Source organism: Flagellimonas eckloniae, assembly GCF_001413955.1.
GTDB classification, from domain to species: Bacteria; Bacteroidota; Bacteroidia; order Flavobacteriales; family Flavobacteriaceae; genus Flagellimonas; species Flagellimonas eckloniae.
In genome coordinates this window covers 1,094,368-1,152,038 of the sequence record NZ_LCTZ01000002.1, presented here as the reverse complement: position 1 = coordinate 1,152,038, position 57,671 = coordinate 1,094,368, and the positions used below count along the sequence as shown (strand labels likewise).

Genomic DNA, 57,671 nt, shown 5'->3' with positions numbered 1-57,671 from the left:
AACTTTTCGTTTACCACCCATCCAATATTTTTTTTAGAAACATATTCCGTAAGGTCAGGGGGCCCAGAAACTATTACTGGCACGTTGTAAGTGCGGGCCAATTGGGCTGTGCCACTTTCATGTCTTATAAAGGGTTTGTACAAGTTAATGACAACGTCTGCTGCGGTAAAAAACAATCGTTGTTCATCGTTTTTAATAAACTTTGGAAATGTCAAAATCCTTTCCTCTACTTTTTCTTTTTTTCCTTTTTCCAGAATGTCGTTGTATGAATAATCGCCTTCTGGACCGGCAATGATCCAAACCCAATCTGTTTTTGATTTTAACGCAGATAGAATTGGTTCGTATTCCTTGTCAGATCTTAAAGTGCCGAAAGAAAGAAGGTATTTTTTATCCTTTTCAAGTTGAATTTTTTCTCTTGAAAGGACTTTTTCAGAAGATGTAATTTGCAAGGGATTGGGAGCTCCATAGGGAATCTCTTCAATTTTTTGGGCATACTTTGCACCCATTTGATGGATAAAGTTCTTTTTCATTTCTGCACCATGAACAAATGACCGTATTGAATTCTTTACAATCTTTTTTGCCGGAATCTTTGCAAACTGCTTGTATAAACCTGCGATTAGCGAAGTGTGCTGAAAATTGAAATTTGTATCATGAAAAACACAAAAATAATTGTTTGAAAAGGGAGCAACGGTCTTTGCAAGACTGAAATATTCAAAGGTTTCAAAAATTACAAGTGGCCTGTTTTCAAAATTTCCGTAAAATTTGGTGAAATCATTTAAAATCCTATTTGAGTCAAACAACCTTTTAAAACCCCATCTTAGTTTTTCAAAAAGAGTCTTTTTTTTCTGGGGATTTGTGTTTTTACGGGTCCTCTTCTCATTAACAAATTCTGGAAACTGCAATGGACCATCTATACCAAAAACATGTACAGTGTAACCCAAGTTGTAAAAAGCTTCGGACAGTCCTTTAGAATAATCAAAAGAATGTCCATAGGCTTGGTAAGCGCCTGGACTGTATAGTATTACTTCCTTCATTGCTATTTTATGATAATGGTTAAAAGTCGGTAATTCTTTTTAAATTTTGTGTGTCTTAATATCAAAAAATCACATAACTTGACAAGAGTTTGCCAGGTTATGCGATTTAAAATGTTGCGATGCAGGGAATCAAATGGTTTATGATTGTCCTATTTTGTAAAATTTGAATCCGATTTCCTCCATGTGTTCTTTATCTAATATCCTTCTACCATCAAATAGGAAGGCTGGCTTTAGCATATCATTGTATATGGAGTTCCAATCAAGGGTTTTAAATTCATCCCATTCAGTGAGAATTGCAACTGCATGTGCATCTTTCGCTGCTTCCATTGGGTCAGATACCACTGTTAGAAGTTTACGGTTTTCTTCAGGATCTCGACTATTCAAATAGTCCAAATCTTTATAAATCGTTTCAGCGTTCACTTTTGGGTCATAAACTGTAATTTCAGCCTGTTCATCAAGTAGCAAGTCGGCTACATAAATGGCAGCAGATTCCCTGGTATCGTTGGTGTCTTTTTTGAAAGCCCAACCATAAAAGGCAATTTTTTTGCCGGATACCGTGTTGTAGAGTGTTGAAACAATGTTGTCAGCAAAACGTTTTTTCTGATAGTCGTTCATGATGATGACCTGTTCCCAATAATCGGCCACTTCATTTAATCCGAAGCTTTTAGCTATGTAAACAAGGTTTAAAATATCTTTTTGGAAGCATGACCCCCCAAACCCTACAGAGGAGCTTAAAAATTTTGGACCAATCCTGCTATCAAAACCAATAGCTCTTGAAACCTCTGCGATATTGGCATCTGTTTTTTCACATAGAGCGGAAATAGAATTTATTGAAGAGACCCTTTGCGCCAAAAAAGCATTTGCAACCAATTTGGAGAGTTCGGAAGACCAAACGTTGGTTTGCAAAATACGCTCTTTAGGCAACCAGTGCTCATAGACCCAACTTAAGATATTTCTGGCTTCCCTTCCTGATTCCGTTTCTGCCCCACCAATAAGAACCCTGTCGGCTGATAAAAGATCTTCAACAGCCGTACCTTCGGCCAAAAATTCCGGATTTGATAAAATCTCGAAATTCACGTCATTTCCAGTGTTGTCCAGAATACTTTTTATGGCCTCTGCAGTTCTCACCGGAAGAGTGGACTTTTCCACTACAATTTTATCGCTTTTTGCCACTTTCGCAATATTACGGGCACAGAGTTCTATGTACTTCAGGTCGGAAGCTTGGCCTTTCCCCTTACCGTAGGTTTTTGTTGGGGTGTTTACAGAAATAAAAATCAATTCGGCATTGTCTATCGCTGTATCCACATCACTGGAAAAAAATAGGTTTCTACCTCTTGTCTCACCAATGATTTCCTTTAGTCCAGGCTCGTAAATGGGCAGTTCGTCCAAATTTTCGCCGTTCCATTGGTCAATTCTTTTTTGGTTGATATCAACCACGTTAACTTTAATTTCAGGACATTGTTTAGCAATCACGGCCATGGTGGGGCCGCCTACATAGCCGGCACCAATACAGCAGATCTGATTTACTTTTCTCATTTTAGAAAGGTTTGTTCAATTATGAATAATATTTTTCGAAAGATTCGTTGATACTATTGTGAATAAATTATGTAAACATATTTATTTAAAATCACTATGCAAAAATACTTCGATTTAACTTGCAATTCCATTCAAAAAGGGTCACTTAATCGGAATTATAATATGTTGAACGATTAATACGGCGTTTGCGTATAATGTCTTCTATTTTTGAATGTAAATAAATAATATATAACCCCATCTTGATGACAAAAACTAAAATATGGTTATCATCTCCCCACATTGGACTTGGGGAAAGAGGTTATGTGCAGCATGCCTTCGATACCAATTGGATTGCGCCACTTGGACCCAATGTTGACTTTTTTGAAGAATCAATCGAAAATTATTTGGGAGATGGTGTTCATGTAGCAGCACTGAGTTCTGGAACGGCCGCAATACATTTAGGGTTAAAACTTCTTGGTGTAGGCGCCGGTGATGAGGTTATCTGCCAAAGCTTCACCTTTTCTGCTTCGGCAAACCCCATTGTGTATTTAGGTGCTACTCCTATTTTTGTTGATAGTGAGGAAACTACTTGGAACATTTCACCTGAACTTTTAGAGGAGGCAATTATTGATAGAATGGAAAAAGGGAAAAAGCCTAAAGCAATAATTGCGGTTCACCTCTACGGAATGCCCTATCAAGTGAATACAGTTGAAGAAATTGCGTCCAAATACGATATCCCTGTTTTGGAAGATAGTGCTGAGGCCTTGGGGAGTGAATACAAGAATAACAAGTGCGGCAGCTTTGGTGACTTAGCCATCCTATCGTTTAACGGAAATAAAATAATCACAACCTCTGGAGGTGGAGCGCTGGTCTCCAGAAATGTGAATCATAAAAATAAGGCAGTGTACTTATCTACACAGGCACGGGATGAAGCTCCACACTATTTACACTCCTCTATTGGATACAATTACCGAATGAGCAATGTGCTTGCTGGAATAGGACGTGGGCAAATGGAGGTTTTAAGTGACCGTGTAGATGCAAGGAGGGCGAACTTTACATACTATAAGAGGGCATTGAGTCAACTTCCAGAAATTGAATTCTTGGATGAGCCCACCGGATTTTTTAGCAATCGGTGGTTAACCTGTATTCTTACACCTTCTTTTGAAATTAGAGAAAAAATAAGATTGGCCTTACTAGCGGATGAAGTAGAATCTAGACCTCTATGGAAACCAATGCACGAGCAACCGGTATTTAAAGACACCCCAAGCTTTTTAGACGGAACTTCTTCGAGTCTATTCGAAAGAGGGCTTTGTTTGCCAAGTGGCTCAAACTTGGAAATAGAAGATTTAGATAGGGTAATCTCCATAATATTAACGACCATTTCCAAATGATAAAGAACTACCTAACAAAAAATTTACATAGATACGCATCAAAATGGTTGGTGCTGTTAATAGATGTACTTACGATTTCAATATCGTTCATTCTGTCCTACCTCATTAGGTTTAACCTGACGCTCAACTTTGATGTGGGCAAATTATTGTTACAATTGCCCATTGTTGCGCTTACTGCAATTATCGCATTTTTAATAACAGGTTCCCATAAGGGATTCATAAGGCATACGGGTGTAAAGGATGTCTATAATATTTTTAATGCACTCTGTCTTTCCAGCATCTTTACCATTTTTATCGTAATGGTGAACAGGCAATTCGACTTTATGGGTGACTTTACTGTACCTCTATCGATTATTATTATTCATAGTCTTATAAGTTTTGTTTCCTTAACAGGGTCTAGATATCTATTCAAATCATTCTATCAAAGTTTGGTTCAAAAATTTACAAGAACCAAGAATATACTTATTTATGGAGCCGGAGAATCTGGTATAATAGCTTACAACGCCATAACCAACCATACGGGCACCAATATTAAGGTTGTTGGTTACATAGATGATGATGCCAAGAAGGTAGGTAAAAGAATCAATGGCACTATAGTTGTCAAAAGAGAGATGCTGACTCAGTATTTCTTGAAAAAAAAGGGTGTTGAGGAAATAATAGTTGCAATACACAACATTGATAGTATTGCTTTAAAGAATTTGGTGGAGAGTCTGGTAGATTTTCCAGTTCAGGTAAAAATCATACCACCAGTTCAAGATTGGATAAATGGAGAGTTTAAAATTTCCCAAATTAAAAACGTACAAATCGAGGACTTGTTGAACAGGGTCCCGATTAATATAAAGAAGTCCCGGGTTTCAGATGAACTAAGAGACAAAGTTGTTATGGTCAGTGGTGGTGCCGGCTCCATAGGTAGCGAAATTGTGAGGCAAATCACGAATTATGATTATAAATCTCTGATCATTGTGGACCAAGCGGAATCACCTCTTTATGATTTACAGCAGGAATTGAAACAGAACGGCAAACATAATTTTATCCCAATTGTCTCTGATATTAGAGATAAAAGCAAAATGAACTTATTGTTTCAACAATATAAACCAGATGTCATTTTTCACGCAGCAGCATATAAGCATGTGCCCTTAATGGAATACAATTCTTATGAGGCAATAAAGGTGAACGTTGCTGGCACCAAAACATTGGCAGACCTTTCCCTGCAGTACCATGTTGATAAATTTGTTTTTGTCTCCACAGATAAGGCAGTAAACCCAACTAATATTATGGGAGCTTCTAAGCGCATTGCGGAAATGTATATAAGTTGTATGCAGCACGTAAACAAAACTAAATTTATTACCACGCGATTTGGAAATGTTTTAGGGTCCAATGGTTCTGTGATACCCTTATTTAAGAAACAAATTGAGAAAGGAGGTCCTTTGACTGTTACACATAAGGATATTACGAGATATTTTATGACCATTCCTGAAGCATCGCAATTGGTTTTGGAGGCAGGAGCTATGGGAGAAGGTGGTGAAATATTCATATTTGATATGGGAGAGTCCGTCAAAATATTTGATCTGGCTAAGAACATGATCAAGCTGTCGGGTCTTAAGTATCCAGAGGACATAGATATTAAAATTACCGGTTTAAGGCCTGGGGAAAAGTTATATGAAGAACTGCTTGCAAATGGGGAGAACACTTTACCTACCTACAATAAGAAAATTATGATAAGCAAAGTTAGGGAGTTGGATTATCAAAAGATAATGTCTAAAATCGATGAGCTCTGTATTTCCAACCTTTTTCACAACGATTCTACCGTAAAGCTCATGAAAGAAATTGTTCCGGAGTTTATATCGAATAATTCTGATCTTTGTAAATTTGATGATAAAACAGCCCCCATCGATAACCCGAAAGGGCAAAAAACGATTCTTCAATCTTCTTAACTTAGAAAATGTCTAGCAAAACACCTAAACCATTTTTCATTCTTAATTTTTATTGTCTTTTTATTCTCATAGCACTATTGATAGGTTCTTGTGCTTCGAAAAGGGACGTTGTTTATTTTCAAAATTCCAACGATTTTGAAACTTTGGTTGACAAAAATACTTTTTCACCCAAATTTAAGGTTGATGATCTTATAGGAATCCACATATCTACTTTGGATTCTGAGGCCAGTGTTCCTTTCAATTTATATAGAGGATCTCAAGAAGGTGGAATAAAACCGGAACAGGTGGATTATTTGGTTGACAAGGATGGGGATATTGATTTTCCTGTAATTGGAAAAGTAAGAGTTCTTGGGCTTTCACCAGAAGAAGTCAGGGTTTTGTTGAGGGAAAAATTAAAGGACTATTTAAAAGATCCAATCATTAATATAAGACTCAAGAATTTTTCGGTCACTATATTAGGTGAGGTCAATAGGCCAGGAACATACCCCGTTAACGGAGAGCGAATAACCATTCTTGAAGCTATTGGACTTGCTGGAGATCTTACAATAAAAGGAATGAGGGAAAATGTCATGGTAATACGTGATTTTGATGGCACAAAAGTATATTCTAAGGTAAATTTAACAAGCAAGGAAGTTCTAACCTCACCAGTTTATTACTTAACACAAAATGATGTTGTGTATGTAGAGCCAAACCAATCTGCGGTAACATCGTCAAGTCTGGATAATAGGGCAACCATTGCAATATCTATAGCTTCCATACTAATCACGTCAACAGTTATTCTTATTACCAGAAATTAATCCAGAAATATAGAATTGATATGGATTTTCGTGAGCACGAACCTCAACTTGAGAGTAAAGACTTAAAACAGTTTATCAGCACTTATACAAAGCACTGGAAATATTTTATTCTTTCTGGAATATTTTGTTTGGTTGGCGCATATTTATTTATAAGATACGCTACCCCAGAATATAAGGCACAGGGCTCCATACAGATAATAGATGAAAAGGGCTCTTCCACAGGTTTGGACTTATTTAAAGAACTGGATTTGCTATCAAGCGGAAAAAACAATGTTGAGGATGAAATCCAGATAATTAAGTCGAGATCAAGTCTTATTGAAGTTGTCAAGGAATTAGGACTTAATGTGACCATCTTGGAGATGGGGAATATTAAAAATTCCGAACTGTATTCAAATCCTCCAATAAACCTTAATTTTATATCAGAAGACTCGATAACCGATAAATCAAAACAAGATTTTACGGTAAAAATTTCAGGAGACACAACGTTTGAGTTTAGTGTCGAAGAGGGAGCTCCTTCAAAAGCGTATGCATTTGGAAATAATTTCGATACTCCAATGGGAAGTATTGTAATCACACCAAATACATCCAACTATCGCAAGTACCTAGGCAAAAACTTGAAAATTCAAATTAGACCAATCTCTGATGTTGCAAGACAATACCAAAATAAAATTAAAATCAGTTTAACCGAAGATTTTTCTAACATTTTAAACATATCCCTACAAGATAAAAATAAAGCTAAGGCCAAAGATATAATCAACCAACTGGTCAAAGTATATAATGAAAATGCCATACAGGATAAAAAGACCATTGCGGATAGAACCTCAAATTTTATAAATGAAAGGATAGCGGAAATTTCCGGTAGCTTGTCATCTGTTGATCAGTCTGCCGAAGATTTCAAGTCTAATAAAGGCCTTACAGACATTACCTCTGAATCAAATATTAATTTAAACATTGGCGCCACAAATCAACAAGAATTGGCCAATGTAGAGACGCAATACAATATCGCTTCTTCAATGAAGGATTTGGTTGATTCCCAAAATGGGTTTGAGGTGCTTCCTACAAATATTGGCCTATCGGACCAGACCATTGCAAGCACTACGCAAAAGTATAATCAGCTGGTTTTGGAACGTGACCGATTACTTAAAAGTTCAAACGATAAAAATCCGGTAATTATAAATCTAAATCAGGAATTGGCGAGCCTAAAAAACACTATGCAGTCAAGTTTAAATAGCACAGTGAACAATTTGGGCCTAAGGGTTAATTCGCTTAGTGAGCAACAATCCATAATTAGATCTAAAATCTATTCGGCCCCAAAAAATGAGAGGGCCCTGAGAGACATTACCAGACAACAGCAAACTACCGAGTCACTTTACCTTTACTTACTTCAAAAAAGAGAAGAAGCGCAAATTGCAGTGGCCTCGGCTTCCCCAAAATCAAAGACTATTGATGATGCATATATACCAGATTCTGAGCCTGCATCACCAAGAAAAAAAGTTATCTATTTGGCCTCGCTTGTTTTGGCATTTCTTATTCCATTTTCAGTTATTTACGCAAATGAAATGCTGGACAGTAAAGTCCATAACATGTATGAGGTGGATATTTTGGCAAAGGATTTTCCGGTTTTGGGAGAGTTGCCCGCTCTAACTAAAAATGAAGAAAAAATAATTTCAAAGGATGATAGATCTGTTCTGTCTGAAGCTTTGAGAATATTAAGGACTAATTTAGACTTTCTTATCAAAACAAATAAAACCGAAAGCAATAAAAACAATATAGTTTTTGTAACCTCAAGTGTGCCGGGAGAAGGTAAAACTTTTCTATCTTCAAATCTTTCAATGATACTGGCTAGCACTGGTAAAAAGGTAATATTGATTGGAGCGGATATTCGAAACCCTAAACTCCACAGTTTTTTTTCAGATTTGGACCATGATAACATGCGAAATGAAAGACCAAATAAGGATTTGGGTTTAACAGAATATCTTTTTAATGATGAACTTAGGTTTAAAGATGTGCTTCATTCTATGAAGGTCTATGATAATGAAATAGATGTTGTTTATTCGGGTATGGTACCCCCTAATCCATCTGAACTGTTAATGAACAGTAGAATGAAACCGTTTTTGGACGAGGCCTCCGATAAATATGACTATGTTATTGTTGATACCGCGCCATTAATGGTTGTATCGGACACTTTACTAATTGCTGACAACGCTGACCATCTAGTTTACGTCACTAGGGCTGGAATCACTGAGAAAAAAGCAATTGAGTACCCAATAAAACTTAGTAAGGAAGGAAAGGTCAGGGGACTTTGTTTTGTCGTCAACGACGTTAAATCTGCGGATTTGGGCTATGCTGGCAAATATGGTTATGGTTATGGCACTAGTCAGAAAAAATGGTGGAAATTTTAGCCAAATGTGACATATCAAACCGGCCATTTTTTTATTGGGCTCAGTTTTTTTAGAAGATTTGTAATACTTTACTTTCAATACTTTTTATTTTTCTTTCAATAAAATCTGTATTGTGGTTGTTTTATGACGAATGCTCTCCGCTTTCGTTGTATAGATGCATGAATGTAATTTACCGATAAACCACCTATTTTAAACGAATAATCGCAATGTACTTCAAGCAGATTGTACAATTGTAATATCTTTGATTTTGGATTAAAAATGACTTTTTCAAAAGAAGTGTAGTCATTATGGTTTCTAAAAAAATTGCCTTTAAAGTTAAGATGCGCTATGAAAAATAAATACCCCAAAAACCTGCATTTTTTTTTAGTTTTACTACTAATTTTAGTTAGCACACTGAGCTATTCCCAAGTTGATTTTGAGGTAGGCAGCCTTGATTTCACGAACGGGGGTTCGGTAAAATCAGGTACGTCATTGATGTTCGGTCCCGATGGCCGTTTATATGTAGCGGAGTACCGTGGTCTGATCAAGATATTCGATATCCAGCGCAACGGTCCTGGTGACTATGAAGTTATCTCTGAGGAGGTACTGACGGTTCAGGACATCCAGAACCACAATGACGACGGTACGGAGTACAGTGATACCAAGCGTGAGACCACGGGAATCACCGTGGGTGGCACTTCCACGAACCCGGTGATATATGTCTCATCGAGCGACTTCCGTGTTGGTGGGGGAACGGGTGGAGGTGACGGTGACGAGAACGTTGACACGAACTCCGGCACGATTACGCGCTTTACGTGGAACGGGGCTTCGTGGGATGTTGTCGACCTTGTCCGAGGCCTTCCCCGATCAGAGGAGAACCATGCGACCAACGGTTTAGAGCTTGCCACGATAGGAGGGACCAATTATCTTATAGTTGCCTCTGGAGGCCACACGAACTGTGGTTCGCCCGGAGCCAACTTCGCCTACCTTACGGAGTATGCGCTCTCGGCTGCGATACTCTCGGTTGATTTGGATTATATAGATGCCCTTTCGACACAGGTCGACGGCAACGGGCGTTCCTACAAATATGACCTTCCCACCCTTGATGACCCGACCCGTGACAATGTGAACGGTATTACGGATCCCGACGACCTCGACTACGATGGCATCGATATCAACGATCCTTTTGGGGGGAACGACGGCCTTAACCAGGCCAAGATAGTTCCCGATGGCCCCGTACAGATATTTTCCCCTGGCTACCGTAACGCCTATGATTTTGCCATCACTGAATCGGGAGCGGTGTACATTACCGACAATGGTCCCAACGGGGGCTGGGGTGGTGTCCCGAACAATGAGGGCACGGCCCTTGTGGACAACGACTATGTTGTGGGCGAGCCCGGAGGTAGCAGCGGCACTGCTGCCCCCGATGGGGAGTATGCGAGCAACAAGGACCACTTGACCCTGGTGACCACTGACATGCAGAACTACACCTTTGGGGACTTTTACGGAGGCCACCCTGCCCCTATAAGGGCGAACCCCTCTGGGGCGGGTCTATTCACGGCCCCCGAGCCGAGTGGCACGAACAATGCGGTGTTCCGCACCCAGCTTTACGACCCAGACGGTTCGCGAGCTGGTTCCACGACAGATTCCAGTATTGCGCTTCCGGCGGACTGGCCCCCTGTTCCGGTTGGCCAGGCGAACCTTGTGGAGGGCAATTACCGGGATGCGGAACAACCGAACCCCGATGGTATCGATGATATCCATGTGACGATATGGGACAACAACACCAACGGATTGGACGAGTACACTTCCTCAAGCAGTTTTGGTGGGGAGATGCAGGGGGATTTGATAGCAGGGAACAGTGACGGGATACTTTTCCGGGTTGAGCTGAACCCCGATGGTAGCCTTTTGGCCCTTACGGAACTGGCCAGCGGCCTTTCCGGGATAACAAACCTTGGGGTTACCTGCAACAGCGATACGGACCCTTTTCCGGGGACGATATGGATCGCGCCCTATTCGACTGAGATTTTGGTCCTGGAGCCCAAGGAGAGCGTTGTGTGCATCAACCAAGGCGAGGTTGGCTATGATGGCAGTGCGGACTATGACTCTGACGGATATACGAACGATGACGAGATCGCCAATGGTACGGACCATTGCAACGGGGGCTCACGCCCCAATGATTTTGACTCATCAATAGGAGGTACCCTGGTATCTGACCTTAATGACCCGGATGATGATGGCGATGGGATATTGGACGCTGATGACCCTTTCCAGTTGGGCGATCCGGACAGTGTGGGGAGCGACGCCTTTGAGCTTCCCGTGGAGAACGAACTTCTTTCAGGTGACCCTGACCTCAAGGGGTATGACGGTCTTGGGATGACGGGGCTCATGAACAATGGCGCGGCGAATCCCAACTGGTTGGATTGGATCGATAACGGTATAGCGTCCCCGAACCCGAACGACATATTGGGCGGTGCCACGGGTCTTATGACCATGCAGATGACCTCTGGCACGGCCCTTGGAGGGACCAACACGCAGGAGAAGGCCTTCCAGTACGGTGTCCAGGTGGACCAGACCACGGGCATCTTCACGGTATCTGCTGCGATATCCAATCTTACGGACCCGATACAATTATATGGCAATGGCAGTGCTCCCAACGGTGAGCTTGGTATTTACATTGGAGATGGCACACAGAGTGATTATATAAAGTTTGTTGCCACACAGTCCGGCCTGGAAGGGCTACAGGAGATTGGTGATGCGTCACAGGCCCCGGTATCTGTTGCGATCGCAACAGGGAACCGGCCCTCATCGGCGATCACCTTCTATATGGTTGTGGACCCCTCCACTGGGGAGGTACTACTGCAATACGATTTCGATGCCTCGGGAACTAGGACCGACCTGGGGACCATAACGGCCCAAGGGAACGTACTGCAGGCGATACAACAGGCAGGTACGGACCTTGCAGTGGGACTTATAGGGACCTCCAATGCCCCAGGTGTCGAACTCGAGGGAACTTGGGAGTTTCTTTATGTATTTCCGGATGAACCTTTTATCCAAGAACAACTTCCAGATATTGATCAGTTTGCAAATGCTGCAGATGACACCATAGATTTGACAAGTTATTTCAACGATGACAATGGTGCAGCCAATTTAACATATACGGTGGAAAGTAATACAAGTGCTGAATTAATAGCTGATACCAATGGAACCCACATATTAACCATAGAATATCCTTCGGTGGCCACTGTGGGAGATATAATAGTAAGGGCAACTGATGGCGGTGGACTTTTTGTGGAACAAACCTTTACCGTTACAGTTTCGGATGCCCCTGTTGTTTTATACAGGGTTAACACTGGTGGTCCAGAAATAACAGCCATTGATGGAGGGCTTGACTGGGAAGAAGATAATCCGAATGGTGGAACCAACTCCGCCTATTTATCAGAACCAGGTAGTAATCAGACATCAGCTGTAAACATTAACAGCCATACATATGATCCTGAGATAAGTTTGAGTACAACACCAACCGATATTTTTAAAAGAGGAAGGTTTGATAATGCACAGGCTCCAGAAATGTCCTATTCATTTCCAGTTGGCAACAATGGCAATTATGAAATAAGACTTTATGTGGCCGAGGGTTTTGTGAATACCTCTGAAGCTGGAGAACGAGTATTTGACGTAACAATTAAAGGAATTCCATTACCAGACCTTACAGAAATTGATCTTTCAGGAACTTATGGTTATAGGGTTGCAACGGTGCTGTCTCATGTAGTAAATATAAACGATGGATTTATTGACATTGAATTTTTACATGGTGTCGAAAACCCAATCATAAACGGGATAGAAATTTTAGATGTATCGGACACAGATACGCCGATATATGTACACCAATTGGAGGATCAAAGAAATGCTCCAGGAGAAGAATTGGATGGAAGCCTTGGTCCTTTGGTATCTGGAGGGGATGGCAATCTCAATTTTAGTGTAAGCGGATTGCCAAATGGTATATCCATTGACCCTACAAATGGTCAACTTGGTGGTACAATTGACGAGGAAGCTGAGGATAATAGTCCTTATACAGTAACATATACGATTGATGATGAAGATTCAATTTCAAGTGATGCTGTAACGATGACTTTCACTTGGTACACAGAAGCTATTCGATCTTACAGAGTGAATTCTGGAGGAAACAAAATATTGGCCACGGACGTTGGAGTGAATTGGGAGAATAATAGTGATGAGGACAATCAAGTTGGAGAATATTATGAAGTTAACACGGGAAAAATCGTTGGCTTCGGTGGAGTAATAACCTATGAGAATAGAGATTCCTCTATTCCTGCTTATATTGATGAGGACACATTTGATTCTCTATATGCAAATGAGAGATACGATTTACCAGGGGGAGAAGAAATGGAGTATAGTTTCATTGTTCCAAATGGTGATTACACGGTAAACTTATATTTCGGCAATAGTTTCGATCAAACCAATGAGATTGGAGATCGAACTTTCGATATTGTTATCGAAGGAAATGTTGTGGAGAATGACTTTGATATAGTTGCACAGTTTGGTGATTTGGTAGGAGGTCTTATGACATATCAGACTACGGTTGCAGATGGAGAATTGAACATAGGTTTCAATCATGAAGTTGAAAATCCTGCTGTAAATGGTGTGGAAATTTATTTTGAAGACGCCGCTTTTACAGATTTAAGCATTCAGGCAATTGGTGATACTCAAAATTTTGTATCAGAAAATGTTAACATTCAAGTCAATGCGGAAGGTGGAGATCCTTCCAAAAACTTTAGTTACTACATTGCGGGACAACCAGCCGGTTTGTCAATTAATTCCTTAACAGGACTGATTTCAGGTACGATAGACTCATCCGCTCTTAGTGGAGGCCAAAATGGAGATGGACTTCATAATGTTATAGTTACAATTACCAAACCGGGGTCAGCTCCTGTCAATGAGTATTTTGAAATGGATTTACAGACCGCTTGGGTTGATAAGGATGAGGACGAGACATATACCGGACGCCATGAATGTTCCTTTGTACAGGCCGGCGACAGGTTTTACTTAATGGGAGGTAGAGAAAGTTCACAAACCGTGGATATCTATAATTATGCTGCCAATTCATGGACCGCTCTGAACAATTCTGCTCCATCCGTTTTCAATCACTTTCAAGCGGTTGAATATGGGGGACTTATTTGGGTAATCGGAGCCTTCACCTCGAACGGCTTCCCTAACGAACCTCCAGCAGAGCATGTTTGGATGTTTGATCCCTCTACAAATGAATGGATAGAGGGGCCTGAGATTCCTGCTTCTAGGAGAAGGGGTTCCGCAGGTTTGGCGATTTACAATGACAAGTTTTACCTTGTAGGTGGAAATACCATAGGACATAATGGGGGTTATGTCAATTGGTTTGACGAGTATGACCCAGCAACTGGAACATGGACCACTTTGGATGATGCACCGCATGCCAGGGACCATTTTCATGCAGCAGTTGTAGGAGACAAATTATATGCCGCCGGTGGAAGGTTGTCCGGTGGCGATGGGGGCACTTTTGCACCCACGATTCCCGAGGTGGATGTCTATGACTTTGTCACAGGTACCTGGAGTACATTGGATGAGGATATTCCCACCCCTAGAGGAGCTTCCACTTCAGTCAATTTTAATGACAAGCTAGTGGTAATAGGGGGAGAGGTCCAGGGCGAAGAAGTATATGGTGAGGTCGTAACAGATGCATTGAAGATTACCGAACAGTACGATCCGGTTACCGAAGTTTGGACTCGATTGGAAGATTTGAACAACGAACGCCATGGTACTCAGGCAATTGTATCGGGAGCAGGCATATTTATTACTGCGGGCTCACCTAAGATTGGCGGAGGAACAGAAGGTAACCAAAAGAACATGGAGTTTTATGGTGAAGATGCACCCGTCGGCTCCCCAAGTACTGCCAGTACCTTAGATGCGCCAACAGAAGTGGTAATAGCGGATGGAACAACTGAAAATATCGACCTTAATATTTCAGGAGGAACAGTTGGTATTCCGATAAGGTCCATGGAACTGAGTGGACCTGATGCCGGTAGTTTCAATATAGACACAGGTGAGTTGACGAATGGCTTTATTTTGCCAAATACAACTCATCAGTTGGCGATTTCTCTAAATGGATCTAGTGCACAGGAGAGTGCTACATTCACCGTAAATTATGGTGAATCATCTTCAATTGATATTTTGTTGTCAAACAATTCAAATTTTAATTTGGATGTAGGAAATCCAGGGACTCAATTCAATATTGAAGGTGATATGGTATCCTTGCAAATTGAAGCAACCAGTGGAAACAACATTACCAACTATAGTGCTACTGGACTACCACCAAATTTAACTATTGATTCCAACACTGGTGAAATTTCTGGAACCATAGCCAGTGACACCAGTGGTAACCCACCATTTTTAGAATCTGGAGGTTTGGTCGTAATTGAAGCCGAATCTGGGGAACTCGAAGATGATTGGAATGAAGTGGAACTTGGAGGAGAGACCTGCATCATTGCAGGAAGTAATAATCTAGGAGATGCTGCCGCAGGTAATGGAGGTACCATACCATACCAAATAACAATTTCAACTCCTGGTATATATCGAATTAATTGGAATAGTTTGTTTACTGGGGATAGTAATAGTGAACGAAACGATGCGTGGTTACGATTCCCGAATGATGATGATGTGTGGTTTTTTGGCCAGCAGTTTGCCGGCAATGAAAATAGTATGATGACAAACCTTCAAGGTGATCAGGATAATGTTGTTTTTCCTAAAGGAAGTTCTAGGATAACAACGGAAACCACACCGGATGGTAATGGAGGAAATGGCTTTTTTAAGGTGTTTAGATCCGGTGGTGATTCTGAGGTTTTAAAGTGGCAAGCAGTTACATCCGATGGCAATGGACATAGATTGTATGTTTGGTTTGTGAATGCAGGAACTTATACCATGGAAGTTTCTGAACGCTCTTTGGGACACGCCATAGATAGAATTGTACTGTATAAAAAAGATGGACCCAGTTATACCGACGCAGAGCTTTCCGCATTACCAGAATCGGAAAGGTCTGGAGCGGCAGCAAACAGCCCATATGAAGTTTCAGTGACCGTTGAGGATGGCGGAGACCCAGTTGGTTCAGAAACTGTTGAATTCAATTGGATTATTGGCGAAGCAGGTGAATTAGTGGCTATACCAGAGGCAGATACGGTTGAAGGAGAGGCTCCGTTAACTGTGAACTTTACAGGGAGCAATTCTACGGATGATATAGGAGTCAGTAGTTATTTATGGGATTTTGATGATGGTGGAGCAACTTCTACTGACGCAGACCCTACATACATATTTAATACCGCAGGAGTTTATGAAGTAGAACTGACCGTTGGGGATATAGACGGTAACTCTGATACCAATTCTATAACTATCAATGTGAACGAGCCAAATGGTTCCCCGGTTGCTGTTGCAAGCGCTACTCCAGAAGAAGGTGATGCTCCATTGGAAGTGAGTTTCACTGGTAGCAGTTCTACGGATGATGTAGCGGTGACAGGTTATTCATGGGACTTTGGCGATGGCAATGGTTCCACCGACGCCGACCCAATACACACATACACCATTGCAGGCAATTATACGGCTACTTTAACAGTTACAGATGCAGGAGGATTGACAGATATGGCCACAGTGGATATCACTGTGAACGAGCCAAATGGTTCCCCGGTTGCTGTTGCAAGCGCTACTCCAGAAGAAGGTGATGCTCCATTGGAAGTGAGTTTCACTGGTAGCAGTTCTACGGATGATGTAGCGGTGACAGGTTATTCATGGGACTTTGGCGATGGCAATGGTTCCACCGACGCCGACCCAACACACACATACACCATTGCAGGCAATTATACGGCTACTTTAACAGTTACAGATGCAGGAGGATTGACAGATATGGCCACAGTGGATATCACTGTGAACGAGCCAAATGGTTCCCCGGTTGCTGTTGCAAGCGCTACTCCAGAAGAAGGTGATGCTCCATTGGAAGTGAGTTTCACTGGTAGCAGTTCTACGGATGATGTAGCGGTGACAGGTTATTCATGGGACTTTGGCGATGGCAATGGTTCCACCGACGCCGACCCAATACACACATACACCATTGCAGGCAATTATACGGCTACTTTAACAGTTACAGATGCAGGAGGATTGACAGATATGGCCACAGTGGATATCACTGTGAACGAGCCAAATGGTTCCCCGGTTGCTGTTGCAAGCGCTACTCCAGAAGAAGGTGATGCTCCATTGGAAGTGAGTTTCACTGGTAGCAGTTCTACGGATGATGTAGCGGTGACAGGTTATTCATGGGACTTTGGCGATGGCAATGGTTCCACCGACGCCGACCCAACACACACATACACCATTGCAGGCAATTATACGGCTACTTTAACAGTTACAGATGCAGGAGGATTGACAGATATGGCCACAGTGGATATCATTGTAAACACTGTTAATTTGGAAGCACCAGTGGCAGTTGCAATGGCCAATCCCTTGGAGGGAGAAGCACCACTGGCCATAATATTTGATGGTAGTGGTTCAACGGATAATATAGGTATAGTAAGCTACGCATGGGACTTTAAAGATGGAACAACTTCTTCTGAGGTTAATCCAGTTACAACATTTGAGACTCCTGGAGTTTACAATGTAGATTTAACAGTGACTGATGGTGATGGCCTTGAAGATACAACTACGGTGATAATAACTGTTAACGCTCCAAATGAGAGTCCAATAGCAATAGCCAGTGCAGCACCTTTAAATGGAGAAGCTCCTTTACAGGTTGATTTTAATGGCTCAGCCTCAACGGACGACTCTGCTGTGGTAAGTTATTCATGGGATTTTAAGGATGGAAATTTTTCTAATGAAGCAGACCCAACACATACTTTTACCTCAATTGGAACTTTTGATGTATCCTTGACTGTTACAGATGATAATGGGGCAACAGACTCAGCAATTATCTCAATAACAGTTCAAAACCCTCAAGATAATGAGGCGCCTGTAGCGGTAGTATCGGCAGCTCCAGAGTCTGGTAATGCTCCATTGGAGGTATCATTTACGGGAAGTAATTCAACAGATGATGTGGGAGTAACAAGTTATTTATGGGATTTTGGTGATGGTAACAGTTCTACCGAAGCCGATCCAACACATACATATACGGTTGCTGGTAACTATACTGCTACTTTAACAGTTACAGATGCAGGAGGATTGACAGCTATGGCCGCAGTGGATATAACCGTGAACGAACCAAATGGTTCCCCGGTTGCGGTTGCGAGTGCCACCCCAGAGGAAGGTGATGCGCCACTTGAAGTGAGCTTCACTGGTAGTAATTCAACAGATGATGTTGAAGTAACAAGTTATTCATGGGATTTTGGTGATGGAAATTCATCTAGCGAACCTAATCCTGTAAATGTGTATACATTCGCAGGTACCTTCGAAGCTTCATTGACTGTGGAAGACGAGGAAGGTCTAACAGATGTAGCTACGGTTACAATAGTGGTTGAGGATAATAATGTGGCTGAAAACGGTGAATTACAAATTATTTTGGCTCCCAATCCTGCCACAGAGGTTGCTCAAGTTCGTATAATGTCAATACCTTCTGGAATTACAGTGACAAATATACACCTGCATGATTCAAGTGGTAGGCTAATTGGAACTTTTGATCCGGAGGAGGTTTCTATCGATTCAAATTCCTACGGTATACCCATCTATATGCTCAGGGATGAACTATATTATTTAAAGTTTGAAATGAGTTCTGGAGAGCCTTACGGAATAAGGTTACTGGTTAAAAATTAATAGTATTTTTACCTCATCTTCGGATGGTTTTTATAGCGTATTAAAAGAGGTCTTTTTGACCTCTTTTTTTATGGATAACATGTTGATAAACATAGACTTGTTTTTTATCGGCTAATTAGGACAATTAATCGAATATGATGGTTGGAATAATACAGAATTTGATGTAAGGAATACTTTTGCCTTATTCCCCCTTCTTAATAATTTTTTAATCCTTTAGATGTGATGTATATAAATTACACTGTACGCTTCGTTTTGCCTTTATTTTTTTTAGTTAGCACACTGAGCTATTCCCAAGTTGATTTTGAGGTAGGCAGCCTTGATTTCACGAACGGGGGTTCGGTAAAATCAGGTACGTCATTGATGTTCGGTCCCGATGGCCGTTTATATGTAGCGGAGTACCGTGGTCTGATCAAGATATTCGATATCCAGCGCAACGGTCCGGGTGACTATGAGGTCATCTCTGAGGAGGTACTGACTGTCCAGGACATCCAGAACCACAATGACGACGGTACGGAGTACAGTGATACCAAGCGTGAGACCACGGGAATCACCGTGGGTGGCACTTCCACGAACCCGGTGATATATGTCTCATCGAGCGACTTCCGTGTTGGTGGGGGAACGGGTGGAGGTGACGGTGACGAGAACGTTGACACGAACTCCGGCACGATTACGCGCTTTACGTGGAACGGGGCTTCGTGGGATGTTGTCGACCTTGTCCGAGGCCTTCCCCGATCAGAGGAGAACCATGCGACCAACGGTTTAGAGCTTGCCACGATAGGAGGGACCAATTATCTTATAGTTGCCTCTGGAGGCCACACGAACTGTGGTTCGCCCGGAGCCAACTTCGCCTACCTTACGGAGTATGCGCTCTCGGCTGCGATACTCTCGGTTGATTTGGATTATATAGATGCCCTTTCGACACAGGTCGACGGCAACGGGCGTTCCTACAAATATGACCTTCCCACCCTTGATGACCCGACCCGTGACAATGTGAACGGTATTACGGATCCCGACGACCTCGACTACGATGGCATCGATATCAACGATCCTTTTGGGGGGAACGACGGCCTTAACCAGGCCAAGATAGTTCCCGATGGCCCCGTACAGATATTTTCCCCTGGCTACCGTAACGCCTATGATTTTGCCATCACTGAATCGGGAGCGGTGTACATTACCGACAATGGTCCCAACGGGGGCTGGGGTGGTGTCCCGAACAATGAGGGCACGGCCCTTGTGGACAACGACTATGTTGTGGGCGAGCCCGGAGGTAGCAGCGGCACTGCTGCCCCCGATGGGGAGTATGCGAGCAACAAGGACCACTTGACCCTGGTGACCACTGACATGCAGAACTACACCTTTGGGGACTTTTACGGAGGCCACCCTGCCCCTATAAGGGCGAACCCCTCTGGGGCGGGTCTATTCACGGCCCCCGAGCCGAGTGGCACGAACAATGCGGTGTTCCGCACCCAGCTTTACGACCCAGACGGTTCGCGAGCTGGTTCCACGACAGATTCCAGTATTGCGCTTCCGGCGGACTGGCCCCCTGTTCCGGTTGGCCAGGCGAACCTTGTGGAGGGCAATTACCGGGATGCGGAACAACCGAACCCCGATGGTATCGATGATATCCATGTGACGATATGGGACAACAACACCAACGGATTGGACGAGTACACTTCCTCAAGCAGTTTTGGTGGGGAGATGCAGGGGGATTTGATAGCAGGGAACAGTGACGGGATACTTTTCCGGGTTGAGCTGAACCCCGATGGTAGCCTTTTGGCCCTTACGGAACTGGCCAGCGGCCTTTCCGGGATAACAAACCTTGGGGTTACCTGCAACAGCGATACGGACCCTTTTCCGGGGACGATATGGATCGCGCCCTATTCGACTGAGATTTTGGTCCTGGAGCCCAAGGAGAGCGTTGTGTGCATCAACCAAGGCGAGGTTGGCTATGATGGCAGTGCGGACTATGACTCTGACGGATATACGAACGATGACGAGATCGCCAATGGTACGGACCATTGCAACGGGGGCTCACGCCCCAATGATTTTGACTCATCAATAGGAGGTACCCTGGTATCTGACCTTAATGACCCGGATGATGATGGCGATGGGATATTGGACGCTGATGACCCTTTCCAGTTGGGCGATCCGGACAGTGTGGGGAGCGACGCCTTTGAGCTTCCCGTGGAGAACGAACTTCTTTCAGGTGACCCTGACCTCAAGGGGTATGACGGTCTTGGGATGACGGGGCTCATGAACAATGGCGCGGCGAATCCCAACTGGTTGGATTGGATCGATAACGGTATAGCGTCCCCGAACCCGAACGACATATTGGGCGGTGCCACGGGTCTTATGACCATGCAGATGACCTCTGGCACGGCCCTTGGAGGGACCAACACGCAGGAGAAGGCCTTCCAGTACGGTGTCCAGGTGGACCAGACCACGGGCATCTTCACGGTATCTGCTGCGATATCCAATCTTACGGACCCGATACAATTATATGGCAATGGCAGTGCTCCCAACGGTGAGCTTGGTATTTACATTGGAGATGGCACACAGAGTGATTATATAAAGTTTGTTGCCACACAGTCCGGCCTGGAAGGGCTACAGGAGATTGGTGATGCGTCACAGGCCCCGGTATCTGTTGCGATCGCAACAGGGAACCGGCCCTCATCGGCGATCACCTTCTATATGGTTGTGGACCCCTCCACTGGGGAGGTACTACTGCAATACGATTTCGATGCCTCGGGAACTAGGACCGACCTGGGGACCATAACGGCCCAAGGGAACGTACTGCAGGCGATACAACAGGCAGGTACGGACCTTGCAGTGGGACTTATAGGGACCTCCAATGCCCCAGGTGTCGAACTCGAGGGAACTTGGGAGTTCTTATACGTCAATTCGGAAACCCCAACCAATACAGAGGGTGTTGTTGGTCTTACTTTAGTTGACGCTGATGAAGATACAACTCTGTTCAACTTAACTGACGGACAACAAATTGATATTTCCGTGATAGATGGTATAGGGGTCAATGTAGTGGCTAACACATTACCAACAACGGTAGGGAGCGTATTTTTTCAGTTAGAAGGTCCGGTGAGCAATACCAGAACGGAGAATGGTGCCCCGTATACACTTTTTGGAGATAGTGGCGGTAACTTCTTTCCAGCAACATTGGTGGAAGGCAATTACATCTTAGAGGCTACAGCATATAATTCTAGAGGTTTGAAAGATGGAAATCTAGGAAGCACTTTTTCAATACAATTTTCAATAGTAAATCCAACAGGAGGTACAAATGAACCTCCCGTAGCTGATATAGATGCATCTCAGTTGACAGGTAATGCTCCTTTAGTGGTTAGTCTTAATGCCGCTGGTTCCACTGATGATGATTCCGTTATAGGATATACGTGGGATTTCAAGGACGGTAACACTTCCAACGAAGTTTCGCCCGAACATACATTTGAAAATTCTGGGGTCTACGAAGTTGAATTGACTGTTGAGGACACAGAAGGTCTTACCGATACGACAACAGTTTCAATAATAGTTGAGGACGGAACAGGGAACAATATCCCAACAGTTTTGTACAGGGTAAATGCTGGTGGTCCTGGTATATCTGCTATAGATGGTGGCCTGGATTGGAGTGCTGATGAGAAGGAAAACAACTCGCCCTATCTTTTGGATGCCGGTAGCAACCAGACAGCTGGAGCAAACATATCGAACCATACCTTTGGTGCTGAAATAGATTTGTCCACCACCCCAACGGATATATTCAGGCGTTCTCGTTTTGATGGTGCTGGCCAGTCCCAGATGGTATATGGTTTTCCAATAGCTGAGAGCGGTGAATATGAGGTACGGTTGTATATGTGCAACAGCCTTTCGAACACCTCTGAGGCCGGGGAGCGGATTTTTAATGTTGAGCTAGAGGGCAACTTGTTTGCGGATTTGACGGCCATTGACCTTTCTGGCACCTATGGACATCAAGTGGCAACGGTAATCACCCATACAGTGAACGTTGTCGATGGTACCCTGAACATTGAGTTCATCAATGGTCCGGTCCAGAACCCTATCATAGACGGTATTGAGATCGTACAAATGTCGGGGTCTGGAGGCGGAACTCCTATTTTGGTTGAGAGTTTGGATAATCAGTTTAATACCGAAGGAGAGGAATTAGATGGAAGCTTGGGAATTATTGCCAGCGGAGGTGATGGAAATTTAAACTTCTCGGCAATGGGTTTACCACCAGGTATATCAATTGAACCAACAAATGGTCAAATAGGTGGATCTGCAAATGCAGGAACATCCGCAAATAGCCCCTATAACGTTACAATTACAATTGATGATAGTGACGGCGAATCTTCCGATGCCAAAACGGTAGAGTTTACTTGGACGATAGTGGAAGAACCAGTGGTCGAAGAATGGACGGATAAAGATGAGGATGAATCATATACCGGACGTCATGAATGTTCCTTTGTACAGGCCGGGAATAGGTTTTATTTGATGGGAGGTAGAGAGAATTCACAAACAATAGATGTATATAATTATACCTCCGATTCATGGGAAAACCTTGAAGATTCAGCACCCCTTAGTTTCAACCACTTTCAAGCGGTTGAGTACGGAGGGTTGATTTGGGTAATTGGTGCTTTTACCTCGAACGGTTTCCCCAACGAACCTCCGGCAGAACACGTTTGGATGTTCGATCCCTCAACAAATGAATGGATAGAGGGCCCCGAAATTCCTGCTTCTAGGAGAAGGGGTTCCGCAGGTTTGGCGATTTACAATGACAAGTTTTACCTTGTTGGCGGAAACACCATAGGCCATAATGGTGGCTATATAAGCTGGTTTGATGAGTATGACCCGGCAACGGGGACTTGGACTACGTTGGACGATGCTCCGCATGCAAGGGACCATTTCCATGCCGTGGTGATAGGAAACAAGCTTTATGCCGCTGGGGGAAGGTTGTCCGGTGGTGATGGAGGTACTTTCGCACCCACGATACCCGAGGTGGATGTCTATGACTTTGTCACTGGTACGTGGAGCACATTGGATAAGGACATGCCCACTCCAAGGGGAGCTCCTTCGGCGGTTAACTTTAACGATAAGTTAGTGGTCATAGGAGGTGAAGTTCAGAACGAAGAGGTTTATGGAGAGCTTGTTACGGATGCACTGAAGATTACCGAGCAATATGACCCGGCCACGGATCAGTGGACCCGATTGGAAGACTTGAACAGCGAGCGCCATGGTACCCAGGCAATTGTATCGGGAGAAGGCATATTTATAACGGCAGGTTCTCCAAAGATTGGCGGGGGAGAAAACGGGAACCAAAAGAACATGGAATTTTATGGAGAGGATGCACCAGTTGGTAGTGCAAGTTTGGCGAGCTCAATTTCAGCACCAACTTCGGTGTTTGTTGAGAATGATTCCAGTTCAGACTTAAATTTAGAAGTTACAGGAGGATCTGCGGGTATTTTTATTAAGTCCATGCAATTGAGTGGCGTTGATTCCAACGACTTTTCTATTGATTCTGGAAACTTGAACAATGTATTTCTTACACCAAACACAATTCAACCCATAACGATTTCATCAACGGGCACAGGACCCAAAACAGCTACACTTTCTATTGATTACGGATTGTCATCCACAACAGATGTGGCATTGTCCTCCGATGTAGGACCGAACAATATCCCAACAGTTTTGTACAGGGTAAATGCTGGTGGTCCTGGTATATCTGCTATAGATGGTGGCCTGGATTGGAGTGCTGATGAGAAGGAAAACAACTCGCCCTATCTTTTGGATGCCGGTAGCAACCAGACAGCTGGAGCAAACATATCGAACCATACCTTTGGTGCTGAAATAGATTTGTCCACCACCCCAACGGATATATTCAGGCGTTCTCGTTTTGATGGTGCTGGCCAGTCCCAGATGGTATATGGTTTTCCAATAGCTGAGAGCGGTGAATATGAGGTACGGTTGTATATGTGCAACAGCCTTTCGAACACCTCTGAGGCCGGGGAGCGGATTTTTAATGTTGAGCTAGAGGGCAACTTGTTTGCGGATTTGACGGCCATTGACCTTTCTGGCACCTATGGACATCAAGTGGCAACGGTAATCACCCATACAGTGAACGTTGTCGATGGTACCCTGAACATTGAGTTCATCAATGGTCCGGTCCAAAACCCTATCATAGACGGTATTGAGATCGTACAAATGTCGGGGTCTGGGAGTGGAAATCAACCACCGGTTTCCATTGCAACTGCTTTGCCTTTGACAGGAGATGCACCTCTGGTTGTCAATTTCGATGGTAGTCAGTCAACAGATGATTCTTTGATTACTGAATACAATTGGGACTTTAAGGACGGGACAACTTCCAATGAAGTTTCTCCTGAAAACACATTTAATAACCCTGGAATCTATGAGGTTGAATTGACTGTAAGAGATGCCCAAGGTCTAACGGACTCATCCATTGTTACAATAAACGTCGGTGACTCTGGAAATGAAGCTCCATTTGTTCAAAATCCTGGAAATCAAAACAGTATTGATGGAGAAACAATTACTTTACCCATAATTGCCACTGATAATGGTGAATTAACTTATGAAGCTATGGGCTTACCGCCTGGGTTAGCTTTTAATGAAGATACAGGGTTGATTTCAGGCACAATATTGGATTCCCAACAAGGCGATGGAGCTTTTCTAGAATCTAATGGCCTGGTTATTATTGAAACAGAGTCTGTTGATATCATAGCGGACTGGCAACAAACCAATATTGGTGGTACCCAAGGGATAATTGCACAGGGGAAGAATTATTTCAATTCCCAGAATGGAGGTACAATGAGTTACGACATTACAATCACCAATGCTGGAGTATATAGGATAAACTGGAAAAGTTTGTTCACCGGGGATAAAAATTCTGAATCAAATGATAGTTGGTTACGATTCCCGAATGATACGGATGTATGGTTTTTTGGCCAGCAATTTGCAGGCAACGAAAATAGCATGATAACCAACCTACAAGGCAATCAGGATAATGTTGTTTTCCCAAAGGGAAGCTCTAGAATAACAGTAGAGACCACACCAAATGGATCCGGTGGAAATGGTTTTTTCAAGGTGTTCAGGTCAGGTGGAACCTCTGAAGCATACAAGTGGCAAGCCGTAACCAGTGATAGCAATGGACACAAATTATATGTATGGTTTTCATCCCCGGGAACGTATACTATGGAAATTTCTGAAAGATCCATTGGACATGCCATAGATCGGGTGGCATTGTACAAGGTAGATGGACCTAACTATTCGGATACTCAGCTTGACCAGGCACAGGAATCCAATCGTTCTGGTACCACTGGAGGCCCAGGAGCATCTGCAAATAGTCCATACAATGTAGAAGTAACTGTTTCTGATGATGCGGAACCACCATTGTCCACAACAATTCAGTTTGATTGGATCGTTGATTCAGAAGGTCAGCCAACGGGTCAGGTTCCGTGGATGGAAGATTTTCAAGGTCTTTTGAATGGCACAACTTCGGATGATGGTATTACGGCATGGAGCTCTACCAGGGATTCTGGGGTATTTTCTGTGGATAACAATACATTCATTGTCAATAGTGGGAGTACCAATGCGGGCATATGGACTTCAGAGATTATTGCATTAAACGGAACAGTAGATATATCTGTTGATGTTGATGATTTGGATGACAATAAAGAAAATGCGGATTTTATAAGGGTTTCCTATATTCTGGACGGAGGTGTGACCACCCTAATTGATGAATTAAGGGGTAACATTGATGCCCAAACTGTACAGGCGACTGGAATTTCTGGAAGTACTCTGCAGATACTAATTGAATCCAAAGTTAGCTTTAACAACGAAACTTATGTAATTGATAATGTTTTTGTTGATAATATTGGTGCGGCCGCTTTGAAAATAAATGTAACCAACTTTGAGGAGGTTCAGTACATGGTATTGCCCAATCCTGGAAGTGAATTCATAAGAGTTGAAGGTTCTACCAATGAAATGTTATTGCAGATATGGACGATGGATGGAAGAAGAATAAGAACAGTTAATGGCGGAACTCCTTTTTATATAGGAGACCTTAATGCTGGAACCTATGTTGTAAAAACCAATGATAAAAAGACCTTGTGGTTTATTAAAAAGTAGCTTTATGCCTAAATAGTTCGATGTAATATGGTTTTTTGGCTACCTAAAAGAATAAGAATATCAGTAGAATGTATCTATTGTTCTTTCAACAATGGGCATGAGATAATCCAAATTCTTTCTTGAAACCTTAAACTCCTTTAATGATACCAGTTGTTTAGAGTTATGGATATCGGAAGCAATGTAGTCTATGGTCCCTTTCCTTAAGAGTTTAAAAGAGACATCAGCTATTTTGCTTCCATAGAATTCGCATAATGACATGAGGTTCATTTGAAGCTTGGTATTTTGGTTTTTGTAGTGGAAGTACTTTTCTAATTTATTATGCAAAAAGAGATATCGTTCTGGATGGGCAAGAATTGGGAAAAAACCTTTTGATTTAACTTTTTCCAAACATCTTTCCAAATTTAGAGGTGGAGCTAAAAAGGGTGTTTCCACCAACACATACTTCCCTTTTATTGGCATTATATTATTGGTCTCCAAAATTTCCTCAAAATTATCGTCTATCATATGCTCGGCAGCCGCCCTGATGGAAACATTATCAATGCCCTGCTGTTGAAGCTCTTTTTCTAGGAGATTAAATGAATTTTGAATTGTTTCCGGGGTATTTGGGTAGTAATTGTGCATAATATGTGGTGTACACACAAAATTGGTCACTCCAAATTCTGAAAACCCTTTTATAAGATTGATAGAATCTTCAACAGTTTTTGCCCCATCATCGATACCTGGTAGAATATGGTTATGCATATCAACCAATCCATAAAGATGATCAATCAAGAAGATTTTTTTTTGAAAAAAACTGAACATACTTCTTATTTGATAGAGACAAAGATATGCTATAAGAATTTTTATAAGCATTATTTTTCTTACACTAAATTTTAAATACTTCAAACTAAATGATGATGTATTCAGAGAGTAATCTATATAACACTAAAAAACAGTCATATGCGAATCTTGAGTGCAAAAAACATAGCTGCAAAAAACCATCCAAAAAAAACACCAAAAACGATTCCTGTTAATACATCTAGTGGAAAATGAACGCCAATATAGATACGGCTGTAGCTTACCAGCAATACCCATGCCACTAACAAAAAAAACAAAAGTCTATTCCTTTTTATAAAAAGAATACCAAAGAAAATAGCAAATGCCGATGAGTTTGCCGCATGAGCAGAAAAATAGCAGAACTTACCTCCACAATATTCCTTTACCAGTCTTATTGTATTTTTAATTTCATCATCATAGCAAGGTCGTAATCTGGCAATTTCATGTTTAAAAAGAGTAGAAAGCTGTTCAGTACAGGTAATCAAAAGAGATATCAGCAGCAGCACAAGCAAAGTCTTTTTTAGACCAAAAATTCGATAGGTGTAAAAAAGTACACCAAGATAGATAGGGATAGTAATGAAACTTAGTGTACGCGATAGATACATCCAAAAGCCATCCCATAAAGGTGTTCCCAGCCCATTTAAGTAGAGAAAGAGTTCTTTATCGATTTTTATCAGTTCTTCTAGCATCTTTTATAAGTACTTGTGACCTTGGCAATGGCCAAATACTATGTAAACTTTTGAAAATGAATATAATTAAAAGCGAGCAGAAAAGCCTACTTGGCCTGGTCCAAAGTGTATATTCCAACTTACCCTTTTATCTTGACTATTATATTTTTGGTCATATTTTCTATCAAGGTACTTATCTATGGATTCTACAATGAAAATACTTATTGCTACGCCAAGGGCAACATCGGTAAACCAGTGCTGTCCTTCCCACAATCTGGATATTCCGGGAACAAGCCCCACAATATAAATCCCTGTTTTTACCCAAGGATTCTTAAATTGCTTTCCTATAGCATAGGCATTGGTAAATGCAAGAATGGCGTGTCCAGAAGGGAAAGAATGAAAATTCCTATCTGAGTTGAATGGGTCGAAGGTATCTTTGCCTTTATCACTAACTGGACGTGCCCGTCCAATTAAAGACTTTGTAACTTGCTGCAAAAATCCTGCTGAGGAAGCCGAAGCCAATAATAAGACACCGGTACGTCTCAATTTTTCATTTTTTACTAATAAACCAGATAAATATACGCCGCCGGTAAGCATATAATTATACTGAGGTTTTCCAATCCTTGTACCGTAATTACGGATAAAAGGGGGAACTCCTTGTTTTTGGTTTATTGAAAACTCAGATATCTGCTCGTCAAAAAGGTAGAGCAAACCAGTACCAGCGGTAACAGCTCCAAATGTTCCCCATTGTTTGCCTTTCCAATGGAAAGGTCTGGTGTAGGAATGTCCAATACTTCCAAAGACATTCCCTATATCATATTTAAACAGCTGCCACGTTGTTTGTGAGGAATCAATATTTCTATCATATTGACCAAAGGATTCAATAACACAAAAAAAGATAAAGAAAATTAAGGGCACTACTTTTTTTGAAAAACGAACTTTGTATGAGGTCATCAACTACTTTTGACCTGTAAAGATAGTTTTCCAAGCGTTTTATTTGACAAGATTAATAGCACTTTAACTACCTTTATTTGTAAATAAGACATCGAAAATCTCTTTCAAAAGTTTTAATTAGATGAGGTCAATGAAAAAGCTATTTCCCGATACAGAAATTTGAAAAAATATTGCCCAACAGATCATCCGTAGATACACTTCCAGTAATTTCCCCTAAATGATGCAAGGCTTGTCTAATATCTATGGCCATGAGGTCGCCGGATAATTCCATTTGCATACCTTCTTTTACTTTTTGTATTTCTTCCAATGCTTTGCGCAAGGCATCATAATGTCGACTATTTGTAATTATGGTTTCATCACCGCTCAAAGCTCCAGAATCTACCAATGAAAGTAGTTTTCTCTCCAAATCTGGGATGCCAGTTTTGTGTTTTGCAGAGAGAAAAATAGTTTCTGGAATTTCATTTTTGATTTGGGCTATTTCAGAGTCGTTCAACATATCCATTTTGTTGCAGATGGGCAACAATTCTTTGTTAGGATAACGCTGTTTAATTTTGACTAGCTCCGCTTTATCAAAATCCAAGGCATCAAAAAGAAAAACAACTAATCGTGCTTTTTCAATTTTGTCAAAGGTTCGCTCAATGCCAATTTTTTCGACAACATCTTTTGTTTCCCGAATCCCGGCTGTATCAATAAACCTGAAATTAATTCCGTTTATGCTTATTTGATCTTCAACTGTATCGCGAGTTGTTCCTGCAATATCACTTACAATAGCCCTTTCTTCGTTTAACAAGGCATTTAAAAGTGTTGATTTCCCAACATTGGGTTCTCCAACAATGGCCACTGGAATACCATTTTTTATCACATTGCCCAAGGCAAAGGAATCTATGAGCTTTTTAAGGACTTCACTGATGCGGTTCAATAATTCGTTGAATTGGGTTCTATCTGCAAACTCAACATCTTCTTGGGAGAAATCGAGCTCTAATTCTATGAGCGATGCAAAATTCAATAATTCCTCTCGTAATTTCTGGATTTGATCACTAAAACCACCTCTCATTTGTTGTATCGCAATTTCATGTGCAGCTTCACTATCACTTGAAATTAAATCGGCAACGGCTTCAGCTTGGCTTAGATCCATTTTTCCGTTCAAGAATGCCCGTAAGGTAAATTCACCTGCTGATGCCATTCGACAACCATTCCGTAAAAAAAGTTGAATAATCTGTTGTTGAATGTATGTGGAGCCATGACACGAGACTTCGACAATATCCTCCCCGGTATATGAATTTGGTCCTTTAAAGATTGAAACCAAGGCTTTGTCCATTACCTTTTTGCTTTCAACTATATGCCCTAGATGAATAGTATGACTCTTTTGATTCTTTAATTTTTTTCCTCTAATGGATTCAAATAAGGTGTCTGAAATGTCTATTGCTTTAGGACCGGAAACTCGAATCACAGCTATTGCTCCTGTGCCTGAAGGTGTTGCCAATGCTACTATTGTATCTGTGTGCGACATGGGGGCAAAAGTACAAATTCCGCTGATGTTGTAACATTACTTCTAAAATGTATACAGATATAGTATAATATCTTTAATCAATCAAAAAATGGAAATCATAAATCAAAAAGTAATCAGAAAGGATAATACACTTTTATCCGTTACACATTTATCACAATTATTACATTATGTAACCGGTTTTGGCGGTTTTATTGTGCCTCTTATCATCTGGCTGACATCCAGAAGAACGGTAGAAGGCATGGACGAACACGGAAAAGCGATAATAAACTTACAGCTAAGTTTATTGTTGTACATACTAATAAGTATTCCCACAATTTTACTGTTGGGGCTAGGGATATTGGGTTTAATTGGAGTTGCCATTTTAGGTTTTGTCCTTCCTATTGTAAATGCAGTGAAGGCTGCAAATGGGGAATCCCCATCTAATTTTTTGACCATACCCTTTGTTTAAAAAGCAAAAGGCCGAGACAATTATCTCGGCCTTTCAAGTATTTAGGTTGGGAAGTTAGTTGTTCAGCATAACGGGCATTACAAGCATGGTAACATGCTCGCCCTCGTCCAGTCCATCAACAGGAGTTAATATTCCTGCTCTATTTGGTAAGCTCATCTCAAGCGAAACTTCATCTGCAGTTAAATTATTGAGCATTTCTACCAAAAACCTAGAGTTAAAGCCTATCTGCATATCATCACCTTGGTAAGAACATGAAAGTCTTTCTTCGGCTTTATTGCTATAGTCTACATCTTCTGCAGAGATATTCAATTCGGCACCAGCAATCTTCAATCTAATTTGATGGGTTGTCTTGTTTGAAAAAATGGAAACCCTACGAACAGAGCTTAAAAATTGGTTTCTAGGAATGGACAATCTATTTGGATTCTCTTTTGGAATAACAGCTTCGTAATTGGGATATTTTCCGTCAATCAACCTACAAATCAATTCTGACTGGTCAAAAATAAATTTTGCATTACTGTCATTATATTCAATGGTCACTTCTGATTCAGAACCAGATAGAATGCCTTTCAACAATGTCAAAGGTTTTTTTGGCATAATGAATTCTGCCACTTCTGAAGCGGTAACATCATTTCGTTGGTACTTAACCAGTTTATGGGCATCAGTTGCAACAAAAGTCAAGCTTTCGGTTGAAAACTGAAAGAAAACACCGCTCATCACCGGGCGTAAATCGTCATTTCCAGCAGCAAAAATAGTTTTGTTGATTGCGGTAGCCAAAATATCACCAAGTAGGGTAGTGGAGCTTGGATTTGATACTTCCACTGCCTTTGGAAATTCTGCACCATCAGCATAGGCCAAGGCATATTTACCATGGTTGGAACTGATTTCCACAGTATTATTGTCCTCAACAACAAATGTCAAAGGTTGCTCGGGAAAAGTCTTTAAAGTTTCCAATAATAACCTAGCTGGCACTGCAATTGTACCTTCAGCATCTGAATCAACCTCTAAAACGGAACTCATGGTTGTTTCCAAGTCAGAAGCAGAGACCGTTAGTTTATTTTGTTTAAGATCAAATAGAAAATTATCCAGAATTGGTAGCGTGTTGCTATTGTTTATAACACCTCCCAAGACTTGTAATTGTTTTAATAAATATGTACTGGATACAATAAACTTCATCAAAGAAATTCTTTTAGAATTGTTGCCCATTCAAAGAATGGGTTAATAAAATCGATAAAAACAAATATATCTTAAAACCCGCTAGTAATGAAACAAATTTATCAACACTTATGCTCCAAACTTTCGCTTTCTGTAGAAGCTAAAGAAAACACCTAGTGCCAGAGTTAAAAGTACAGGGAGTCCTATGTTTATAAGTTGCCATTTTGTTTTTTCCGCTGCAATTTTCTCTACATCCAATACAAGAATGGATACTTTTTTATTTCTGATGTTTATAAGTCCCGTATCATCCAAAAGGTAATTCATACAATTTACCAAAAATTCCTTGTTACCGTAGGAACTATTGGTCCATTTGTCATAGCCCAATTCCAAAGGTTTACCATTGCTCAACTGATTTTTTATTACATCGCCATCTGAAATTAGTATCATTTTATTTTCACCCCCATCTTCAATTATATTGTTCAGTTTTATGGGTTTCACCCGATTTTTGAACATAGAACTGAACTTTCCTTCGACCAATACCGCTAGTGGTTGATTTCCATTCGTGTATAATGTCTTGTCTGGAGGAGAATCCAAAATATTTAACCCTATTTGTCTAGGGACCCCATCAGTTTTTGATAATGGGGAACTTTGCAACAGCACTGTTTTTTTATACTCATTTTCTAAAATATCCAAGGTACTTGTAAATTGATAGCGGACTGCTTCAATATTGGTGTTAATGGGGTGGTTGTTTTTGGAAAATACCATTGGATTATAGTACCATGGAACAGGATTGTACTGTGAATCATTCCCTTCGCCAGATGCCAATACTATTTGTGTAAAGTACAGATCATTGACCAGATCAGAATTAATCCTGACTCCATACGAAAAGAAAAAATCCTTTAGGTTTAAATCCCTGGGAAGGGCCAAGGAAGTTCCACCACCTTTAAAAATACTGTCAACTTCCATGGCTACCTGATCTATTAACCAAATAGATTTTCCGCCCTGCACTGTAAATTGATCTAACACATATTTTTCTTCATCGGAAAAGGCTTCGGTTGGTTTGGCAATTAGGGCCATGTCAAAACCTTTTAATTGATCCAGTACTGCTTGCGCATTAGTCTCAACTGAATCTAGGGTAATTGCCCCGATATTATAGTAATCCCGAATCGTTGTCAAATAATCTGCAAGAAAAATATCATCCAATTCTCCGTTACCCTTTATAACCGCAACCCTTTTCTTTTCTGTAATGTTCAGCTTTGTGAAGGCATCCGCAAAGACATATTCCAATTGTTGAACAGAATTGTTGATTCGATCTTCTGCGGAAGACCCCAGTTTGTTTTTAAGCAATGAGACTTTGACAGTCTGATTTTTGTAATTGACCATGGCCCATGGAAAAACCAGTTCTTGTGAAACTTTTCCATTTTCTTCAACGGTTACATTTGCTGGAGTAAGACCAATTCCTTGCAAGTCTGCTATGGTTTGTTGTGTTTGATTTTCATCTTCCAACGGATTCACCAAATTGTATTTGATATTCTTGTTCTCTGATGAAAACTCTTCCAACAACTGAACAGTTTCAATTTTGAGTTTTGAAAACTCCGAGGGAAGGTTTCCTTCCAAAAGAACATCTATGATAACAGGAGAGTCAAATTTTTTGGCCGCATCTATTGCAGGTTGGGATAAGGTAAAACGCTTATCTTCAGTAAGATCAAATCGTGCGTATAAAAGATTACCAATTATATTTAGAATTATTACAGCTGCTAATGCTTTGGCAATTGATATTAAAAACTTTCCCATTATTGTGGTAGTTGTTTTAATCTTAAAAATGTCAGGTATAGGAAGAATATTGTCAAGGAAATAAAATAAACCAAATCCCTTGTATCTACTATTCCCCTTGCGATGCTTTCAAAATGTGATTTTGCTCCGAGGCTTTGGATAATCTGTTGTGATTCTCCGGAAAATAAGGAAGAGACAGCTTCAAAGCCGTTAAATATTAAAAAACAAATCAATATTCCAATGATGAATGATACAATTTGATTATCAGAGATTGTTGAGGAAAACAAACCTATCGATGTATACAGAGCAATTAAAAACAATAAACCAAAATAAGACCCCAAAACAACCCCCAAGTCATAATTCCCTGGTATAATCCCCAAATCGGAAATTGCAAACACATAAATTATAGTTGGCAAAACAGCAATTACACATAATAAGGTTGCGCCCCAAAATTTCCCCAAGACCAGTTTCCAAACAGATATTGGTTTTATGAGCAATAATTCCAAAGTCCCCACTTTTCTTTCCTCAGAGAAGCTTTTCATGGTAATAGCCGGAATTAAAAAAATAAAAATCCATGGGGCCAATAAAAACAGATTTCCAAGATCAGCAAAACCATAATCAAAAATATTGAAATCACCTTTGAAAACCCATAAAAATAGGCCGTTGAGCAATAAAAATAACCCAACAATGAGATATCCGATCGGTGATGTAAAAAAGGATTGAACTTCCCGTTTAAAAATAGCGAACATTAAATATTGTTTGATGATTCTATTTTAGAAACACTCCAAGCTTCCGGTTTTTCTGAAAACAGTTTTTTTGTATTGCTCCAAACACCCTTGAAAAAATCTGAGGCCCTGTAGTTTTCCAAATCTGATTCGCTATCCCAAAAGCTATACGTAAAAAACACACATGGATTTTTAAGGTCTTGATACCCCTCTACAAGATTGCAACCTTCAAAATCCAATATGCTCGATTTTGATGCTTCAAAAATATGTTTAAAACTAGGAATATTTTCGGGTTTAAAAGTGAGTTTCACAATTCTAATAAGCATTTATAGGAAATTTATGGTAACTGTATCTCGATAGTTTAGCCCCAATAGCGTGGAAGCGCCCCCTACGGTGTTTAAATCACTTTTATATATGGCCAGTTCAACATAACCTGCGGAATTGAAAAGTGCCAATGCATCTCCAGGACCTTTACGCTGTGATCTATCAAAATTATAATTGATGATTCCATTGTAACTATCATGAATGGTCTTCATCGTATTTGTCCTAGCGGATATTTCAAAATCTCGTCCACTACGATAGGCTTCAAAAAGGCTCTTTTGAATGTTGGTAATTACATTTCCGTAATTATCAATATAAATTACATTGCCAACTATGCTTTTACCATTGTTGGTAATTCTGGGTTCAAATTCCCGCAATTCCTTTAAGTCGTTAAAAGGTTTTCCAATGACCTCTAGTTTTCCACCACGGGAAATATGACAAGCTGCCTGCACAAAGACGTCCAATACAGGAAAAGAACTTGTATTTAGATTTGGAATATTGATTTCCATTACTTTTTCTGGGGCTATTTCTGAAGTTATCAAGGAGATAACTCCATTGTTTGCACCTACAAAATAGTGCCCATCAACTTGTGCTGCAATGTGTTGGTTTTCAGCTGATAGCTCAGAATCTACACCTATAATATGAACCGTTCCGGTCGGAAAAGTACGGTACGCGTTCTTTAAAATATAGGCACACTCTTGGATATTGAATGGACTAACGGCATGCGAAATATCAACAACATGGACCTCAGGAAGATCACTTAAAATAGTTCCTTTTATGGCACCTACAAAGTGGTCTTTGTATCCAAAATCAGTAGTTAAAGTTATGATTGCCATGCAATACTGTTGATATGTTTTTTCTTGCTCAAATTGATTTTTGGTTAAGTTTGTGGGGTAAAATTAAATAAAAAAGAAAGAATAAAACTTCTTCAAAAATAACCACAAAAACACCCTACATTTTTTGAACGAATTAATCATAGAACTTACGGAGATTAGCCCCCAAGATTTTTTTGGGCAGCAGAATGAAAATATAGAACTTCTTAAAAAGTATTTCCCCAAACTTAAGATTGTTGCCCGTGGTAGCAAGATAAAGGCTTATGGAGACCAGGAGTTATTGGAAGAGTTTGATAAACGCTTTGATATGCTCACGACCCATTTTGCCAAATACAATAAGTTGGATGAGAATATGATTGAGCGGGTACTTACCAGCAACGGCAAAGAAGACTATGCTTCATCTAAGAGTAGTGGAGATGTTTTGGTACACGGTGTTAGCGGTAAATTGATAAAGGCCCAAACTGCAAACCAAAGACGACTTGTTGATGCCTGCAAAAAAAATGATATGGTTTTCGCCATAGGACCAGCGGGTACGGGAAAGACCTATACCGGTGTTGCCTTGGCAGTAAAAGCTTTGAAAGAAAAACAAGTTAGGCGAATTATTTTAACCCGGCCTGCGGTGGAAGCAGGAGAGAACCTTGGTTTTCTTCCGGGAGATTTAAAGGAAAAACTAGATCCTTATATGCAACCACTTTATGATGCACTTCGTGATATGATTGCACCAGAACGTTTGGATAAATATATTGAGGATGGAACCATTCAAATTGCACCCATGGCATTTATGCGCGGTAGAACTTTGGACAATGCCTTTGTTATTTTGGATGAAGCACAAAATACTACACACGCCCAGATGAAAATGTTTTTGACTAGGATGGGCAAGAACGCAAAGTTTTTATTAACGGGAGATCCGGGGCAAATTGATCTTCCCCGCCGAGTAACCTCTGGTTTAAAAGAAGCGCTTCTAATTTTAAAGGATGTAGAAGGAATCAGTATGATTTATTTGGATGATAAAGATGTTATTCGTCATAAATTGGTCAAAAAAGTTATTGACGCCTATAAAAATATTGAGCACCATAATTAGCAGCGCATGTCAAATACTTTAATGGATACTAATTTCCATTTTTCAGGTCAAAAATCCATTTACAAAGGAAAAGTTAGGGAAGTTTATACCTTGGAGAACGATGTTTTGGTAATGATAGCCACAGACCGTCTTTCTGCTTTTGATGTGGTAATGCCCAAAGGAATACCCTTTAAAGGCCAAATCCTGAATCAGATAGCGACTAAAATGATGGAATCTACCAAAGATATTGTTCCCAACTGGTTACTATCTACTCCAGACCCAAATGTTGCGGTAGGCGAGGCCTGTGAACCCTTTAAGGTTGAAATGGTAATTCGAGGCTATCTATCCGGTCATGCTGCTCGTGAGTACAAAGTCGGGAATCGAATTTTGTGCGGGGAACCCATGCCAGAGGGTATGAAAGAAAACGATAAGTTTCCAACACCTATTATAACTCCTGCCACCAAAGCTGAAAAAGGAGAGCACGATGAAGATATTTCAAAAGAGGAAATCTTAAGTAGAGGAATTGTAACCAAGACTGATTATGAAGTTTTGGAAAAGTATACCAAGGCTTTATTTCAAAGAGGCACTGAAATTGCTGCCCAACGGGGATTGATTTTAGTGGATACCAAATACGAGTTTGGTAAAACCAAGAATGGCGAAATCGTTTTGATTGATGAAATACACACTCCAGATTCATCAAGGTATTTTTATGCTGATGGATATGAAGAGCGCCAGAGTAATGGCGAAGCCCAGAAGCAACTCTCCAAAGAATTTGTTCGACAATGGTTAATCTCCAATGGATTTCAGGGTTTGGAAGGGCAAACTGTTCCTGAAATGAGTGATGCATATGTTGAATCTGTATCAGAAAGGTATATTGAATTGTATGAAAGTATTATGGGAGAGAAGTTCGAGAAAGCAGATATCTCCAATATTCATGAGCGGATTGGGTCCAATGTTGCCAACTATCTCAACTCATTATAACATTTCACCCTTTCCTTTTGATATATCCTGTAAAAGAGAATAAACACTTCCTTTTTTGCTATTTTTAAGCTCTAAACCTTATCGCATACATTCATGAGTAATTACCATATCAAACATTTAGAAGAGTACTTTCAAGTATATCGAAAATCTGTTCGGAATCCAGAGGATTTTTGGGAAGAAGTAGCCGAGGAGCACTTTGTCTGGAGAAAAAAATGGGACTCTGTGTTGGATTGGGATTTCTCAAAACCTGAGATTAAATGGTTTGATGGAGCACAGTTGAATATTACTGAAAATTGTATCGATAGACATTTGCACATTCGTGGAGATAAAACGGCCATTCTTTTTGAACCCAATGACCCAAATGAAGAGGCAGAACATATTACATACAGACAACTGCATGAACGTGTGTGCAAGTTTGCCAATGTTTTAAAAGATAATGGTATCCAAAAAGGCGACAGAGTTGTCATTTATTTGCCAATGATTCCAGAGTTGGCAATTTCGGTTTTGGCGTGCGCACGAATTGGGGCTGTCCATTCCGTGGTATTTGCAGGGTTTTCTTCTACTGCTTTGGCAACTCGAATCAATGATTGTGAAGCAAAAATGGTATTGACTTCGGATGGGTCATATCGAGGTAAGAAAGTAATCGATTTAAAAGGGATAGTTGATGAAGCTTTGGAACAATGCCCTGTTGTAGAATCGGTTTTGGTCGCAAAGCGAACCAATACCGAAATCGAAATGAAAGAAGGTCGGGATAAATGGTTGCAACCTCTCTTGGAAAGTGCCTATGCCGATTATACTCCCGAGGTGATGGAAGCAGAAGACCCGTTATTTATTTTGTATACATCTGGATCGACGGGACGTCCAAAAGGAATGCTTCATACCACTGCAGGTTATATGGTCTATACAGCCTATACGTTTAAAAATGTATTCCAATATCGTGAGGATGATGTGTATTGGTGTACCGCAGATATTGGTTGGATTACGGGGCATTCGTATATTGTGTATGGGCCACTTGCGAATGGGGCAACCACCGTTATGTTTGAAGGAGTACCTTCCTATCCCGATTTTGGACGTTTTTGGGAAATTGTTCAAAAACATAAAATAACACAATTTTATACGGCACCAACAGCGATTAGGGCTTTGGCAAAAGAGAATTTGGATTTTGTCACCAAATATGACTTATCCAGCCTAAAAGTACTAGGCACTGTTGGGGAACCTATAAATGAGGAAGCGTGGCATTGGTACAATGATCATGTGGGTGAGAAGAAATGCCCCATTGTGGATACATGGTGGCAAACGGAAACAGGAGGAATTTTAATTTCTCCAATTCCTTTTTCCACACCAACAAAACCTACCTACGCAACATTGCCAATGCCAGGGATTCAACCCGCATTGATGGATGAAAATGGTAAAGAAATTTTAGGTAATCAAGTTGATGGAAGACTGTGTGTTAAATTTCCATGGCCATCAATTGCCAGAAGTATCTGGGGTGACCACCAACGCTATAAAGACACCTATTTCTCCGCTTTCGAGGGGAAATATTTCACGGGTGATGGCGCCCTACGTGATGAAGTGGGTTATTACAGAATCACGGGTAGGGTAGACGATGTTATCATTGTATCGGGACATAATTTGGGTACCGCACCTATTGAGGACGCTATCAATGAACATCCTGCCGTTGCAGAATCTGCTATTGTTGGTTTTCCGCATGACATTAAAGGAAATGCTTTATATGGTTATGTGATTTTAAAAGAAACAGGTGAGTCACGAGATCGTGATAATCTTAAGAAAGAAATCAACCAAATGATTACCGAGCATATTGGCCCAATTGCCAAATTGGACAAAATTCAGTTTGTTCCCGGACTTCCTAAGACAAGAAGTGGAAAAATCATGCGCCGTATTTTACGAAAAATAGCATCCAAGGAAACAAGTAATTTAGGAGATACTTCAACCTTGTTGAATCCGGAAGTGGTAGAGGAAATTATTAAAGAGAGCCTATAATTCTCAAAGTCCAAATTTTAGTGGCTTTTGTTTGTTGATGAGGTCACCAAGGTTTTTTGGTTTAAGTTTATTCAAAATGGCAAGGAAAGCTATTACGGTAATGTAGGTATCTCCTAAGGCTGTATGCCTATCTTTTCTAGAAATACTGAATTTTTCTGCTAAATCATCTAATGAGTACTGCTCCTTTTTTTGTAATACGGAAGTAGTAAGTAATGTTCTTTTGTAAAGTAATCCGGTATCAAGTGTTTGATTCTTCAGTTTGGGCAGACCATTTCTTTTTAGAGCTTGGTTAATCATAGCAACATCAAACATGACATGATGCCCAACTAAAACATGATTTTTAATGTATAATAAGAATCGTTTCAAGGCTTCAACTTCAGTAATGCATTCTTTCTTTCCTTTTTTAAGAATACCATGAATCTCAGCACTATCAGCATTATAATGAGTTTGAGAAATGTAGACTTCAAAACTTTCTTTAACCAGAATATTTTTGTTGATGAGTTTCAAAGCCCCAATGCTGAGGATTCTATCTTTATCAAAACTAAAACCTGTGGTTTCTGTATCGAAAACCACAAACTCATTTTCATTGATATTGACAGGAAGTTTACTGTTAAATTGATTCTTATAGTCAATCCAGAAAGCTGGCAAATCCTTTTTTTTCTTTTGGAAAAGTCTCATTACCCTAAAATATTCTTGATTTGGAACCGTACCTGCAATAATTCTTGAATTTCCTTAATAGTCTTAAAGGTTCTCTTGAGCTTTATTTTCTCTTCTTTGTTCAGTTTGTCCAAAGCAATATACCTACCTGAGTCATTGTGTAGCAAACCTTGAATGGTTCTAAACTTTAACAACGCCTTACTGGCATAGGAACACGCCAAATAAAATTCTTTGTTTTGAGGCTCCAGCTCTGCCAGTTTCTCAAAACGCTCTGCAGTATTGTTAATGGACTTTACAGAATGGGAAAGAATCAATACTCTTGCTGCATCTATCAGAGGCATTAATGCGCGTAGTTTGAGATCAAAAAAATCTTTGTGCGCCCCATCTTGTTCTACCAAAAAATCTCTAAAGAACCCCGTAGGTGAGGGATTCTGCAAAGCTCCACCAGCTAAATGTGTTAAGAACAACGGATGCTTTTCTACGCTGGCAAAAATGTGTTTAGAAAGCTCGTCTGTAAGCTTTTTATCTCCATAAGTAACATTGTAATCAAAAAAGATAGAGGATAGAAGCACTTCATCTGGCCCAGGATTAGTGATCCAATGGGTGGTCACCTCTTTCCATTCGCTAAGACTATGGCACCATAATGGATTGGAAGCCATCATTTCGGCAGGGCAATACTCATAACCTATAGTATTTAATTCCTTGGTTATCATTGATCCAAGTTTCAAAAAGTAATCAGTGGTCTCTTTTTGCTTGTTTTTAGGGACATCTTCAAAAATAATGGCGTTGTCCTGATCGGTATTCAACAATTGCTCACCCCTTCCTTGACTCCCCATGGTCAACCAAGCGAATCTAATAGGAGATTCTGTATCCATATTTTTGATGACAATTTTGATAACTTGCTTGATTGCTGCATCATTCAGTTCAGATATAATTTTTGAAACTAACCTGATAGGAATATTTTCATCTAAATAACCCCTGAGTAAATTCATTACCCCATATCTTATGGAACGTAACCTTTTGGTGCTTCTACACCTTTTAATGGCCCTCATCAGTACTGCAGGATTATTACCAATAGCGACCATTACATCATGCTTTGACAGTATCCCCACTGCAGGTGTTTCAGGAGTTCCATCCTCAGTTAAGCATAAATGGCTTATGTTGCTTTTCATCATGGCCATTTGGGCTTGTGTAATGGTAAGCTCCCTCGGATATGTTATGACTGGGGAGGTCATAACTTCTTTTGCGGTCCCACTAATAGGAACAAGACCAGTGAAAATTTTGTTTCTGATATCTTTATCAGTTATAATACCAACGGGAAGTTCATCTTTTACAACCAGAATACACCCAACATTATTGATGGTCATGGTGTTGGCAACCATCTTTATTTTAGTACTCTCCGTACAGGTGACCAAATTTGTGGAATAACGGACTGGTTGAAGATCTAGAAGTTTATTTTCAGGATTAGTTTCAGTATGATTAGAAATACCGTACAGCTTTCCACTATGCTTTATAGAATATGGATTACGGGTGTTAGATGCAAAGCTTTCTATCAAAAAATCTCCAACCCTTTTATTTTCAAGGGCAATAGGCTTAAATTCCTTGATGGGGATAGCATATAATATGGTTTCCTCATGTGCTTTCGCTTCCAATTTGTAATTCTCCTTTGCCATTAGGGGTCGCAAACCAAAAATATCTCCCTCGTCACATATATCCAGAACACTGGTTGTGTCTTTTTTTGCAAGGGCTATGGCTCCTTTATGGACAACATAAAAGTATTCATGAGGTTCCTCATTTTCTGTGAAAATTATACTGTTGTTTTCTTTGTAGATAATAGATACTTCGTAGGAAAGCTTTTGTAACTGATTTTCCTCCAAGATATTAAAAGGAGGGAAGTTTTTTAGAAAATCTGCAACCCGTTCAGAAATGGTATTTTTCATACCACAAATTTAGACTTAAAACCAATTCTTAAAGTGTTTAAAAGGAAAAAGACCATCAATTGATGGTCTTTTTTTGTAGCGAGAGGGGGACTTGAACCCCCGACCTCAGGGTTATGAATCCTGCGCTCTAACCACCTGAGCTACCTCGCCGTGGTTGCGTTAAGCGGGTGCAAATATAAAGTTTAATTTTTGCTCAATCAAAATTCAAATTAATTTATTATTTGATATTTATTTTTATATCTTCCCAATCTATATTAAATATTGAAAGGCAAAATTAAGTGTAAGAATGAGTGATAAAACTAAATTTGAAATAGAGTTTGTAATACAGGCCTCGCCGCAGCTGCTCTATCAATATATATCCACTCCCTCTGGTTTATCAGAATGGTACGCAGACAATGTAAATTCCCGTAGTGAATTGTTCACCTTTATATGGGATGGATCTGAAGAAAATGCCAAGTTGTTAAAAAAGAAAAGTGATGAGTTTGTTAAGTTTTCTTGGGAAGAAAATGATGATGACAGTTTTTTTGAAATGCGTATAATTGTTGATGAGATAACCAAAGATGTATCGCTGTTCATAACAGATTTTGCGGATGATGATGAGGTGGATGAGGCAAAAATGCTTTGGGAAAACCAAGTGTCGGATTTAAAACAAGTATTAGGGTCAAAATAGAAGGATTCTTAACTAAAACGTATATTTGGCCTTGATTTTTTCAAGGCTTTTTTTATGGTCAATTTTAATGGCGATTTTTTTTCGGAAGACACTTCTATTTTAAAGCATGATAACCGGGCATTAAAGTATGGGGATGCTCTTTTTGAGACACTTAGAGTTGTAAATGGCACCGTTTTTTTCTTGGAAGACCATTATTTTAGACTAATGGCTTCAATGCGGATCCTTAGGATGGAAATCCCCATGAACTTTACATTGGAATTTCTTGAAGATGAAATTTCCAAAACAGTAAAGGAAAACGGTTTGGAAAATGGCTCCTCCAGAGTACGGTTGAGTGTTTTTAGAAATGAAGGAGGTCTTTATACTCCGGTAACTAATGAAATATCATATCTTATTGAAAGTAATCCACTTGAATCACCATTTTATATCATAAAGGACGAAAACTACGAGGTGGAGCTATTCAAAGATTATTATCTAAACAAGGATATGTTATCCAATTTAAAAACCACAAATAAGATTCTCAATGTGGTTGCTGGTGTTTATGCAAAAGAAAATGGATACAACAACTGCTTTCTTATCAATACAGACAAACAAGTGGCAGAAATGATTAATGGAAACCTTTTTTTGGTAAAGGGAACGTCCATTAAGACACCTCCTTTGAGTGATGGATGTTTAAATGGCATCATCAGAAAAAAACTTATTGAAATTATTGACTCCATAGACGATTTACAACTTTTGGAAGAATCTATTTCTCCTTTTGAGCTACAAAAAGCAGATGAGCTCTTCTTTACAAATAGCATTGCCGGGATTGTTCCAATCAGCAAGTATCGAAAAAAGAAATATGTAAATACTGTTGCCAAAAGCCTTTTGGGAAAACTGAACGCTAAGGCAAGAATGGATTCCCTTAATTAAGGGAAGGATTTTCAGGAGAATTGGACCACAAAAGATAATCACCACCCAATTCAACCATTTTTTCCTTCCAAAATGCATTGGAAGACTTTGTGAGAATATTGCTTTCGTATTCGTTTTTTACTACCACCCACGATTTTGAAGAAAGTTCTTGGTCTAATTGGCTGGAATCCCAACCGGAATATCCAAGAAAGAAACGGATATCCTGGTCCGTAATGGTTTTATTATTTATGAGCGCTACGGTTTTTTCAAAATTACCTCCCCAAAAAATACCATCCGAAATTTCAATACTATCATCAATTAGGTGTGGAACTTTATGAATGAAATATAGATTGTCCTGCTCAACAGGTCCACCATTAAAAACTTTAAAAGGAATTGTAATTTCAGAAATTAGATCACAAATATTGTAATCAAGAGGTTTGTTCAATATAAAACCTACAGATCCTTCCTGATTGTGTTCTGCCAAGAGCACTACAGATCTGTTGAAAGAAACATCGCCTGTCAATGTAGGCTCTGCAACCAATAATTTCCCTTTTTTTGGCTTAAGGCCAATCATAATATTAAATTCTTGATTTTAAATTTAATATAATATACGACAAATTCAAAAAAGCACTTATACAATAATAAAAAGGCACTTCTTGGAAAAGAAGTGCCTTTATATATTTTAAATACGTAATTGATTAGTTTACTGAACCGCTCAATTCTGCTCCTGCCTTGAACTTTACAACGTTCTTAGCTGCAATCTTGATAGTTTGTCCAGTTTGTGGGTTTCTACCATCTCTTGCATTTCTCCTGGATACTGACCAAGAACCAAAACCTACTAAAGAAACTCTGTTTCCTTTTTTAAGTGATCCTTCTACATTTCCTAAGAAAGATTCCAATGCCTTTTTAGCTGCTGCTTTAGTGATGCCTGCATCAGCTGCCATAGCATCGATTAATTCTGTTTTGTTCATAATTGAATCAAATTAATTGTTGTTAAAATAATTTTAATGCTAAACAAATTTATATGGATTTGCCTTTAACGCAAGTAAAACCAAGGGAAATAGGGGTTTTTGTTAATAACTTGAAACGTTTGTTGATAAAGTGGAAAGAAAATGAGGTTATTTGTGAGCCTAGTAACGGTAGGGGCTTAGAGAAGATGTGCGTTTTTTTCAAGATTTAAACCATTCAGAATTTCAGATACTTGCATTTTTCGCTTTCCGGGCAATTGTATTTCGAGCAGCTGAAGATAACCATCAATTGTTGCAACTTTCAATGTCTTTTTGTCTGCAAAAATTTTCCCAACAGCATCATGATGTTCAAAAGGCTCCATCCGGGTTTTATATATTTTTATGTTTTTTTGTTTTCCATTATTTATTAGATAGGTCCAAGCTGCAGGGTAGGGACTAAGACCTCGAATATGGTTATGGATATTCTTCATTGGTGCATTCCAATCTATTTTACAGGTTTCCTTATTAATTTTATGCGCGGGCTTTAAATTATCATATTCCTTTTGTGTTGAGGTTGAAAAATTTCCCAAAGCAATCTGTTCACAGGTTTGTACTACCAATTCTGCTCCCAGGTTCATCAACCTATCATGCAAGGTACCTGCATTATCCTCGATTGATATTGGTTCGGTTTTTTGTAAAATGATATTTCCCGTATCAATTTTATCATCTATAAAAAATGTTGTGACACCAGTTTCCATTTCACCATTAATAATGGCCCAATTTATTGGGGCAGCCCCTCGATATTGTGGTAGAAGGGAAGCATGAAGATTAAACGTACCATATTTTGGCATTTGCCAAACCACTTTTGGAAGCATTCTAAAAGCAACTACTACCTGAAGGTTAGCTTGCAGGCTTCGTAACTCTTCTATAAACGCTTCGCTTTTAAGATTTGTAGGTTGTAATACGTTGAGGTTGTGTTTTAGGGCAAATTGCTTTACCGCAGATTCTTGAACTTTTCTTCCTCGGCCCGCCGGTCTGTCGGGAGCAGTAATTACACCAACAATAGTATATCCTGCATCCAAAATATTTTTCAAACTCCCAACTGCAAAATCTGGAGTGCCCATAAATACAATGCGCAGCGTATTATTTTTTGATGTCATATTCATTTTTATGGTTCAACATGATTTCTTCATCCTCGAGGAGTATTTGCAAAGTTTCCAACAGAACTTCTTCTTCAAGGTCTATTGACATTGAAATTTGTCTTGATGTATGCGGATTGGTCTTTAGAAGCTCAACAATCTTACGTTCTAAAAAACCAGACTCTGGTTTGCTGGTTTTTGTGCAAATATCGCAAGTGCCACATTTCTCATTAACTTTTTCTCCAAAATAATTCAGCAAGAACTCGCTACGGCAAGCCGTAGTATTTTTTATATACTCCAATACCGCGTTCAAATTGTTCTTTTTTACGGTATTGAAATCTTTTATCTTTTTAGCAAATGTATTGATAGAGCGGTCATCCTCTCTGGGAACCAAAAAAGTAATCTCAAGGTCGCTGGTTGTGTTTTTGTATTCCGCAACACCATCTTCATGCAATTGCTTCAAGATTTTTTTTATGTGTTTTTCAGATTCTCCAGTTTTTTGCGAAATTAAATGGACACTTATTTTGGTATCATAATCGACAATACCTCCATAAGTTCTAAGAATGGTCTGAATGATTGATGCAGATTTACGATTGGAATTTAAATAATCAAAAATACCTGCTTTGGTGGCGATAAATTTTAGTGTGTGTTTTTCGTTATAATTTTCTGATAAAGAAATTACGGAGTTTTGGTCCAAAATTCGAAGCCCATTGTAGGTAACATTTGGGTTAAACTCGTAACGTTTGCAAAAGGCATTGAATTTCAGCACTAACGTTTCCGCTACGGACTCTCCGTATGAGATTTGAAAGTAGTTGCTCAATTGGACATATAGTTTCTTTACAAAATCAACATTGGGCAAAGAAGATAAGAATTGTTGTTTTGCCCTTTCCTCATCCTCACCTGTGGTAAGTAGTATTGCGGTGGCTTCATTTCCATCGCGCCCCGCTCTTCCAGCTTCTTGAAAATAGCTTTCCAGGCTGTCGGGAATTTGATAGTGAACCACCAAACGTACATCTGGTTTATCCACTCCCATACCAAAAGCATTGGTTGCAACCATTACCCCAATGGTATTATTTAACCATTGATTTAATTTTTCTTCTTTTTCAGCTTTGGAAATCCCACCATGAAAGAAAGTAGCCTTGAAACCATTCTTGTTCAAAAAATCTGAGAGGAACAATGACATTTTTCTTGAGCGCACATAGATAATTGCACTTCCAGGAATTTCATGTAAATATTTCTTTAATTGATAGAGCTTGTCTTCAGTATATTTTGCTTTGAAAACAATATTGGACCTAGAAAATGAATCCTTAAATGTTGATGCATTATCTAGTTTAAGGTTCTCAATTATGTCTTCAATAACCTTTGGGGTTGCGGTGGCTGTAAGTGCTATAATAGGTGCTGTAAGGGCCAAGTCTTTAAGGATTGCACAATCCAGATAAGCAGGTCTAAAATCATTGCCCCATTGGGAAATACAATGCGCTTCATCAATGGCGACTAGATTAACATTCATTTCCCGGATTCTTTCCTGTACCAAGGTCTGTTGCAGCCGTTCTGGAGATAGGTATAAAAACTTATAGTTACCATACAAGCAATTGTCTAGAAGATTGTTGAGTTCTTCGAAAGAAATCCCACCAACAAGTGCAATGGCTTTTATCCCCTTTTCTTTTAACGTGCTTACTTGATCTTGAATTAATGCCACCAAAGGTGAAACAACAATACAAATACCTTCTTGTGCCAAAGCTGGAACTTGATAACAAATCGATTTTCCTCCTCCAGTAGGCATTAATGCCATTACGTCTTTCCCGTCAATAACAGCATTAATTATATTTTTTTGGGAGCCCCTGAAATCATCATGACCCCAGAATTCTCTTAAGATATTTTGAATATCCTGTTGCACTAAAGTGGTTTAAGTGTTTCCAAAACGAATGCTATACGCTGATCAACTGGATTCTTTGGCACAATAATAGGGTCGTAACCAAATTTGGTGTACGTATTTAGTAAGGCGTCATGAATTTTTTCAGCTTCATCAAAAGTTTCCAATCTTTCGTTGTCCGACACGTAAATTTCCTTCCAAGGCGGTACGATGAATATGGTGTCATATTTATGGCTTTCACAAGCTTCAATAAATTCTTTGGAATAAGTTTGCTTAAAGAAATCCATATAAGCCAATACATCTGGCATACCTCTATCAAAAAAACTAATAGGTGTGTTTAAGTGTAAGGAATTTTTAAAATGCTCAGCCCTTCCCTTAAGCAAGTCTTTGTTAAATTGAAGGGAATCATCAACAAAAACCAAAGGATTGGAAACAACAGCGCTAGGGTCACCATTTTTTTTTGCTCTGGAGGTCATATCCCGTATAATCTCATGAAAACAATGGAATCCTCTTTTTTCCAACCCATTGACTATTGAGGTTTTTCCAGTTCCGGGTGCTCCAGTAATTACTACTTTTTTGGTATTCAAACACACATATTTATGAATACAAAGTAATGAAATAGGTAGAAGGAAAAAAAATTGTATCCTAACCCATATCTTTGTAAAAAAATAAGGTTTGGAAAAAGAGAAATCTGATGAGTTCTATGCTAGGCTCAAAGAACAGCTTTTAGAGAACACCTCTTGGCCATCTAATTATTTGTACAAGTTTATTGTACCTACTGATGAAGAAAGGATAGGTCAGATAAAGGATATTTTTAATATGTCTGGAGCTGTTATCGAATCAAAAAAATCTAAAAAGGGTACATATACCAGTATTTCTATAACCGTACATTTGAATAATCCTGATGAGGTCATAGCCAAGTACAAAGAAGTTTCCAGCGTTGAGGGAGTAATTTCCCTTTAAAACTTACAATTGCCATAATTTTAGTATTTTGCGAGCGTTATTGGAAAGACTTCCCAATAATTTAATTTCATTAAACTCTTTAATTTGAACGTAGTAGAAAATTTACAATATAATACGGAGCGCTCTAAGCTCTTTATCCCTGAATATGGTCGTCATTTTCAAAAAATGGTAGATCATGCCGTTTCCATTGCGGATAGGGAAGAACGAAACAAAGTAGCAAAATCAATCATAAGTGTAATGGGGAATCTTCAACCTCACTTACGTGATGTACCGGATTTTCAACATAAATTATGGGATCAACTTTTTATTATGGCCGATTTTAAATTGGATGTTGATTCACCATTTCCAATTACTCCAAAAGAAGTTTTACAACAACGTCCTGAACCTTTGGAATACCCACAAAACTTTCCCAAGTACAGGTTTTATGGGAACAACATTAAGAGAATGATAGATGTTGCCATAAAATGGGAAAAGGGTGATATGCGGTCTGGCTTGGAATATGCCATAGCTAACCATATGAAAAAGTGCTATTTAAACTGGAATAAGGATACGGTTGAAGATTCCGCGATTTTTACACATTTAAAGGAGTTAAGCGATGGGGAAATTGACCTTGCCCCAGACGGAGAAAGCTTAACCGATAGCGGACAGTTTCTTAAAAACCGTTTGGCCAAATCCAACAGGTATGGCAGTAATACCCATAACAACAAAAAGGGACAGCGGAACAACAGAGGTAAAAAAAGGTATTAATTCCAAAGGAATACATGGGAACATTTCGGATAGAAGGTGGTCACCAACTACATGGTGAAATTACACCTCAGGGTGCAAAGAACGAAGCGCTTCAAATTCTTTGTGCTGTTTTGCTTTCGGGAGAAAAAATTACAATAAACAATATTCCAGATATCATCGATGTCAACAAGTTGATAGCTTTGTTAGAGGATTTAGGTGTTAAAATCCAAAAAAAAGGAAAAGGCTCCTATACGTTTAAAGCAAACGATGTTAATCTAGAGTACCTTCAATCAGACCAATTTAAACAAGATGGTCGCGGACTAAGGGGATCTATTATGCTGGTTGGTCCATTGTTGGCACGATTTGGAAAAGGGTATATTCCCAAACCGGGTGGTGATAAAATAGGCAGAAGACGTTTAGACACTCATTTTGAAGGTTTTATCAAATTAGGCGCGAAATTCAGATATAATAAAGAAGAATATTTTTATGGTGTGGAAGCGGAGAAACTCAAAGGCACCTATATGCTTTTGGATGAAGCTTCAGTCACTGGAACTGCGAATATAGTAATGGCCGCTGTCTTGGCTGAAGGAACGACTACCATTTACAATGCTGCCTGTGAACCCTATTTGCAGCAGTTGTGCAAGATGTTGAATAGGATGGGGGCAAAGATTTCCGGAATTGGCTCCAATCTTTTGACCATTGAGGGAGTCGATACTTTGGGAGGAACAGAACATACCATGTTGCCCGATATGATTGAAATTGGGAGTTGGGTCGGTTTGGCTGCTATGACAAAAAGTGAACTCACCATAAAAAATGTAAGTTGGGACGATTTGGGGCAAATACCCAATGCTTTCCAAAAGTTGGGAATCAAATTGGAACGTAAAGGAGATGATATCTATATTCCAAAGCACGAGAATGGTTATGAAGTACAGAATTATATTGATGGCTCTATTCTTACTATTGCCGATGCGCCTTGGCCAGGTTTGACACCGGATTTGCTAAGTATTTTATTGGTTGTTGCAATTCAGGCTAAAGGGGAGGTGGTCATTCACCAAAAAATGTTTGAAAGCCGATTGTTCTTTGTGGATAAATTAATTGATATGGGAGCTAAGATTATTTTGTGCGACCCACACCGCGCTACGGTTATTGGACATGATTTTAAATCTACCCTAAAAGCTACAACAATGGTTTCTCCTGATATTAGAGCTGGAGTCTCCTTATTGATAGCAGCACTTTCTGCCAAGGGAACTTCAACAATCAATAATATTGAGCAAATAGATCGCGGCTACGAAAATATTGATGAACGATTACGTGCCATTGGGGCAAATATAGTTCGTGTTTAGTTTTTGAGGCTATTTAATAGAATCCTTTAATTCTTTGGAATTAAGATTGTCACCTTTGTTCCGGTTTTGGTACTATCTGCTATATTTTCAACAGTAATTAAATTTTTATCTGTGAACTTTTGCATTGCCTCAATTCTTTTGGCAGTAATGGACATTCCCCTTGAGAGTCCCTTATATTTATGATTTGCGGCGGGTTTGGACCCAAGCCCAATACCGTTATCTTTAACAATACACTCAATAAATTGCATTTTATCAGTAAAACTGACGGAAAGTTTTTTTGGACCATTTTTGGGCATTAGGCCATGTAATATTGCATTTTCAAGATAGGGCTGGACCAGCAACATGGGTACTTCTTGTTCCATAATGTCAATAGAATCGTCCACATTAATGGAGTACGTAAATGAATTGTCAAATCTAAGGGACTCCAATTCGAGATAAATTTTGAGCAATTCAATTTCTTCAGAAAGAACCAAGTTGATATTAACTGAACTTTCAAGGACTTGTCGTAGCAGCTTGGAAAATTTTGAAAGGTACCGTAGTGCGTTGATTCTGTCGTTAGAATTGACCAGGTGTTGTATGGAGTTCAAGGAATTGAACATGAAATGAGGATTTATTTGCGCCCGTAGCATACGTTTTTCGAGCTCTAGGTTCATGTCCTCAATAATCTCTTTTTGTTGGGAAATCAATTGATTTTTATTATGTAACAGGATATTGGCCCTTTTTTTGGTCCGAAACCGAAAGTAGAGAAGTCCAGCAGATAACAACAACAATAATGCAATGATGGAAAGATAGACCATTCTTTTGTTGTTAAGGGCCACCTCTGTGTTAAGCAGTGCTAGTTGCAGCTCATTCTCCTTTATTTCCCCGTTCATGAGATATACCTCATGTTGTATCTGCAGGTTTTGTATTTCCCTGACCTTTGTCTCATTAAGCAGACTGTCCTTATACACCATGGTCTGGTTCAGATGATAAATGGCCCTGGGCATTTGACCCGACTCTTGAAATATGGTATAGGCCAGTTCATGGGCATCCTTTTTGTTCTCATAAGAGCCTATCATTGCTTCTAAGGATTTCAAGTTTTTATTAGAGTAGTCAATTGCTTCCGAATATCGTTTTTGGCGGAATCTAAGGTCGGCAAGATGGGAATATGCCTTAGCAATCTCCTGTTGTAAGGAAAGCTCTTTTGCAAGTTGAAGGGATTTGAAAAAATAGTCTTGAGCCAATTGCCATTCCTTTAGATTTAAATAGCAAATACCTGCATTGGCGTATTGTAATGCCTGACTTGTCTTTTCTCCTTGTTCATCATAATAGGCAATAGCCGCCAAAAATTTATCCAATGCGGTTTTATAGTCTTTATTATCAAAATCTATAACTGCTAGATTAGACAAAACAGAATTTTCATAATGTGCCCGTTCAGCTTCAGGTGCTACTTCAAGTGCTTTATGATAACTTTCTATGGCTTTATCCTGTTGGTCCATTAAATCATACAAAATCCCTAAATTGACATAGGTGCGTGATAGATATTCATCAAGTTTCAGCGAATCATGGAGTTTTATATTCTTTAGGTAGTATTCTTGGCTTGTTGGATAGTCCCCAATACGCTTGTATAAGATGCCGAGATTATTATGAGCATTACTTATTTCTTCAAACATCTGATATTCTTTGGCCAACTCAAGAGATTGTCTAAAATACCTAAGTGATTCAGAGTAGTCACCTGCCATGCCATAACTTATCCCAATATAATTTATCCCGCTGACTTCACCACTTATGTATCCTATTTGTTTGGCCTTTTCAATACTTTGCTGAAAGAGTTCACGGGCCTTTTTAAGATTGATTGATTGTGTATAAATGCCCTGACTACGTATCAAATTAACCATGGTGGTGTCATTGGCCGTCTTCATGAGGTTTTTAAGACTATCTATTTTCTGTGTTTGTGCAGAACAAAAACCGGTAACCAAAAAAAGGGGTAAAAAGGTTTTAAATATGGAAGTAGGAACCCTCATAAACGTGAAATCACTGATTTGTTCGTTTAAACTTAGATGAAATCCTTACTAAAACTAGGGTTTTTATACAGAAATACTACTTGATGTCTTGCTTTTAACAGTAATGGCAAACATTGTTATGATTTCTAAAAGCAAATCAAAAATTGAAATAGGGTTAACCTTTTTTTTCTAAACTACCATTTGGATACAGAGCAAAGCGCCCTTTTTCTTTGTCATGTACATTATCAGGGTAGGGCCAAGGCCAACCTCCAAACTGGGTCAAACGGTATTCTTTCATAGCCTGTTGTATTTCCTCATCTGTATTCATAACAAACGGACCATATTTGGCTACGGGTTCCTCAATGGGTTTTCCTTGCAATACCATAAAATGAGCTTTTTCAGCAACTATTTTTATGAGAACCTCTTGTGAAGCATCCAAAGTAATTCCAAAATTGGGATTTACTTTTTGGTCACCAATACGGATTTCAGAACCTTCGTAAAAATAAAGCGTTCTGGTAACGGATGTATTTGCCTTGGGTAAGATATATTCTGTATCGGCATCCACATGAATGTTCCAAATAGCCACGTCATGTTCCGCTTTCGCTGCCCAAGAATCTGGAGCAGGATTACTGGCTTGATTGCCTTTGTAATTGCCTGCTACAATTTTAATTTGTGCATTTTCCTCTTCAATGACGGGAATATCTTCGTGCCATAACATTTTAAAATGGGGCTCTACAAATTTATCTGCTTTGGGAAGATTCAACCAAATCTGAAAAAGTTCAAGAGGATTTTCCTTATCTGTGTTCAATAAGGGAAACATTTCGGAATGTTGAACACCTCTTCCTGCGGTCATCCATTGCACATCGCCTTGTCCAAATCTACCTGCCGCTCCCAGAGAATCTGAATGGTCGCAATAGCCTTTGTTTACAATGGTTATGGTCTCAAATCCGCGATGGGGATGGTAGGGAAACCCTGGAATGGTCTGTCCATGATACATACGCCAACCATTTTTTATGGTAAAGTCGTTCCCGATACTCCTACCTTCCAACAGTTTAGGGTCGGGCCCCATTGTTTCATTTCCCTTTGGATAATGGTCTAAGTGGTATACGCAAAAAAGAAATGGATCTTGCGTCTGCCATGGAAAACCTAAAGGGAATATTTGAAGAATTGCATCCGACATACTCAGTGTTTTGCGTCGTTTATCTCTAACCAATAACCATCGGGATCTTGAATATATATTTGTTTTACCCCATCGGCCCGATTTGTAATGGAACCTTTGGTGCCTGGCCAATCATAAAAATCAATATCCTTGGAAATCAGACGTTCAATAATTTTTTCTAAATTATTTACCGCCAAGCACAGATGCATGCTTTTATTCTTTTCGAACTCAGCTACATCTTTCTTAATCAGATGTAATTGTGAATTCCCAAACATTTTAAACCATCTATATCCAGGCTTTCCCTCTGGATGGGGAATTTCTTCAAAACCAAAAACATCTTTGTAAAAATCACCGGTTTCCATCAGGTGGGTTACTACAATAGCTTGATGGTCAAAACTATAAGACACTCCCATGGTTTTAGGAGAAGTAAACTGGGTAGTTAAATACTGTTGCTTCCACTTACCATCTTTATAGGCACCAACAGTAAAATTATATGTATTTGAATCTACATACTCCCAATAATCCGTTACTACCGACTCTCCGTATGAATACGTGTAAATGATGTCCTTGCCCTTACTTTTAACAGTACCTTCCGTAAGGCCCCCAAAAACATCAAATTCCCAAAACTTTATGGTATTGGTTTCCATATCAAATTTTCGAACCCCATGATTTCTTGAACCATATGCCGTCTGTTCTTTATTGGTATATCCTTTGGCGTTCGTAAGCACCAAAGCACTGTCCAAATCATATTGAAATTCAATTTCCTGTTTAAATTTAGAACCATCACCCCAATTACCTTCTGCAATCCATGTTCTTCCGATAAGATTATCAAAAATGGCCAATTTGTTCTGCTGGGCATCTACTTGGGCAACTAATGGTAAAATCCATAATAGGATGTATTTTTTCATTTTAATGTAATTGTTTTTTAATTGTTTCCGATGGGTGGGGGACCATCAATCATGGCTTTATATTTCTCGTCGCCTTTTCTAGTGTTATATTCTTCTTTTACTTTTTCTACCAGTTTTGGATTTTCAAATAGATCTGCCATGGTCATTGCCATTGCTTTGGAGGCATAGACCATTCCCTTATGTCCAATACTCATTCCTCCACAGGCAACAACTGCCCATGAGTGCCATGGTGTATCTTTGGGGGCTACTGTTACCCTTAGATTAATGTTTGGGACATTCCAACTTACATCACCTACATCGGTAGAACCACCACCAGGATTTTTTTCCGTTTCCCTAAGCGGATTTATTTCACTGTCCATTCCTAATTCTGGTTTTCCAGTGGCATTTTGAATTGCTTTTCCAAAGTCAATTTCTTCATTTGTATATGCGATAGGGCCCAAAAGTTCCAAATTCTTCTGCATGATTTCGCCACCAGAACGGTTTACCAAGGTTTCATAGATTCCGGAAACCAAAGAAATTTTATAATCAACATTAGCCATGATAGCGGCTCCTTCTGCCATTTTTTTTACCTGTTCATACGTAGGAAGCATAATAGTACGCTTTGGATCACGCACCCGAACCCAAATTTTGGAGTAATCCGGAACTACATTTACAACTTGACCCCCATCTTGGATATGGTAATGAATACGTGAGGTTGGTTTGATATGTTCTCTATAGTAATTGATTCCGGTTGTGTATAGTTCCAATGCATCTGAAGCACTGCGCCCGTTCCATGGATCTGCAGAGGCATGGGCCGCTTGTCCATAAAATTCCACAATAAAATCAATTAAAGAGAGACCACTCTGTACATCCGCCTCAATATTGGCACCGGGATGCCAGCTAATATTTACATCAACATCATCCCAAAGACCAGCTTCTACCATCCAAACTTTGGCAAAAAACTTTTCCTCGGCTGGTGTTCCCAAAAACTTTACAGTTCCTTTTAGTTTGCCCGCCTCAATTTGCTCTTTAATGGCAATTGCAGCACCTAAGCTGGCGGCGCCGAACATGTTATGACCACAACCATGACCAGGAGCTCCATTTACCAAAGGGTTTTTGGTGGGCTCTGTTTTTTGGGATAGTCCGGGTAGCGCATCAAATTCCCCTAATATGCTGATCACAGGTTTACCAGAGCCATATGTTGCCGTAAAAGCGGTTGGGATATCTGCAACACCCCTTGTAACTTTTAGTCCGTTTTCCTCAGCGTAGCTTGCTAAAACCTCAGCAGATTTGGATTCATTAAAAGCAGTTTCTGCCAATGCCCAAATAGAATCGCTTATTTGAATAAGACTTTCTTTATGTTTTTCTACAGAGGCAATAATTGCTTTTTTGTTTGAAGTAAGTTTTTGTCCTGTAAGATGTACTGAAACAGTACAGAGCAGTACTAAGGTGATGAGTTGTTTCATTTTGGTATGTTTGAGTTAGTTAAGACTTTCCGACAAAGCGCTTTTGAGTCAATTTATAGTAACTGAACCAAAAAATAAAATCGAATCTTAAAAATACTGAAAAAGGATTAACCTACGGCTTCTTTGTAGACTTTTAAGCAACGTTCGCGAGCCATTTTATGATCTACCATTTTGGGTGGATAGGTAAGTTCTTGAAGTTCAGGTACCCATTTGCTGATATATTCCCTTTGATTGTCAAATTTATCCACTTGTGTCATGGGATTGAAGATTCTGAAATAGGGTGCTGCATCTACACCACTACCTGCAGCCCATTGCCAATTGCCAACATTACTGGACAAATCAAAATCCAATAATTTTTCAGCAAAATAAGCTTCTCCCCAGCGCCAATCTATCAATAAGTGTTTGCAAAGAAAGCTAGCCACCAACATTCTAACACGATTGTGCATATAGCCTGTATGATTTAGTTCTCGCATTCCGGCATCAACAAGCGCATATCCGGTTTGTCCGTTTTTCCAAAGTTCAAATTCACTTGGGTTATTTCGCCAAACAATACGATCATACTTGGGTTTGAAAACTCGGTTAACAGTGTTTGGAAAATGCCAAAGAATTTGCATAAAAAATTCCCGCCAAATCAATTCGTTCCAAAAGATTTCATTTTCTTCAGAGATGGCTTTCGCAATCATTCTTCGGATGGAAACTGTACCAAACCTTAGATGTGGACCTAACCTTGATGTTCCTCCTTCAATAGCAGGAAAATTTCG

At 39.8% G+C, this 57,671-nt stretch carries 38 protein-coding genes and 1 tRNA gene (2 of these 39 only partly in view); 15 read left to right on the top strand and 24 right to left on the bottom strand.

From position 1 onward, the window contains the following. Positions 1-1,034 carry the 5' portion of a glycosyltransferase gene (locus AAY42_RS05020; protein WP_055392984.1) on the bottom strand. 136 nt of this gene lie to the left of the window's left edge, so 1,034 of the gene's 1,170 nt are visible here — the first part of the coding sequence; the start codon lies at positions 1,032-1,034; the stop codon falls past the left edge of the window. A 138-nt stretch (positions 1,035-1,172) separates the two neighbouring features. After that, positions 1,173-2,570: a nucleotide sugar dehydrogenase gene (locus AAY42_RS05015; RefSeq protein WP_055392981.1), complete on the bottom strand. Its 1,398-nt coding sequence runs from the start codon at positions 2,568-2,570 to the stop codon at positions 1,173-1,175. A gap of 242 nt (positions 2,571-2,812) precedes the next feature. Between AAY42_RS05015 and AAY42_RS05010 the strand changes: the two genes are divergently transcribed. The 6 genes from AAY42_RS05010 to AAY42_RS04985 all read left to right on the top strand — a co-directional run bounded on the left by AAY42_RS05010 (position 2,813) and on the right by AAY42_RS04985 (position 27,028). Continuing rightward, the gene (locus AAY42_RS05010) at positions 2,813-3,940 is read left to right on the top strand and encodes a DegT/DnrJ/EryC1/StrS family aminotransferase (RefSeq protein ID WP_055392980.1); all 1,128 of its coding nucleotides are present in this window, start codon (positions 2,813-2,815) and stop codon (positions 3,938-3,940) included. After that, a complete protein-coding gene (locus tag AAY42_RS05005; protein WP_055392978.1) occupies positions 3,937-5,874 on the top strand; it encodes a polysaccharide biosynthesis protein in 1,938 nt (645 codons plus the stop codon). Before AAY42_RS05010 ends, AAY42_RS05005 begins: the two co-directional genes overlap by 4 nt. A gap of 8 nt (positions 5,875-5,882) precedes the next feature. Then, the gene (locus AAY42_RS05000; protein WP_055392976.1) at positions 5,883-6,671 is read left to right on the top strand and encodes a polysaccharide biosynthesis/export family protein; all 789 of its coding nucleotides are present in this window, start codon (positions 5,883-5,885) and stop codon (positions 6,669-6,671) included. A 20-nt stretch (positions 6,672-6,691) separates the two neighbouring features. Continuing rightward, the gene (locus tag AAY42_RS04995) at positions 6,692-9,073 is read left to right on the top strand and encodes a GumC family protein (RefSeq protein WP_055392975.1); all 2,382 of its coding nucleotides are present in this window, start codon (positions 6,692-6,694) and stop codon (positions 9,071-9,073) included. A 327-nt stretch (positions 9,074-9,400) separates the two neighbouring features. Further along, on the top strand, positions 9,401-18,886 hold the full coding sequence (locus tag AAY42_RS04990) for a PKD domain-containing protein (RefSeq protein WP_055392973.1): 9,486 nt from the start codon (positions 9,401-9,403) through the stop codon (positions 18,884-18,886). A gap of 222 nt (positions 18,887-19,108) precedes the next feature. After that, positions 19,109-27,028, top strand: coding sequence for a PKD domain-containing protein (locus tag AAY42_RS04985; RefSeq protein WP_055392971.1), 7,920 nt, complete (start codon positions 19,109-19,111; stop codon positions 27,026-27,028). Between the two features lie 60 nt (positions 27,029-27,088). Here AAY42_RS04985 and AAY42_RS04980 read toward each other — a convergent pair whose 3' ends face one another. From AAY42_RS04980 to mnmE, 4 genes are all read right to left on the bottom strand, one after another. Further along, positions 27,089-27,799: a tyrosine-protein phosphatase gene (locus AAY42_RS04980; protein WP_245625592.1), complete on the bottom strand. Its 711-nt coding sequence runs from the start codon at positions 27,797-27,799 to the stop codon at positions 27,089-27,091. 164 nt (positions 27,800-27,963) lie between these two features. Beyond that, positions 27,964-28,533: a phosphatase PAP2 family protein gene (locus tag AAY42_RS04975; RefSeq protein WP_055392968.1), complete on the bottom strand. Its 570-nt coding sequence runs from the start codon at positions 28,531-28,533 to the stop codon at positions 27,964-27,966. Between the two features lie 66 nt (positions 28,534-28,599). After that, positions 28,600-29,466 carry a phosphatase PAP2 family protein gene (locus tag AAY42_RS04970; protein ID WP_055392966.1) on the bottom strand — a complete coding sequence of 289 codons (867 nt, stop codon included), beginning with the start codon at positions 29,464-29,466 and terminating at the stop codon, positions 28,600-28,602. Positions 29,467-29,605: 139 nt separating this feature from the next. Beyond that, a complete protein-coding gene (gene mnmE / locus AAY42_RS04965; RefSeq protein ID WP_055392964.1) occupies positions 29,606-30,976 on the bottom strand; it encodes a tRNA uridine-5-carboxymethylaminomethyl(34) synthesis GTPase MnmE in 1,371 nt (456 codons plus the stop codon). Between the two features lie 88 nt (positions 30,977-31,064). Here mnmE and AAY42_RS04960 point away from each other — a divergent pair, with 88 nt between their 5' ends. Continuing rightward, positions 31,065-31,424: a DUF4870 domain-containing protein gene (locus AAY42_RS04960; RefSeq protein WP_055392962.1), complete on the top strand. Its 360-nt coding sequence runs from the start codon at positions 31,065-31,067 to the stop codon at positions 31,422-31,424. Positions 31,425-31,478: 54 nt separating this feature from the next. On the opposite strand, the gene dnaN is transcribed toward AAY42_RS04960, so the two are convergent. The 5 genes from dnaN to AAY42_RS04935 all read right to left on the bottom strand — a co-directional run bounded on the left by dnaN (position 31,479) and on the right by AAY42_RS04935 (position 36,231). Beyond that, positions 31,479-32,597 carry a DNA polymerase III subunit beta gene (gene dnaN, locus AAY42_RS04955; protein ID WP_055397727.1) on the bottom strand — a complete coding sequence of 373 codons (1,119 nt, stop codon included), beginning with the start codon at positions 32,595-32,597 and terminating at the stop codon, positions 31,479-31,481. A gap of 108 nt (positions 32,598-32,705) precedes the next feature. Next, complete coding sequence (gldG, locus tag AAY42_RS04950; RefSeq protein ID WP_055392960.1) at positions 32,706-34,370, bottom strand: gliding motility-associated ABC transporter substrate-binding protein GldG; 1,665 nt, start codon at positions 34,368-34,370, stop codon at positions 32,706-32,708. Further along, positions 34,370-35,098 (bottom strand): gliding motility-associated ABC transporter permease subunit GldF, encoded by a 729-nt coding sequence (gene gldF, locus AAY42_RS04945; RefSeq protein ID WP_055392958.1) that lies wholly within the window; start codon positions 35,096-35,098, stop codon positions 34,370-34,372. Before gldF ends, gldG begins: the two co-directional genes overlap by 1 nt. Then, on the bottom strand, positions 35,098-35,400 hold the full coding sequence (locus tag AAY42_RS04940) for a putative quinol monooxygenase (protein ID WP_055392956.1): 303 nt from the start codon (positions 35,398-35,400) through the stop codon (positions 35,098-35,100). Before AAY42_RS04940 ends, gldF begins: the two co-directional genes overlap by 1 nt. Beyond that, a complete protein-coding gene (locus tag AAY42_RS04935; protein ID WP_055392955.1) occupies positions 35,401-36,231 on the bottom strand; it encodes an SAM hydrolase/SAM-dependent halogenase family protein in 831 nt (276 codons plus the stop codon). A 124-nt stretch (positions 36,232-36,355) separates the two neighbouring features. Between AAY42_RS04935 and AAY42_RS04930 the strand changes: the two genes are divergently transcribed. The 3 genes from AAY42_RS04930 to acs all read left to right on the top strand — a co-directional run bounded on the left by AAY42_RS04930 (position 36,356) and on the right by acs (position 40,270). Further along, the gene (locus tag AAY42_RS04930) at positions 36,356-37,309 is read left to right on the top strand and encodes a PhoH family protein (RefSeq protein WP_055392952.1); all 954 of its coding nucleotides are present in this window, start codon (positions 36,356-36,358) and stop codon (positions 37,307-37,309) included. A 6-nt stretch (positions 37,310-37,315) separates the two neighbouring features. Next, a complete protein-coding gene (locus tag AAY42_RS04925) occupies positions 37,316-38,269 on the top strand; it encodes a phosphoribosylaminoimidazolesuccinocarboxamide synthase (protein ID WP_055392951.1) in 954 nt (317 codons plus the stop codon). 93 nt (positions 38,270-38,362) lie between these two features. After that, positions 38,363-40,270 carry an acetate--CoA ligase gene (gene acs, locus AAY42_RS04920; protein ID WP_055392949.1) on the top strand — a complete coding sequence of 636 codons (1,908 nt, stop codon included), beginning with the start codon at positions 38,363-38,365 and terminating at the stop codon, positions 40,268-40,270. 3 nt (positions 40,271-40,273) lie between these two features. Here the strand turns inward: acs and AAY42_RS04915 are convergent, their stop codons facing one another. The 3 genes from AAY42_RS04915 to AAY42_RS04905 form a co-directional block, all read right to left on the bottom strand. Then, positions 40,274-40,948 carry a 3'-5' exonuclease gene (locus AAY42_RS04915; protein WP_055392947.1) on the bottom strand — a complete coding sequence of 225 codons (675 nt, stop codon included), beginning with the start codon at positions 40,946-40,948 and terminating at the stop codon, positions 40,274-40,276. Then, complete coding sequence (locus tag AAY42_RS04910) at positions 40,948-42,867, bottom strand: DUF294 nucleotidyltransferase-like domain-containing protein (RefSeq protein ID WP_055392945.1); 1,920 nt, start codon at positions 42,865-42,867, stop codon at positions 40,948-40,950. Before AAY42_RS04910 ends, AAY42_RS04915 begins: the two co-directional genes overlap by 1 nt. Positions 42,868-42,943: 76 nt before the next feature. Then, positions 42,944-43,017 (bottom strand) — tRNA-Met (locus AAY42_RS04905). A 136-nt stretch (positions 43,018-43,153) separates the two neighbouring features. Here AAY42_RS04905 and AAY42_RS04900 point away from each other — a divergent pair. Together AAY42_RS04900 and AAY42_RS04895 are read left to right on the top strand one after the other, a co-directional pair. After that, positions 43,154-43,537, top strand: coding sequence for an START-like domain-containing protein (locus AAY42_RS04900; protein WP_055392944.1), 384 nt, complete (start codon positions 43,154-43,156; stop codon positions 43,535-43,537). A 54-nt stretch (positions 43,538-43,591) separates the two neighbouring features. After that, positions 43,592-44,446, top strand: coding sequence for an aminotransferase class IV (locus AAY42_RS04895; RefSeq protein ID WP_055392942.1), 855 nt, complete (start codon positions 43,592-43,594; stop codon positions 44,444-44,446). On the opposite strand, the gene AAY42_RS04890 is transcribed toward AAY42_RS04895, so the two are convergent. The 5 genes from AAY42_RS04890 to AAY42_RS04870 all read right to left on the bottom strand — a co-directional run bounded on the left by AAY42_RS04890 (position 44,439) and on the right by AAY42_RS04870 (position 48,977). Further along, positions 44,439-44,999 (bottom strand): YqgE/AlgH family protein, encoded by a 561-nt coding sequence (locus AAY42_RS04890; protein WP_055392940.1) that lies wholly within the window; start codon positions 44,997-44,999, stop codon positions 44,439-44,441. The two genes, AAY42_RS04895 and AAY42_RS04890, sit on opposite strands and share 8 nt — an antisense overlap. Positions 45,000-45,123: 124 nt before the next feature. Next, on the bottom strand, positions 45,124-45,396 hold the full coding sequence (locus AAY42_RS04885) for an HU family DNA-binding protein (protein WP_055392938.1): 273 nt from the start codon (positions 45,394-45,396) through the stop codon (positions 45,124-45,126). 176 nt (positions 45,397-45,572) lie between these two features. Beyond that, positions 45,573-46,532 (bottom strand): methionyl-tRNA formyltransferase, encoded by a 960-nt coding sequence (gene fmt, locus AAY42_RS04880; protein ID WP_055392936.1) that lies wholly within the window; start codon positions 46,530-46,532, stop codon positions 45,573-45,575. Further along, positions 46,516-48,408, bottom strand: a complete 1,893-nt coding sequence (locus tag AAY42_RS04875; protein WP_055392934.1) for a RecQ family ATP-dependent DNA helicase — start codon at positions 48,406-48,408, stop codon at positions 46,516-46,518. The genes fmt and AAY42_RS04875 overlap by 17 nt, the downstream gene beginning before the upstream one ends. Then, positions 48,408-48,977, bottom strand: a complete 570-nt coding sequence (locus AAY42_RS04870; RefSeq protein ID WP_245625591.1) for an AAA family ATPase — start codon at positions 48,975-48,977, stop codon at positions 48,408-48,410. Before AAY42_RS04870 ends, AAY42_RS04875 begins: the two co-directional genes overlap by 1 nt. 82 nt (positions 48,978-49,059) lie before the next feature. Between AAY42_RS04870 and AAY42_RS04865 the strand changes: the two genes are divergently transcribed. From AAY42_RS04865 to murA, 3 genes are all read left to right on the top strand, one after another. Further along, positions 49,060-49,347, top strand: a complete 288-nt coding sequence (locus AAY42_RS04865) for a DUF493 family protein (protein WP_055392931.1) — start codon at positions 49,060-49,062, stop codon at positions 49,345-49,347. Positions 49,348-49,431: 84 nt separating this feature from the next. Beyond that, positions 49,432-50,094 (top strand): DUF4290 domain-containing protein, encoded by a 663-nt coding sequence (locus AAY42_RS04860; RefSeq protein WP_055392929.1) that lies wholly within the window; start codon positions 49,432-49,434, stop codon positions 50,092-50,094. A 14-nt stretch (positions 50,095-50,108) separates the two neighbouring features. Then, on the top strand, positions 50,109-51,416 hold the full coding sequence (gene murA, locus AAY42_RS04855; RefSeq protein WP_055392927.1) for a UDP-N-acetylglucosamine 1-carboxyvinyltransferase: 1,308 nt from the start codon (positions 50,109-50,111) through the stop codon (positions 51,414-51,416). A 26-nt stretch (positions 51,417-51,442) separates the two neighbouring features. Here the strand turns inward: murA and AAY42_RS04850 are convergent, their stop codons facing one another. The 5 genes from AAY42_RS04850 to AAY42_RS04830 all read right to left on the bottom strand — a co-directional run. Then, positions 51,443-53,317, bottom strand: coding sequence for a tetratricopeptide repeat protein (locus tag AAY42_RS04850; RefSeq protein WP_175288727.1), 1,875 nt, complete (start codon positions 53,315-53,317; stop codon positions 51,443-51,445). Between the two features lie 256 nt (positions 53,318-53,573). Continuing rightward, entirely contained in the window at positions 53,574-54,578 is a 1,005-nt protein-coding gene (locus AAY42_RS04845; RefSeq protein WP_055392924.1) for a pirin family protein, read from the bottom strand. 2 nt (positions 54,579-54,580) lie between these two features. Next, positions 54,581-55,465: a VOC family protein gene (locus tag AAY42_RS18030; protein ID WP_101956437.1), complete on the bottom strand. Its 885-nt coding sequence runs from the start codon at positions 55,463-55,465 to the stop codon at positions 54,581-54,583. A gap of 17 nt (positions 55,466-55,482) precedes the next feature. Beyond that, the gene (locus AAY42_RS04835) at positions 55,483-56,910 is read right to left on the bottom strand and encodes an amidohydrolase (RefSeq protein WP_055392922.1); all 1,428 of its coding nucleotides are present in this window, start codon (positions 56,908-56,910) and stop codon (positions 55,483-55,485) included. A 107-nt stretch (positions 56,911-57,017) separates the two neighbouring features. After that, on the bottom strand, positions 57,018-57,671 hold the final stretch of the coding sequence (locus AAY42_RS04830; RefSeq protein ID WP_055392920.1) for a cryptochrome/photolyase family protein. Its footprint extends 657 nt past the window's final position; only the last 654 of its 1,311 coding nucleotides appear in the window; its start codon lies off the right edge, out of view — the gene reads right to left on this strand; it ends in the stop codon at positions 57,018-57,020.

Bases quoted from the DNA above. Each gene is read 5' to 3' on its own strand.
- AAY42_RS05015 (WP_055392981.1), bottom strand. From the start codon at position 2,570: ATGAGAAAAGTAAATCAGATCTGCTGTATTGGTGCCGGCTATGTAGGC.
- AAY42_RS05010 (WP_055392980.1), top strand. From the start codon at position 2,813: ATGACAAAAACTAAAATATGGTTATCATCTCCCCACATTGGACTTGGG.
- AAY42_RS05005 (WP_055392978.1), top strand. From the start codon at position 3,937: ATGATAAAGAACTACCTAACAAAAAATTTACATAGATACGCATCAAAA.
- AAY42_RS05000 (WP_055392976.1), top strand. From the start codon at position 5,883: ATGTCTAGCAAAACACCTAAACCATTTTTCATTCTTAATTTTTATTGT.
- AAY42_RS04995 (WP_055392975.1), top strand. From the start codon at position 6,692: ATGGATTTTCGTGAGCACGAACCTCAACTTGAGAGTAAAGACTTAAAA.
- AAY42_RS04990 (WP_055392973.1), top strand. From the start codon at position 9,401: ATGAAAAATAAATACCCCAAAAACCTGCATTTTTTTTTAGTTTTACTA.
- AAY42_RS04985 (WP_055392971.1), top strand. From the start codon at position 19,109: ATGTATATAAATTACACTGTACGCTTCGTTTTGCCTTTATTTTTTTTA.
- AAY42_RS04975 (WP_055392968.1), bottom strand. From the start codon at position 28,533: ATGCTAGAAGAACTGATAAAAATCGATAAAGAACTCTTTCTCTACTTA.
- AAY42_RS04970 (WP_055392966.1), bottom strand. From the start codon at position 29,466: ATGACCTCATACAAAGTTCGTTTTTCAAAAAAAGTAGTGCCCTTAATT.
- mnmE (WP_055392964.1), bottom strand. From the start codon at position 30,976: ATGTCGCACACAGATACAATAGTAGCATTGGCAACACCTTCAGGCACA.
- AAY42_RS04960 (WP_055392962.1), top strand. From the start codon at position 31,065: ATGGAAATCATAAATCAAAAAGTAATCAGAAAGGATAATACACTTTTA.
- dnaN (WP_055397727.1), bottom strand. From the start codon at position 32,597: ATGAAGTTTATTGTATCCAGTACATATTTATTAAAACAATTACAAGTC.
- gldG (WP_055392960.1), bottom strand. From the start codon at position 34,370: ATGGGAAAGTTTTTAATATCAATTGCCAAAGCATTAGCAGCTGTAATA.
- gldF (WP_055392958.1), bottom strand. From the start codon at position 35,098: ATGTTCGCTATTTTTAAACGGGAAGTTCAATCCTTTTTTACATCACCG.
- AAY42_RS04940 (WP_055392956.1), bottom strand. From the start codon at position 35,400: ATGCTTATTAGAATTGTGAAACTCACTTTTAAACCCGAAAATATTCCT.
- AAY42_RS04935 (WP_055392955.1), bottom strand. From the start codon at position 36,231: ATGGCAATCATAACTTTAACTACTGATTTTGGATACAAAGACCACTTT.
- AAY42_RS04925 (WP_055392951.1), top strand. From the start codon at position 37,316: ATGTCAAATACTTTAATGGATACTAATTTCCATTTTTCAGGTCAAAAA.
- acs (WP_055392949.1), top strand. From the start codon at position 38,363: ATGAGTAATTACCATATCAAACATTTAGAAGAGTACTTTCAAGTATAT.
- AAY42_RS04915 (WP_055392947.1), bottom strand. From the start codon at position 40,948: ATGAGACTTTTCCAAAAGAAAAAAAAGGATTTGCCAGCTTTCTGGATT.
- AAY42_RS04910 (WP_055392945.1), bottom strand. From the start codon at position 42,867: ATGAAAAATACCATTTCTGAACGGGTTGCAGATTTTCTAAAAAACTTC.
- AAY42_RS04900 (WP_055392944.1), top strand. From the start codon at position 43,154: ATGAGTGATAAAACTAAATTTGAAATAGAGTTTGTAATACAGGCCTCG.
- AAY42_RS04895 (WP_055392942.1), top strand. From the start codon at position 43,592: ATGGTCAATTTTAATGGCGATTTTTTTTCGGAAGACACTTCTATTTTA.
- AAY42_RS04890 (WP_055392940.1), bottom strand. From the start codon at position 44,999: ATGATTGGCCTTAAGCCAAAAAAAGGGAAATTATTGGTTGCAGAGCCT.
- AAY42_RS04885 (WP_055392938.1), bottom strand. From the start codon at position 45,396: ATGAACAAAACAGAATTAATCGATGCTATGGCAGCTGATGCAGGCATC.
- fmt (WP_055392936.1), bottom strand. From the start codon at position 46,532: ATGACATCAAAAAATAATACGCTGCGCATTGTATTTATGGGCACTCCA.
- murA (WP_055392927.1), top strand. From the start codon at position 50,109: ATGGGAACATTTCGGATAGAAGGTGGTCACCAACTACATGGTGAAATT.
- AAY42_RS04850 (WP_175288727.1), bottom strand. From the start codon at position 53,317: ATGAAGACGGCCAATGACACCACCATGGTTAATTTGATACGTAGTCAG.
- AAY42_RS04845 (WP_055392924.1), bottom strand. From the start codon at position 54,578: ATGTCGGATGCAATTCTTCAAATATTCCCTTTAGGTTTTCCATGGCAG.
- AAY42_RS18030 (WP_101956437.1), bottom strand. From the start codon at position 55,465: ATGAAAAAATACATCCTATTATGGATTTTACCATTAGTTGCCCAAGTA.
- AAY42_RS04835 (WP_055392922.1), bottom strand. From the start codon at position 56,910: ATGAAACAACTCATCACCTTAGTACTGCTCTGTACTGTTTCAGTACAT.